Origin of the sequence: Nonomuraea sp. NPDC003804 (genome assembly GCF_040610675.1) — a bacterium.
Taxonomy (GTDB): Bacteria; Actinomycetota; Actinomycetes; order Streptosporangiales; family Streptosporangiaceae; genus Nonomuraea.
Genome location: NZ_JBEXMT010000017.1, coordinates 111,727 through 156,320, shown reverse-complemented (window position 1 = coordinate 156,320; position 44,594 = coordinate 111,727). Strand labels below are relative to the sequence as shown.

At 72.6% G+C, this 44,594-nt stretch carries 42 protein-coding genes (1 of these 42 running past the window's edge); 13 read left to right on the top strand and 29 right to left on the bottom strand.

The features are described 5' to 3' along the window. The coding region (locus tag ABZX22_RS23925; protein ID WP_354912785.1) for an alpha/beta hydrolase-fold protein at positions 1–806 on the bottom strand (806 nt) is incomplete at its 3' end. Further along, positions 803–2,512 carry a glycoside hydrolase family 13 protein gene (locus tag ABZX22_RS23920; protein WP_354912783.1) on the bottom strand — a complete coding sequence of 570 codons (1,710 nt, stop codon included), beginning with the start codon at positions 2,510–2,512 and terminating at the stop codon, positions 803–805. The genes ABZX22_RS23920 and ABZX22_RS23925, both read right to left, overlap by 4 nt. 174 nt (positions 2,513–2,686) lie before the next feature. On the opposite strand from ABZX22_RS23920, the gene ABZX22_RS23915 reads away from it, so the two are divergent. After that, positions 2,687–3,688, top strand: a complete 1,002-nt coding sequence (locus ABZX22_RS23915) for a LacI family DNA-binding transcriptional regulator (protein ID WP_354912781.1) — start codon at positions 2,687–2,689, stop codon at positions 3,686–3,688. An 81-nt stretch (positions 3,689–3,769) separates the two neighbouring features. Here the strand turns inward: ABZX22_RS23915 and ABZX22_RS23910 are convergent, their stop codons facing one another. Together ABZX22_RS23910 and ABZX22_RS23905 are read right to left on the bottom strand one after the other, a co-directional pair. Beyond that, on the bottom strand, positions 3,770–4,204 hold the full coding sequence (locus tag ABZX22_RS23910; protein WP_354912779.1) for a DUF6196 family protein: 435 nt from the start codon (positions 4,202–4,204) through the stop codon (positions 3,770–3,772). Positions 4,205–4,283: 79 nt separating this feature from the next. Beyond that, positions 4,284–5,210, bottom strand: coding sequence for an LLM class flavin-dependent oxidoreductase (locus ABZX22_RS23905; protein WP_354912777.1), 927 nt, complete (start codon positions 5,208–5,210; stop codon positions 4,284–4,286). A gap of 75 nt (positions 5,211–5,285) precedes the next feature. On the opposite strand from ABZX22_RS23905, the gene ABZX22_RS23900 reads away from it, so the two are divergent. Continuing rightward, on the top strand, positions 5,286–6,038 hold the full coding sequence (locus ABZX22_RS23900) for a helix-turn-helix transcriptional regulator (protein ID WP_354912776.1): 753 nt from the start codon (positions 5,286–5,288) through the stop codon (positions 6,036–6,038). On the opposite strand, the gene ABZX22_RS23895 is transcribed toward ABZX22_RS23900, so the two are convergent. The 4 genes from ABZX22_RS23895 to ABZX22_RS23880 form a co-directional block, all read right to left on the bottom strand. Then, positions 6,020–6,442 (bottom strand): hypothetical protein, encoded by a 423-nt coding sequence (locus ABZX22_RS23895; protein ID WP_354912774.1) that lies wholly within the window; start codon positions 6,440–6,442, stop codon positions 6,020–6,022. The genes ABZX22_RS23900 and ABZX22_RS23895 overlap by 19 nt on opposite strands. A 62-nt stretch (positions 6,443–6,504) precedes the next feature. Further along, entirely contained in the window at positions 6,505–7,842 is a 1,338-nt protein-coding gene (locus ABZX22_RS23890; RefSeq protein ID WP_354912772.1) for a serine hydrolase domain-containing protein, read from the bottom strand. After that, positions 7,839–9,920 carry a DPP IV N-terminal domain-containing protein gene (locus tag ABZX22_RS23885; protein ID WP_354912771.1) on the bottom strand — a complete coding sequence of 694 codons (2,082 nt, stop codon included), beginning with the start codon at positions 9,918–9,920 and terminating at the stop codon, positions 7,839–7,841. Before ABZX22_RS23885 ends, ABZX22_RS23890 begins: the two co-directional genes overlap by 4 nt. Then, the gene (locus ABZX22_RS23880) at positions 9,917–11,320 is read right to left on the bottom strand and encodes an MFS transporter (RefSeq protein ID WP_354912769.1); all 1,404 of its coding nucleotides are present in this window, start codon (positions 11,318–11,320) and stop codon (positions 9,917–9,919) included. The genes ABZX22_RS23885 and ABZX22_RS23880 overlap by 4 nt, the downstream gene beginning before the upstream one ends. A 130-nt stretch (positions 11,321–11,450) precedes the next feature. Between ABZX22_RS23880 and ABZX22_RS23875 the strand changes: the two genes are divergently transcribed. Continuing rightward, positions 11,451–12,638: a histidine kinase gene (locus ABZX22_RS23875; protein ID WP_354912768.1), complete on the top strand. Its 1,188-nt coding sequence runs from the start codon at positions 11,451–11,453 to the stop codon at positions 12,636–12,638. Next, complete coding sequence (locus tag ABZX22_RS23870; RefSeq protein WP_354912766.1) at positions 12,635–13,288, top strand: response regulator transcription factor; 654 nt, start codon at positions 12,635–12,637, stop codon at positions 13,286–13,288. The genes ABZX22_RS23875 and ABZX22_RS23870 overlap by 4 nt, the downstream gene beginning before the upstream one ends. Positions 13,289–13,327: 39 nt before the next feature. On the opposite strand, the gene ABZX22_RS23865 is transcribed toward ABZX22_RS23870, so the two are convergent. Both ABZX22_RS23865 and ABZX22_RS23860 read right to left on the bottom strand, forming a co-directional pair. Then, on the bottom strand, positions 13,328–14,599 hold the full coding sequence (locus ABZX22_RS23865) for a serine hydrolase domain-containing protein (protein WP_354912765.1): 1,272 nt from the start codon (positions 14,597–14,599) through the stop codon (positions 13,328–13,330). Between the two features lie 317 nt (positions 14,600–14,916). After that, positions 14,917–16,476, bottom strand: a complete 1,560-nt coding sequence (locus tag ABZX22_RS23860; RefSeq protein WP_354912763.1) for a 2'-5' RNA ligase family protein — start codon at positions 16,474–16,476, stop codon at positions 14,917–14,919. 468 nt (positions 16,477–16,944) lie between these two features. On the opposite strand from ABZX22_RS23860, the gene ABZX22_RS23855 reads away from it, so the two are divergent. Then, positions 16,945–18,054, top strand: a complete 1,110-nt coding sequence (locus ABZX22_RS23855) for a methyltransferase (protein ID WP_354912761.1) — start codon at positions 16,945–16,947, stop codon at positions 18,052–18,054. Here the strand turns inward: ABZX22_RS23855 and ABZX22_RS23850 are convergent. Continuing rightward, positions 17,964–18,326 (bottom strand): hypothetical protein, encoded by a 363-nt coding sequence (locus tag ABZX22_RS23850; RefSeq protein ID WP_354912759.1) that lies wholly within the window; start codon positions 18,324–18,326, stop codon positions 17,964–17,966. The two genes, ABZX22_RS23855 and ABZX22_RS23850, sit on opposite strands and share 91 nt — an antisense overlap. 544 nt (positions 18,327–18,870) lie before the next feature. On the opposite strand from ABZX22_RS23850, the gene ABZX22_RS23845 reads away from it, so the two are divergent. Both ABZX22_RS23845 and ABZX22_RS23840 read left to right on the top strand, forming a co-directional pair. Next, a complete protein-coding gene (locus tag ABZX22_RS23845; protein ID WP_354912757.1) occupies positions 18,871–19,422 on the top strand; it encodes a dihydrofolate reductase family protein in 552 nt (183 codons plus the stop codon). Then, positions 19,419–19,820, top strand: coding sequence for a hypothetical protein (locus tag ABZX22_RS23840; protein ID WP_354912755.1), 402 nt, complete (start codon positions 19,419–19,421; stop codon positions 19,818–19,820). Before ABZX22_RS23845 ends, ABZX22_RS23840 begins: the two co-directional genes overlap by 4 nt. 32 nt (positions 19,821–19,852) lie before the next feature. Here ABZX22_RS23840 and ABZX22_RS23835 read toward each other — a convergent pair whose 3' ends face one another. The 3 genes from ABZX22_RS23835 to ABZX22_RS23825 are packed head-to-tail and all read right to left on the bottom strand — an operon-like array spanning position 19,853 to position 22,633. Continuing rightward, positions 19,853–20,533 (bottom strand): class I SAM-dependent methyltransferase, encoded by a 681-nt coding sequence (locus ABZX22_RS23835; RefSeq protein ID WP_354912753.1) that lies wholly within the window; start codon positions 20,531–20,533, stop codon positions 19,853–19,855. A gap of 58 nt (positions 20,534–20,591) precedes the next feature. After that, positions 20,592–22,259: a cation acetate symporter gene (locus tag ABZX22_RS23830; protein ID WP_354912751.1), complete on the bottom strand. Its 1,668-nt coding sequence runs from the start codon at positions 22,257–22,259 to the stop codon at positions 20,592–20,594. Further along, entirely contained in the window at positions 22,256–22,633 is a 378-nt protein-coding gene (locus tag ABZX22_RS23825; protein WP_354912749.1) for a DUF485 domain-containing protein, read from the bottom strand. Before ABZX22_RS23825 ends, ABZX22_RS23830 begins: the two co-directional genes overlap by 4 nt. Before the next feature lie 607 nt (positions 22,634–23,240). On the opposite strand from ABZX22_RS23825, the gene ABZX22_RS23820 reads away from it, so the two are divergent. The 5 genes from ABZX22_RS23820 (at position 23,241) to ABZX22_RS23800 (ending at position 28,635) form a co-directional block, all read left to right on the top strand. After that, complete coding sequence (locus ABZX22_RS23820; RefSeq protein ID WP_354912747.1) at positions 23,241–24,059, top strand: PIG-L family deacetylase; 819 nt, start codon at positions 23,241–23,243, stop codon at positions 24,057–24,059. 74 nt (positions 24,060–24,133) lie between these two features. Beyond that, positions 24,134–24,706 (top strand): TetR/AcrR family transcriptional regulator, encoded by a 573-nt coding sequence (locus tag ABZX22_RS23815; protein ID WP_354912745.1) that lies wholly within the window; start codon positions 24,134–24,136, stop codon positions 24,704–24,706. Positions 24,707–24,886: 180 nt separating this feature from the next. Beyond that, the gene (locus ABZX22_RS23810; protein WP_354912744.1) at positions 24,887–26,560 is read left to right on the top strand and encodes a discoidin domain-containing protein; all 1,674 of its coding nucleotides are present in this window, start codon (positions 24,887–24,889) and stop codon (positions 26,558–26,560) included. Between the two features lie 3 nt (positions 26,561–26,563). Continuing rightward, entirely contained in the window at positions 26,564–27,742 is a 1,179-nt protein-coding gene (locus ABZX22_RS23805; RefSeq protein WP_354912743.1) for an MFS transporter, read from the top strand. Beyond that, on the top strand, positions 27,739–28,635 hold the full coding sequence (locus ABZX22_RS23800) for a hypothetical protein (protein ID WP_354912742.1): 897 nt from the start codon (positions 27,739–27,741) through the stop codon (positions 28,633–28,635). Before ABZX22_RS23805 ends, ABZX22_RS23800 begins: the two co-directional genes overlap by 4 nt. A gap of 62 nt (positions 28,636–28,697) precedes the next feature. Here ABZX22_RS23800 and ABZX22_RS23795 read toward each other — a convergent pair whose 3' ends face one another. The 4 genes from ABZX22_RS23795 to ABZX22_RS23780 form a co-directional block, all read right to left on the bottom strand. After that, complete coding sequence (locus ABZX22_RS23795) at positions 28,698–29,543, bottom strand: DUF4097 family beta strand repeat-containing protein (RefSeq protein WP_354912741.1); 846 nt, start codon at positions 29,541–29,543, stop codon at positions 28,698–28,700. A gap of 72 nt (positions 29,544–29,615) precedes the next feature. Beyond that, positions 29,616–30,359, bottom strand: coding sequence for a (2Fe-2S)-binding protein (locus tag ABZX22_RS23790; RefSeq protein WP_354912739.1), 744 nt, complete (start codon positions 30,357–30,359; stop codon positions 29,616–29,618). 43 nt (positions 30,360–30,402) lie between these two features. Continuing rightward, positions 30,403–31,344 carry a M56 family metallopeptidase gene (locus ABZX22_RS23785; RefSeq protein ID WP_354912737.1) on the bottom strand — a complete coding sequence of 314 codons (942 nt, stop codon included), beginning with the start codon at positions 31,342–31,344 and terminating at the stop codon, positions 30,403–30,405. Next, positions 31,341–31,715: a BlaI/MecI/CopY family transcriptional regulator gene (locus ABZX22_RS23780; protein ID WP_354912735.1), complete on the bottom strand. Its 375-nt coding sequence runs from the start codon at positions 31,713–31,715 to the stop codon at positions 31,341–31,343. The genes ABZX22_RS23785 and ABZX22_RS23780 overlap by 4 nt, the downstream gene beginning before the upstream one ends. Before the next feature lie 40 nt (positions 31,716–31,755). Between ABZX22_RS23780 and ABZX22_RS23775 the strand changes: the two genes are divergently transcribed. Then, the gene (locus tag ABZX22_RS23775; protein WP_354912733.1) at positions 31,756–32,199 is read left to right on the top strand and encodes a hypothetical protein; all 444 of its coding nucleotides are present in this window, start codon (positions 31,756–31,758) and stop codon (positions 32,197–32,199) included. Between the two features lie 108 nt (positions 32,200–32,307). Here ABZX22_RS23775 and ABZX22_RS23770 read toward each other — a convergent pair whose 3' ends face one another. The 11 genes from ABZX22_RS23770 to ABZX22_RS23720 form a co-directional block, all read right to left on the bottom strand. Continuing rightward, positions 32,308–32,883 (bottom strand): TIGR03086 family metal-binding protein, encoded by a 576-nt coding sequence (locus ABZX22_RS23770; protein WP_354912731.1) that lies wholly within the window; start codon positions 32,881–32,883, stop codon positions 32,308–32,310. Beyond that, positions 32,880–34,016 (bottom strand): epoxide hydrolase family protein, encoded by a 1,137-nt coding sequence (locus ABZX22_RS23765; protein ID WP_354912729.1) that lies wholly within the window; start codon positions 34,014–34,016, stop codon positions 32,880–32,882. The genes ABZX22_RS23770 and ABZX22_RS23765 overlap by 4 nt, the downstream gene beginning before the upstream one ends. 121 nt (positions 34,017–34,137) lie before the next feature. Beyond that, on the bottom strand, positions 34,138–34,905 hold the full coding sequence (locus tag ABZX22_RS23760; protein ID WP_354912727.1) for an SDR family oxidoreductase: 768 nt from the start codon (positions 34,903–34,905) through the stop codon (positions 34,138–34,140). Between the two features lie 127 nt (positions 34,906–35,032). Beyond that, the gene (gene menC / locus ABZX22_RS23755) at positions 35,033–36,142 is read right to left on the bottom strand and encodes an o-succinylbenzoate synthase (RefSeq protein ID WP_354912725.1); all 1,110 of its coding nucleotides are present in this window, start codon (positions 36,140–36,142) and stop codon (positions 35,033–35,035) included. After that, positions 36,139–36,900, bottom strand: a complete 762-nt coding sequence (locus ABZX22_RS23750; RefSeq protein ID WP_354912723.1) for a GNAT family N-acetyltransferase — start codon at positions 36,898–36,900, stop codon at positions 36,139–36,141. The genes menC and ABZX22_RS23750 overlap by 4 nt, the downstream gene beginning before the upstream one ends. Positions 36,901–36,954: 54 nt before the next feature. Beyond that, a complete protein-coding gene (locus ABZX22_RS23745; RefSeq protein ID WP_354912721.1) occupies positions 36,955–38,523 on the bottom strand; it encodes a helix-turn-helix domain-containing protein in 1,569 nt (522 codons plus the stop codon). Continuing rightward, entirely contained in the window at positions 38,520–40,055 is a 1,536-nt protein-coding gene (locus tag ABZX22_RS23740) for an amidohydrolase family protein (protein ID WP_354912719.1), read from the bottom strand. Before ABZX22_RS23740 ends, ABZX22_RS23745 begins: the two co-directional genes overlap by 4 nt. Before the next feature lie 55 nt (positions 40,056–40,110). Further along, positions 40,111–41,775, bottom strand: a complete 1,665-nt coding sequence (locus ABZX22_RS23735) for an ABC transporter ATP-binding protein (protein ID WP_354912717.1) — start codon at positions 41,773–41,775, stop codon at positions 40,111–40,113. Then, positions 41,772–42,566 carry an ABC transporter permease gene (locus ABZX22_RS23730; protein WP_354912715.1) on the bottom strand — a complete coding sequence of 265 codons (795 nt, stop codon included), beginning with the start codon at positions 42,564–42,566 and terminating at the stop codon, positions 41,772–41,774. Before ABZX22_RS23730 ends, ABZX22_RS23735 begins: the two co-directional genes overlap by 4 nt. Beyond that, positions 42,563–43,507 (bottom strand): ABC transporter permease, encoded by a 945-nt coding sequence (locus tag ABZX22_RS23725; RefSeq protein ID WP_354912713.1) that lies wholly within the window; start codon positions 43,505–43,507, stop codon positions 42,563–42,565. The genes ABZX22_RS23730 and ABZX22_RS23725 overlap by 4 nt, the downstream gene beginning before the upstream one ends. Position 43,508: 1 nt before the next feature. After that, positions 43,509–44,594 carry the 3' portion of an ABC transporter substrate-binding protein gene (locus ABZX22_RS23720; RefSeq protein ID WP_354912711.1) on the bottom strand. The gene runs 465 nt beyond the window's last position, so only the last 1,086 of its 1,551 coding nucleotides appear in the window; the start codon falls outside the window, past its right edge; the stop codon is at positions 43,509–43,511.

Genomic DNA, 44,594 nt, shown 5'->3' with positions numbered 1-44,594 from the left:
CCGTCCGTGCCGTCCGCGACGGACAGCGTCACGGGCGGCCCTTCCGTTCCGAACAGGTGGAGCAGCGCACTGCCCGCGCGCGCCGCCCAGGCGTCCTCGTGGTGCGGCGCGGCCGGCTCGTGGTGGTAGCGCAGCTCCGTATCGGGCTCGTACCCCACGTCGATGAGATGCTCGACCAGCTCGCGGACCGGCCTGACCATGATCAGGCCCTCCATGCCGCCGATGTCGATCCAGATCCTGCGCGGCCCGCGCCCCGGGAATCGGCGGAAGACCGGGGTCTCCTCGAGCGTCGTCGGATCCACGAAGACGAGGAACGGCGACAGCACGGCCGACAGCCCGAACACGTCGGGACGGCGGAAGGCCAGGTGGTAGCTGACCAGGCCGCCCATGGAGGAGCCCATCACCGCGGTGGCGCCCGGATCGTCGGTGACCGCGTAGCGTCCGCGCACCAGCGGCAGCAGCTCCGTGACGAGGAAGCGCTCGTACAGCTCGCCGCGGCAGATCCCGTTCGGGTCACGCGGGTAGGGCACCTCGTGGGAGTACTCGTTGCCGCGCTGGTCACCGGCGTTGGCGACGGCCACGGCGACCAGCGGCGGCAGCAGCCCCGCGCCGATGAGCCCGTCGAGCGTCTCGTCCACCCGCCAGCTCGGCGCGAGGCCCGCTCCCGCGAACACGTGCTGCCCGTCGTGCAGGACGACGAGCGGGTACGGCCCGGCCGCCGGGTCGTAGCCGGGCGGCAGGTAGACGAACACGTCTCTCGAGTTGCCGAGCGCCTCGGAACGCACACCGGTCAGAATCTCGATCATCGGGCGACCTCCCAGACGTGGAAGGCCGGTCCGTCGGCGGGCATCGGTTCACCGGGACGCAGGTCGGGGCCGCCGGTGAGGCAGGACAGCGCGGCAGGGGCCGCAGCAGGCGCGTGGTCGGCCCTGCTGACCTGGACGAGTATCGTCTCGCCCGGCAGCGCCCGCTCGAAGAGCAGGACGTCGTCGTCGGCGCGCAGCCATCGCAGGCCGCCACGGCGCAGCGCCTGCCTGCTCCTGCGCAGTGCCACCAGCTCCCTGTACGTCGCGTAGGTCCGCCGGTCCCAGGTCTCGCCGTCCCACGGGAAGGGTCGGCGGCCGTCCTCCAGGTGGACCCCCTCCACGCCGACCTCGTCACCGGCGAAGACCATGGGCAGGCCGGGCAGTGTGAACAGGAGCGCGGCGCCGAGAAGCTGGCGGTCGCGGCCCGCGATCGACCGGAACCTGGCCGTGTCGTGGGAGTCGAGCAGCGTGAGGTTGTGGGTGTAGGAGCGCCACGGGATCCGGGCGGCGTGGTCGCGCATCACCTCGACGACGTCCTGCCCGCCGTACAGGGGGATGGGGCCGGGGGTGCCCCAGAACTCGGTGGCACGTTCCAGCGCCAGCCACGACCAGACAGGCCGGGCGAACCCGGCGTAGGACATGGTGCCGTGCCAGCCGCCGCCGCGCAGCGCGGCGGCGGCGTCGAACTGGTGCTCGGCCAGCAGCAGCCTGCCCTCTCCCAGCGCCGCCCTGGTGTCCGCGGCCACCCGGTCGTTGAGTTCGACGCCGCCGTGGCGGCCCGCCGACTGGGCGACGTCGACGCGCCATCCGTCGAGCCCGAACTCGTCGGGGTAGCGGGCGATCACCCTGTCCAGGCGCCGGCGCAGCTCGGCCGAGCGGTGGTCGAACTTGGGCAGCGTCTTCACCCCGGCGAACGTGGCGTAGTCGTCGCCGTCGACATAGTAGAAGTCGCGCTCGGGGCTGCTCGGGTCACCCATGGCGCTGACGAACCAGTCGTGCGCGTCGCCCGAATGGTTGAGCGTGATGTCGCCGATCACCCGCATGCCGCGGGCGTGCGCCCGCGCGGTGAGCGCCTTGAGCGCCTCGTCCCCGCCGAGCAGCGGATCCACGCGGTCGAAGGTGGTGGCGTCGTAGCGGTGGTTGGACCTGGCGGGGAAGAAGGGCGTCAGGTAGATCAGGTCGGCGCCGAGCTCGGCGATGTGGTCCAGGCGGTCGGCCACCCCCCACAGGTCGCCGCCGTAGATCTGCTGCAGCGCCTCAGGCTTGCCGTAGGGGATCGGCTCGTCCCAGTCCGCGGGCCTGGCCCAGCCGGGCAGCGGGCCGTACGGCCGGCCGGAGCGGGCGAACCGGTCGGGGAAGATCTGGTAGATCACCGCGTCCGCCGCCCAGGCGGGCGGCGGCGGGTAGGCGGTGAGCGTGAAGTCGGCCGCGTCGGTGACCTCGGTACGGCGCAGCCCCGACGCGTTCAGCCAGAGCGGCCCGCGGGCCGTGCGCAGCAGGAAGCGGTAGCCGCACTCCGGGTTGGCGATCTCGACCGGCACCCGCCACCACGTCTCGTCCTCGCAGGCGCGGTCGATCTTCGCCTCGGTGAACCTGGGCTCGCCGTCAGGGGCGGTGCGCACGTACACCTGCTCGGCACCCAGCGCGGCGGCGGTGCGCACGAACACCTCCACCCGCTCGCCCAGCCCCGGAGAAGGGTCGGACACGTAGAGCGGCGAACCATCGTGGTGCGCGCTCGTGTTGCAAAGTGTTTCGGGTTGCCACATGCTGTCAGTGCTCCGCAATTCGCTCATCACCTGCGTTTCTGGCCGGGAGCCTAGGTCGCTCCCGAATACCGCCGCAACAGCTGGCAACATGTTTCAATGGTTTCTGGAGGGTCGATGTCAAGGCTGTCGGTCCGGACGATCGCCAAGCGTGTCGGGGTCAGCGCGGCCACGGTCAGCCGCGTGCTCAACGACCGCCCGGGTGTGGCCGAGGAGACCCGCGACCGCGTGCTGCGCGCCATGCGCGAGCAAGGCATGGTCGCGCCGGCGCCCGTCTCCGACCCCTTCGTGGGCATCATCGTCCCCGAGCTGGACAACCCCGTCTTCCCGCTGCTGGCCGGCGCTATCGAGACGAAGCTCGGCGCTCTCGGCGTGACGGCGATGATCGGCAGCTCCACCAAGAAGGGGCCGACGGAGCTGGACTACATCGCCTCCCTGGTACGGCAGCGCATCCAGGGTCTGGTCCTGATCTCAGGACGGCACGCCAACCCTTCGGCCGACCACGGCTTCTACTGGCAGCTGCACCAGCGGCACCTGCCGATGGTCCTGGTCGGCGGGCACGTCCCCGACCTGCCGGTCTCCACCGTGACCACCGACGAGGCGGCCGGCGCCGCGATGGCCGTCGCCCACCTGCGATCCCTCGGCCACACCCGCATCGGCCTGGCCGGCGGCCAGGGCTACCTGCGGCCCTCGCAGAACCGGCTGAACGGCTACCGCAGGGAGATGCGCAAGTGGTTCGGCTCCGTCGACGACGCGCTCTACGCCGAGACCGACTACTCGCTGACAGGCGGGCACGCCGCCGCCCAACGGCTGCTGGCGGCCGGCGCGACCGCGATCGTCGCAGGCAGCGACCTCATGGCGCTCGGCGCGCTCGCCGCGGCCCGCCAGGCGGGTCTGTCCGTGCCGGGCGACCTCTCGGTGATCGGGTACGACGACTCCTACCTCGCCTCGCACAGCAACCCGCCCCTGTCGACCGTCCATCAGCCCATCGAGCAGATGGCCGGCGCAGCGGCCAACGCGCTGTGGGAGCGCCTGCAGGGCTACCACACGCCCCACGTCGACCACGTCTTCCCGCCCACCCTCATCGCCCGGGGCTCGACCGGCCGCGTCAGGAGTTGACCCACCCCGGCGGCGTCCGGGCTGTCGAGCCGGCCACCGCTCAGGCCTGCCGTGGCCTGCCGGCCTTCCGGCCGGTGTCGGTCACGCCCCGCGGAGCTCGGCGACGACGGCGACCGCCTGGTCGAGCAGCTCGGCGGGGCAGCCCCAGTAGTCGTAGACGCCGCCGCGCTCCCGGTTGCTCCCGCACACCACGAACACCCCCGTCCCCAGGCTCGCCTTGAGACGGGTGGCCAGCCAGCCGACGAAGCCGCTGTTGTCCAGCCCGGCGGGGAAGTGGAAGGAGAAGATCCCGAACCGCTCGACGTCCTCCCGGTCGCGGGTGAGCGGTATCAGGCGGCTCCAGCTGTCCTCGTCGCGGACCACGGCCAGCGTGTCGCCGGTGAGCGCGGGCGGACGGTCGGCGGGTGACTCCTCGAAGAACCAGACGCCCTCGTGCACGACGAGTTCGGCGCCGGCGATCACCCGGCGCAGGCGTTCCTCGGTCTGCTCGGGGGTCTCCGTGCTGACACTGACCATCGGCGGCCTCTTCTCCGTTGGGGTCGTCGATGAGCGGCAACACCGGGGTGCGCGCCGGTTGTTCCGGCGCGCCGCGACCTCACGGCGTGCGGCAGGCGATCCCGGCCAGCTGCTCCAGCTGCTCCAGCTGGTCGTGGAGCGTGGTGGCCGCGAAACGGCACACCAGGTGCTCGGCGCCGGCCGCCACATAGCCGGCCAGCGTGGCGGCCACGTGCTCGGCCGGGCCCGCGACCATGGCCTGGATCGTCCGCGCCGTCTCGTACGGCACGCCGTAGGTGGCCCTGCAGAAGGCGTCGAGCTCACGCTCGCCGGCGGCCTCGCCGATCAGCACCGTGACGAACAACGCCGGGGTGACCGCCTCGACGGGCCGCCCTGCCGCGCCCGCCGCGTGCCGTACATCCTTGAGGCCCGCCCGGTAGGCGGCGGGGTCGGGCGGGTAGGGCAGCCACCCGTCGTAGAGCCGCCCGGCGCGTTCCAGCGCCGACGGTGTCGCGCCGGCCAGCCAGATCGGCGGCCCGCCCGGCCGGAACGACGGCGTCGGCTCGGGCAGCTCGTCGAAGCGCAGCACCTTGCCGTGGAAGGCGCGCTCGCCCGCCCACAGCGCCCGCCACAGGGCGACCGTCTCGTCCAGCCGCTCGAAGCGCCGCGGCCACGGCACCTCCGAGACCGCGTACTCGATCTCCGACCGGCCGGGGAAGCCGGCGCCCACGGTGACGACCAGCCGCCCGGCCGACAGGTGGTCGACGGCGGCCAGCTCCTGGGCGGCCGTGACCGGGCGGCGGAAGGCCGGCAGCAGCGCCGCGGTGCCGAGGGTGACCCGCTCGGTCGCCGGGGCCAGCGCGGCCAGCATGGCCAGCGGCTCGATGCGGGCGCCGAGCAGGGTGTCGTTGGCCCAGAGGGAGTCGAAGCCGAGCCGCTCGGCGCGGACGCCGAAGTTCACCAGCCCTCGGGCGTCGGTCCACTGGTTCTGGTTGGTGGGGAGCAGGACTCCCAGTCGCGTGTTCACGGAGCAGATCGTGCCGCCGCGAGGGAATGGCGACAATTCCCTTGAAGGAATGGGCGACATCCGCACAATGGGAGCGTGGACTTCTCCCAGACCCTGCGCACGACCCGCCGCCGCCACGGCCTCAGCCAGCTCGACCTCGCCCTGCGGACGGGCACGACTCAGCGCCACCTCAGCTTCATGGAGAGCGGCCGGTCCCGGCCCGGCAGGAGCATGGTCGTCCGGCTCGGCGAGTCGATGGAGCTGCCGCTCAGGGAGCGCAACGACCTCCTGCTCGCGGCCGGGTACGCGCCCGTCTACCCGCAGACCCCGCTCGACGACCCGGGCCTGGCCCACGTGCGGACCGCGCTCGGCCACATCCTGACCGGGCACCTGCCCTATCCCGCGATCGTCGTCGACGCCCGTCACGAGCTGGTACTGGCCAACGACGCCTTCGGCCTGCTCACCGAGGGCGTCGCCGGCCACCTGCTGCGCCCCCCGGTCAACGTGCTGCGCCTGTCCCTGCATCCGGAGGGCCTGGCGCCGCGGATCGTCAACCTGGCCCAGTGGGCCCAGCACATCCTCGACCGCATCCCGCGCGACGAGCTGTACGACGAGCTGTCCGGCTACGTGCCGCACGAGCCGCCGGGGCCCGACCACGTCGGCTTCGCCGTGCCCGTACGGCTGCGCTCGCCGCGCGGGGAACTGCGGCTCACCACCACGATCACGACGTTCGCGACCGCGCTCGACGTGACCGTGGCGGAGCTGAAGCTGGAGGCGTTCCTGCCCGCCGACGCCGAAACGGCGGCGCTGCTGGCGGCTGACCCCGGCGATCAGGACGGGAACATGTAGTCGGTGACGATGCGGCCGTCCTCGTCCAGCATGAGGACCTCGAGGCCGCCGCCCGTCACCGCGCCTCCGCCGCCGACGTTCACCGATTCCCAGTGGAAGGTGACGACGTCGCGCAGCCGTACGGCGTCGCCCTTGGCCCTGAAGACGAACTGCCCGCCGGCGACGAACCGCTCGTAGCTGCGGGTCACCCGGGTCTCGATCGCCTCGTGGCCGCGCGCTTCGAGCGTCGTGGCGTCGAAGCCCAGGTCGTAGCCGATCTGCCGGATCTCCTGCGGCGGCTGGAGCACGTGCTCGCCGTCTTCGGCCCACAGTTCCTGGACGGCCTTGCGGCGCAGCTCGGCGTCCGGCTCGAGCCAGAGCGCGATGTAGCGGTCGGCCAGTTCCTGGGCACGGATATCGGTCACTGCTTCTCCTCGTGTCGGTGTTCCCCTCGATCCTGCGGATCGCGGGGAACACCGACAATTCCTCACAGGGAATCGCGGACGTTCAGCCGCCCGGTGTGCAGGTAGCCGGCCCGCCCGCCGTCGCCGTCGCCGACGAACGCGACGGCCGCGTGCACCCCGCCCCTGGCCTCCGCGAACACGAACGTGTCGCCGCGCAGCCTGGCCAGCTCGAAGGTCTGCGGCGCGCCGTGCTCGGCCATCACGCCGAGCGGCGTGACGGTCACCCACAGCCGGCCCTCGGCGTCGCCGGTGACCTCCCACGCCGTCACGTCCGAGACGTAGCGCCCGGCGTAGCGGTCGACGTCGAAGGGGAGCGGCGGCACGGGCGGCTTCACCGGCGGCGGCGCGCTCACCCCGGCCAGGCGGCCGAGCACGGGCGTCAGCAGCTCGGCCACCAGCGGGTCGGGGTCGCCGCCGTTGGTCAGCAGCACCGCGGCCGCCCCCGCCTCCGGCACGAGCTTCAGCGTGGCGGCCTGGCCGGGGGTGGAGCCGTCGTGCCCGACGACCGTGCCGCCCGCCCATTCCTGCACTTCCCAGCCGAGCCCCCAGCTGGAGGGCCGGCCGAGGTCGGGAAGGGCGACCTGCGGCTCCCGCATCATCCTGGACAGCTTCGCGGGCAGCACCTGCGCGCCGTCGGCCAGATGCGCGCGGGCGAAGGTCAGCAGATCTCCCGCGGTCATCGCCAGGCTCGCCCCCGCCGGGTCGTTCGAGCGCATCAGCGACCAGGTCGAGACCGGCTCGCCGGCGGCGTGCCCGACCGCCGTGCCGTACAGGATGGCCTCGTCGGCGCTGGTGGCGGTGTGCGTCAGGCCCAGCGGGCCGATCAGGTGCGCGCGCAGCGCCGCGTTGAACGGCAGGCCGCGCAGGACCTCGACGACACGCCCGAGGACGACGTACCCGGCGTTGTTGTAGGACCAGATCGCGCCGGGCGGCGACAGCTGCGGCACCTCGCCGAGCAGCGCGACCAGCTTCTCGATCGCGTCGTCACCTCGGCCGGTGTCGACGAAGACGTCCCCCTCGAACCCGCCGGTGTGCGCCAGCAGCTGCCGGATCGTCACCGGCTCGGGCAGCGCGAGCCCTGGCAGCACCGACTGCGCGGTCTGGTCGAGGTCGAGCCGCCCCTCGCCGACGAGCTGGAGCACCAGGGTCGCCGTCCACGCCTTGGTGACCGAGCCGATCTGGAACAGCGAGCCGGTCGTGACGGGCTGGCCCGTGCGGGTGTTGAGGACTCCCGTCGCGGCCGCGGCCACCTCCTGGCCGGCGGTGAAGGCGAGGACCGCGCCGGTGACGCCGTGCTCGCCGGCCAGCGCGTCGAGGTCGGCCTGCAGGTCGGGGAGCAGGTCAGGAAGGGCGGTGCTCATGCGGCGGCTCCGAAGGTCGGGTCGATGCGGTATCCGGCGGGCGGTTCCGCGCCGATCAGGTGGCGGGTGAGGAAGTCCCAGGTACGGCGCAGCACGTGCGCCTCGGCGTGCAGGTAGCCGTGGGCGGCGTTGGGCACCATGAGCATCTCGAAGTCGGCATCGGCCTCGACCAGCGCGTTGACCAGCCGCAGCGACAGGCCGGGGTGGCAGTTGTCGTCCATCTCGCCGAAGACGATCAGCAGCTTGCCGGCGAGCGCGCCGGCGTGCGGCAGCATCGAGCCCGCGGCGTAGTCCTGGGGCGGCGGCCCCTGGTAGGTCTCGCCCCAGATGGCGTAGTAGCCGTCGTGCTCGTAGTCGCCCGCCGAGGCGACGCCCACGCGGAAGAAACCGGGATGGGTCAGCATCGCCCTGGCCGTGGCCGCGCCGCCGCCCGAGTGCCCGGTGATCCCCACCCGCTCCAGATCGAGGTAGGGCCGCTCGGCGGCGAGCTGGGTGATCGCCGCCACGTGGTCCTCCAGCCCGGCCGTCACCGCCGGGTCGCCGTGGGAGACCTCCTGGAAGGCCTTGCCCCGGTACGGCGTGCCGCGCCCGTCGAGCACCACGACCGCCATGCCGAGCGCGGCCAGCGACGGCGCGCCGCCCGCCGGGTCGAGCAGCCACGGGTCGAGCGTGTAGCCCCGCAGGGTGGTGCGCAGCTGCCGGGTGATCTGCGGCCCGTTGTAGATCGAGTCCAGGATGGGGTACCGCTTGCCCGGGTCGAAGTCGCCCGGCAGGAACAGCAGCCCGTGGACGTCGGTGACGCCGTCGGCGGCCTTGGCGGTGAACCGTTCGGGCGCCCGCCATCCGGCCTTCTCCAGCAGGCTCAGGTCGGCCTGCTCCAGCTCCATGACGAGCGCTCCGGCGGCGTCGCGCAGCACGGTGACGCTCGGCGTGCCGGGCGTGGCGTAGGTGTCGACCAGCCAGCGGCCGTCGGGGGAGACGTGGACCTGGTGGTCGGCGTCCTCGGGGGTGAGCACGGTGACCCCGCCCCCGTCCAGGTCCGCCCGGCACAGGCGGCGGTCGTAGGGGTTCGACCCGTGCCCGCCCGACAGGAACAGCACCTGCCTGCCCGTCCAGTCGACCTCGAGCAGCTCGCGGACGAGCCATTCGCCGGTGGTGACGGCGCCGGCGAGCTCGCCGCCCCGGTACAGGTAGAGGTGACCCCAGCCCGACCGGTCGGAGTACCACAGCACCTCGTCGCCGCGGGTGCGCACGAGCGTCGGCACGACGATCGTCGGAGCGGTGGCCATCACCGTCTCGGCGTGCTCTTCGAGGACGACCTGCGCCCGGCCGGTCCTGGCGTCGATGCGGTGGAGCACGGCGCCCCGGTTGCCGCGGGTGCAGTGCAGCAGCCACAGCGTGTCGTCGTCCTCCCACCAGATCCGGTCGAGGTTGAGCGGGGCGTCGTGAGTGAAGGGCAGCGGCTCGAGCGCGACGTCGACCCGCTCGCCCGTCTCCGCGTCGAAGATCGCGTGCGTGACCGTCGGCAGCGGGTCGCCGGGCATCTCGTAGTGCATCGTGTGCGCCAGCGGGCGGCCGCCGCCCGGGGGACACGACTGCGTGATCGTCAGCGTGGGCACGTGCCGCTGGTCGACGCGGTGGGTGACGAACCGGCGGCCGTCGGGCGCCCAGACCAGCAGCGGGGGCGTGGTCATGCCCTGCTGGGTGGCGACGATCGGCATCCGGTTCTGGTCGCTCGGCAGGCCGTAGGCATGGCCAGGCTCGCCGTCACCGGTGACGCGCGTACCGTTCACCAGCAGGTCGCCGGCCTCGCAGGTCACCGTGAAGCGGCCGTCGGGCGAGGTCTGGGCGCCGGTGAGCTCGGGCGGGAGCACCGGCTCGCCGGCCGGGGCCGGCGCCGGGCCCTCCACCCGCTCCTTTCGCTCGGGGAAGACCCTGACCTGGCGGGGGCCTTCGGGGGTGCTCACCAGGTACCAGAAGGAGTCCTCCTCCCAGACGGGCGTCACGGCCGAGCGGTGCACGAGCTTCGCCTCCCGCGAGACGTGCAGCGCCTCGGCGCGGCGATAGGCGTCGATCATGTGGTTTCTCCGATCGCATGGTCGATGAGGGCGTCGAGATCGCCCATGAGGGTCTTGCGGATGGTCGCGATGAACCACGACCCGAGGACCGCGGGGACGAGCAGCAACAGCAGCGCGCCGCGCAGGTCGAGGAAGGCGGTCGCCAGGGCCAGCAGCCCCGCGCCCACCAGGCCGCCGGCCGCGATGATCAGACCGAGCGCGGCCATGGCGTGGGGGCGGTCGGCGGGCCGTACGACCGAGAGTGCGCCGATGAACAGGCACGGCCCGATCACCGCGAGGAAGGCCTGGCCCAGCGCCAGCAGGGCCAGCATCACCCACAGCACGGGCACGACCGCGGACAGGGCGAACGCCGTGGCCGCCGCGGCCAGCGCCGCGCCCGACAGCGCCATGAACCGCGCAGGACCCGCCCGGTAGGCCGCCTCCGCCCTGGCCCCGAAGGCGGCCAGCGCCGCGATCGACACCGCCGCGGCGGCGCCGGTGAACAGCCCGCGCTGGCCGGGCGTGAGCGCGTACTCCTGCTCCAGCAGGGTCGAGACCACCACCCCGTACGGCGCGGCCAGCGCCCCTACCGCGGTGAAGCCGACGCACATCCGGCGGACGGTCGGGATGCGCAGGGTCCGCACGAACGCCGCCCCGAAACCGCCGAACTCCGGCGTCGCCGCGTCCGCGGCCGGTACGGCGTTGCCCGACCTGGCCTGAAGCTCGGCCACGTCCCAGCGGCCCAGCACCGGCTCGCGCAGCCGCAGCGCGTACAGGCAGGCCGCCAGCGACAGCCCGCCGAGCGTCGCGAACACCGCCCGCCAGTCCATGCCGAGCCACGACACCAGCGCCGCCACGACCAGCGGTGCCAGGACGCCGGCCAGCGGCGACGAGGCCGAGTACAGCGACATGATCCGCATGCGGGCGGGCGGCGGGTAGGCGTCCACGAGCAGCGGCGGATGCAGCACCGCCACGGTGCCGGTGGTGGCCCCGTTGACCAGCATGAGCGCGGCCAGCGAGACAGGCCCGGCCACCGACCCGGTGAACAGCGTGGTCAGGCTCCAGGCGAACCCGGTGCCCACCGCCAGCCGTACCCGATGGGGGTAGCGGCGCAGCAGCGCCGCCACCGCGAACGGGGCGAGCCCCGTCGCCACGCCCTGGGCGGCCACGATTCCCGACAGCGAGCCGGCGTCCATCCCGAGCGAGGCGGCGATCTCGGGCGCGAGCACGCCGAACACCTGGGTCTGGAAGTTGTCCACCACGGCCAGCACGGTCAGCGCGACCAGGAACGACAGGCCGACGCCGTGCTCCCTGAGCGTGCGCAGCAGGGGAGCGGTGTCGCCCTCCTTGCCGGTGACGCCCAGGATCGCGCGTGCGTCCTGCCTGGTCAGGGAGGCGTGTTCGCCTGGAAGATCGTTCACGCATCGAGGATCACGCGACACGGCAGGCCCGCACGAGCGCCGAACGTGGGCTGCCCCGTGGGGATCGTAGGCGCCGGCATCCTACTTTCGTCGGATCCGGCCGGCCTGCGCGGATCGGTAGCGTGGCGGTATGAACGCGCGGGTCAGAAGGCTGTCGGGGGACGTCGCGCTCGCCACGGCCGTGGGCGTGGTGGGCGTCGGCAGCGATCTGGCCATCAGCGGCGCGGTGCCGATGGCGCTGGTGCCCGATGTGCCCTGGCAGGGGCTGTGGGTGCAGGCCGTGGCCGCGGCGGCGCTGCTGGGCCGGCGGCACTTCCCCCTCGCCGTCGCGCTGGCGATGATCCCGCTCGGCTTCATCGAGGTGCCGGTGGCCATGCCGTTCGCGCTGTACTCGCTCGGCGCCCACCGCGGCGACCGGCGGCTGCTCGTGGCGGTGGCCGCGCTGGCCCTGCTCGTCCTGACCCACCTGTGGGAGGCGCCCGACCTCGCCACGGCCCTGAACCTCGTCGCGATCTGCGGCCTGGTGGTGATCCCCGCGACGCTGCTCGGCCTCTACGCCGACACCCAGCGGCGGCTCAACACCGCGCTGGCCGAACGGGCCGAACGCGCCGAACGCGAGCAGCGGCTGCTGGTCGAGCAGGCCAGGCTGGAGGAACGCACGCGGCTGGCCCGCGAGATGCACGACGTGGTCACCCACCACGTCAGCCTGATGGTGCTGCAGGCCGGCTCCCTGCGGATGGCCGCGCCCTCGCCCGAGGTGCGCGCGGCCGCCGAGGAACTGCGCGCCACCGGCCGGCGCGCGCTCGGCGAGCTGCGCGAGGTCGTCGGGGTGCTGCACGACCGGCAGCCGGCCGACCTCGCCCCGCCGCCGACCCTGCTCGACGTGTCCCGCCTGGTCGCCGAGTCGGGTCTGCCGGTTTCGCTGAGCCAGGACGAGCAGATCGAGCTGTCGGCACCGCTCGGCCGTACCGCCTACCGGGTGGTGCAGGAGGCGCTGACCAACGCGCGCAAGCACGCGCCGGGCGCGCCGGTCTCCGTCCGGCTGAGCCCCCGGGACGGCGGGGTCCGCGTCGAGGTGCGCAACCACCCGGCCGACCCGGCGCGCGCCGAGCCGATGCGCCTCGGCCTTCCGTCGTCCGGCACCGGGCTGCTCGGCCTGCGGCAGCGGGTGGAACTGGTCGGCGGCGCGTTCGCCGCGGGGCCGACCGAGACAGGCGGATTCGAGGTGCTGGCGACACTGCCGGCCAAACTGCCGGGAAATCTCCCGGGAAACCTGCCGGCAGAACTGCCGGGAAAGGGGAGGGGAAGCGCCCGATGATCAGGGTCCTGCTCGTGGACGACGAGCGGATGGTCTGCGCCCACCTGCGGGCGATCCTGTCCCGCGCCGCCGACCTCGAGGTGGTCGGCGAGGCGCACGACGGCGCCGAGGCCGTCGAGGCGATCGTCCGGCTGGCGCCGGACGTCGTGCTGATGGACATCAGGATGCCCGGCGTCGACGGCCTGACCGCGACCGAGCGCGCCTGCCGGCTGCCGCGCCCGCCGAAGATCATCATGCTGACCACGTTCGACCTGGACGAGTACGCGGTCCGGGCACTGCGCGCGGGCGCGGTCGGCTTCCTGCTCAAGGACACCGACCCCGAGGACCTGACCGGCATCGTCAGGGTCGCCGCCGACGGGCACGCCGTCGTCTCGCCCGAGCTGACCAGGCGGCTGGTGGCGGCCTTCGCCCCCGGCGAGCCCGCCAGACGGGCCGCCAGGCAACTGGTGGACGGCCTGACCGAGCGCGAGACCGAGGTGCTGGTCTGCCTGGCCGAAGGGCTGTCCAACTCCCAGACGGGCAGCCGGCTCTACCTCAGCGAGACGACGGTCAAGGGCTACGTGTCGCGGCTGCTCGGCAAGCTCGGCTGCGCCAACCGCACCCAGGCCGCGCTGCTGGCCCACGACGCCGGGCTGGTCAGCCGAGGCTGAGCTCACGCGATCCGGTGGGCTGGTCAGCCGAGGCTGAGCTCACGCGATCCGGCGGGCGGCGAAACCGCCGCTGACCAGGCGCGCCGCCCGGCCGTCCCGGACCACGAACGCCAGATCCCAGCCCCGCCCGCCGGACAGATCCTGCTCGGGCAGGAACCGGTGCTCGTCCAGCGGCAGCAGCGCCACCGGCGGGCTGACGGCGCCCGAGGCCACGTCCTCCAGCGTGACCGTCAGCACCCCCTCCACCGAGGTCACCTCGTAGCGCAGGTCGCAGGCGGCGTACCGGCCCTCGTACGGGCCCGCGTCGGCGGTGAGCCGCGTCGCCGGCTCCACGTCGGCGGGAGCGGCTCCCAGCAGCTCGGCGGTCACGGCGGCCGCCAGCGGGTAACCCGCGTGCGGGCTGTTGCACACCACCGCGACGACCACGCCGGTGGACGGCACCCACAGCAGCGTCGAGGAACCGCCCAGATTGGTCCCGCTGTGGCCGAGCACGGTCGTCCCGCCGAAATCGCGCTGGTAGGGCCCCAGACACCAGCGGTCGGCGAACCGCCTGGTCGGCAGCGACACCTGTGGCACCTGCATGGCGGCGCACGCCTCCGCCGACAGCACGCCGGCCCCCGCCCGCACGAACAGCTCGCCGAACCTGGCCAGATCGGCGGCCGTCGAGCACAGCGTGCTCCCCGCGGGCCCCGAGGCGCGCGAGAACGTCCACGGCCGCACCACCGAACCGTCGGGCGCGTGCCCGACCGCGACCCGGTGATACGGCAGCTCCTCCCACAACGTCAGGCACTCGCGCAGCCCCAGCGGCTCGAACACCCTGCGCCGCAACGCCTCGTCCCAGCTCGACCCGGTCAGCCGGGCGACCAGCGCGCCCGAGACGACGGTGGAGGCGTTGCTGTAGGAGTAGCCGTCGCCCGGGGCGAACAGCATCCGCATGCTGGACAGCGTCGCCAGGTAGTCGGCCGGGTCGTCGTAGAACCCGTTGTCGATCCCGCTGGTCATGGACAGCAGGTGACGCGCCGTCACCGACGCGGTGGCGGCGGCGTCGGACAGCCGCAGCTCCGGCAGATGGCGCGCCACCGGCGTGTCCAGGTCCAGCACGCCCTCGTCGACCAGCGTCATCACCAGCACCGCGGTGTGCAGCTTGGTCGTCGAACCGATCTGGATCAGCGTGCGGGCGTCCATCGGCGTGCCCAGCTCGGCGTTGGCGACCCCGGTGGCGGCCTCACGCAACTCGCCGTCGGCGAGCACGGCGACCTGCGCGCCGGTGACACCCAGCCGGCGGGCGGCCTCGGTCAGCATCTCTTCCATGGCGACCGAGTCTCAGCCGCCGTCCCGTGCCTGATCAAGGCGATGACGGGCGAAGCCGACCTTCGGCACGGCAGGACCGTACTTTGGTGGGGCCTTCGAGCGGCGGCCTGCTGCCGAAGGCCTGTCTCCTGAGGTCCGCCCGGGGGTTCGCCCGCGTGCGCGGCCGCCCTCCCTTCAGCAGCCGAGCCGGTTTCAGAAAGCACGCCAACTTGAAAAGCCGAACCAGTTCGAGAAGCCGAGCCAGTTCGAGAAGCCGAGCCAGTTTCAGCGGCCGGGCCGGTTTCAGAGATCGCCCGGTTTGGGAGACCGAGCTGGTCTCAGAAGCCGAACTGGGCGAAAGGCCGGCCGTCGCCGATCGCCGCCAGCGCGGCCGCCGGGTAGGCCACCATGCCGTCGGGCAGCCGGTCGAGCGGATGCCACTCCAGCGCGTCGCACTTGCCCGGCTCGGCGTTGTACGGCTCGCCGTGCCACCGCTCGGCGCGGAAGAACAGCCCCACCCGATCGGGCGCACGATGCATGGCGTGGACGAAAGTCAGATCGCCGGGATCGACGACGACACCGACCTCCTCCCGCGCCTCCCTGGCCGCCGCCTCGATCACTGACTCACCGGCCTCGAGGTGGCCCGAGGGCAGATGCCAGCGGCCGTCGGCGTAGCCGGTGTTGGCCCTGCGCCCCAGCAGCACCTTCCCGTCACAGACGAACAGCACGTGCACGTCCACGATCGCCTTGAACCTGGCCCGCTTCACCTGGTGGGGAAGTGTCGCACCGCGGCCGCCGAGCGCCTGGGCCCACTTGACCGCCACCGCCGCGACCTGGATCAGCTCCGCGCGCAGCCGGTCGGGGTCGCTCTCGGCGAAGGCTTCCAGCACCTCCTCGTGCAGGATGTGCCGCCAGGTCACCGCACCGGCCCGCTTGGCCGTCTCCAGATCGGCCTTCGCCCGGTCGGCGGCGGCCGTGCGTTCGGGACCCGTGCCGTCGGCGGGGTCCTGGACGCCGAACATGACGTCCTGCGCGACCCGCTCGGCGGCCACGTCGGCCAGCACCTCGGCGAGCGAGCCCGGCCGCCCGTAGTCGCCGTCCACCGCCTCGCCCCGCACCTCGGCGAGGGGACTCGGCCGGTGGTCATCGCCGTCCGCGTGCTCGCCGCGCACCCTGGTGAGGGGAGTGGGCCGGCTGTCATCGCCGTCCATCACCTCATCCCGCATCTTGGTGAGGGGACTCGATCGGCCATCGTCGCCGTCCGTGTGCTCGCCCTGCACCTCGGTGCGGGAAGTCCGCCGGTCGTCATGGCCCTCCGCGTGCTCGTTCCGCACCTTGGCGGGCGAGCGCGGCCGGTCGTCATCGCCGTCGGCCGCGCCGCCCAGCGGGAACGACGCCTCCTGCCGCCACGCCGTACCGTCGTAGGCCAGGAGCACGACCTCGCTCACGCGGGAGACGAACGGCAGCCGCGCGACCAGGTCCGCCTCGATCTCAGCGCAGGCGTCGGGTGGCGCGCCGTCGGCGACCGTCAGGTGCGGGACGACGTCCGGATAGCGCCCGCCGTACGGCGGAACCTCGGGCCAGTGCCGCCACACGGCCAGGGTGAGCGCGCGCAACGGCTCGTCCGGCTCAGGGGCGAGATAGAGCACTCCCGGAAACCGGCCGGTGGCGCGAAAGGTGATCTCGAACGGGGTGAAGGCGGCGAACAGCCGCCCGAGTTCGGCCTCCACGCGCGCGTCCACGAGGTCGCGGGGCAGGAACGGGGTGAGCACGGTCACGTGCGCCGGCACGCCGTAGGCCGCGGAGGGGTCGTGGCGCTCCCGCCAGCGCCCGACGACGGGTTCGGCTGCGGGAACCGTGATCACCAATGCCGTCTCGCCTATCCGAAAGCGCTCCACACGACGATCTTCGCATGTCAGGCGACCGTGTGGCCGCCCTTGACCGCGATCCGCTCGCCGATGACGAAGCGAGCGGCGGGGGAGAGAAGGAACGCGTCGGGGCCCCGGCGAGGAGGTCCGCGACCGCCGACTCGTCGGTGACGTCCGCCGGAAACGCCGCGGCACGCCACCCCCGCCCGGATCTCGCCGACCATGGCTCAGCCCGCTCGGCCTCCAAACAGTGTTTGTCGGTGACTGCCCGGCTGTCGATGACCGTCGAGCCGTTGGTGACCGCCCGGCCGTCGGCGACCGTTGAGCCGTTGCCGATCGCCGAGTCGTCGGCGGCCAGTTGCCGCGCGATGGCGGCGCCCAAGCCGCGGGAAGCGCCGGTGGCGAGAGGGACAGGCCGAGCGGGACAGGCCGAGCGGGAGGGTGCGGGACGATCACCGGCCAATCATGTGCCGACGTCTCGGCTACCCTGGGGGCGCGATGAACGAGCTTCACCTGACCCGCTACCCGGACAACCCGCGCGACCAGCTGCGCGCCTGGGACGCCGCCGACGAGTACCTGCTGCGGCACCTCGGCGGCGACGTCCACGGCAGCCTGGTCGTGGTCGGCGACAGGTGGGGCGCGCTCACCACGGCGCTGGCCGCCCACCGGCCCACCCAGATCACCGACTCCTACCTCACCCAGGAAGCCACCAGGGCCAACCTGGGGCGCAACGGCGTCGACCCCGATCAGGTACGCCTGCTGTCCACCAGGGACACCCCGCCCAGCCGGATCGACGTGCTTCTGGTCCGCGTGCCCAAGAGCCTCGCGCTCCTGGAAGACCAATTGCACCGCCTGGCCCCCGCCGTCCACGCGGACACCGTCGTCGTCGGCGCCGGCATGGTCACCGAGATCCACACCTCCACGCTGAAGACCTTCGAGCGCCTCCTCGGGCCCACCAGGACCTCGCTGGCCGAGCGGAAGGCCAGACTCATCTTCTGCACGCCAGACCCCGCGCTGCCCAGGCCCCCGAGCCCGTGGCCACTGAGCTACGCCCTCCCCGACGACGTCGGCGATCTCTCGCGGCGCACGGTCACCAACCACGCGGGCATCTTCTGCGCCGACCGCCTCGACATCGGCACCAGGTTCTTCCTGCGCAACCTGCCGGAGAGCCGGGGGCCGGAACGGATCGTCGACCTCGGCTGTGGCAACGGCGTGGTCGGCCTGGCCATGGCGCTGCGCAATCCGGCGGCCGAGGTGCTGTTCGTCGACGAGTCGTACCAGGCGGTCGCCTCCGCGGAGGCGACCTTCGCCGCCAACGCCTCCTCACCCGCCCGCTTCGTGATCTCCGACGCCCTCACGGGGACCGAGGCAGGCTCGGCCGACCTCGTGCTCACGAACCCGCCCTTCCACAGCCACCGTGCGACCACCGACGGCACCGCCTGGCGGATGTTCACCGGATCCCGTACGGCGCTGCGCCGCGGCGGCGAGCTGTGGGTGATCGGCAACCGGCACCTCGGCTACCACGTGAAGTTGCGCCGGCTGTTCGGCAACTGTGAGGTCGTGGCCAGCGATCCCAAGTTCGTCGTCCTGCGGTCGGTCAAGCGCTGAGGCGACGCCCGCCCGCGTGATCGACCTGCCCTGCCGCTCGCCCGGCAGGACGCCTGGCCGGGCGCGCGCATGCCCCGCTCCTGCTCGTAGGCGACGGCGATCGTCTGCGACCACCAGCCGTCGACCTCCTCGCCCAGCCGCTTGGCGATCTCGGTGTGGGACAGGTCGGTCGCCCCGTACGCGTCCAAGCGCACGAACCACTCCTCCCACCCCCTGCCGGTGTTCTCCCGCAGCGCGGCCTCGGACACCTTCGCCCTGATCGTTGAGGTCATCGCACGTCCTTCCCCGGCCACCGGATCTTCGCCGCACGCTGCCCGGCCGCCTTCCCGGCCTCTGCCAGGCCTCGGGCCGTGCGGAGGAAGAAGGCACTGCTCTCCTCCCCGCGCGGAGGGTCCACGAACCCGCCGCTCACACCGGCGAGGATCGCGCCATCCTGGCGACCCCGTTCCAGGCCTGTCGACAACCGCGTGCGGCGCTTTCCGCGGCCCTGGGTGCGCACCCTTGGCGCCAGGCCGGCAGATGGCATGGGCGCGCACCCTTGATGCCAGGCCGGCAGGTGGCCGTCGTGCCACCGCACCATGGACGAGTTGGCCACGAACCCCACCGCCTCTCGCTCGCTGCCGGCTGTCGCCAGAGGCGGAGAGGCTGTCATGCCTTTCGTCCGCAAAGCCGTGAAGGTCTGCAGCACCCGCCGCGATCAGCCCGGTCGGCGTTCTCGTGGGTACCCGGGCGTCCAGCCGGGCGAGCCGATGGCCGCCTTGACAAAAAAATTTGTCGGTGAGAGGCTGAGAGCACACCGGAACAAGGGAGCAAGACATGCGCAAGATCGTCGCTTCGTTCTTCATCTCGCTCGACGGCGTCGTCGAGTCCCCCGACAAGTGGCACTTCCCCTACTTCAACGACGAGATGGGCGCCGCCATCGGCGCGCAGATGTCCGAGTCCGACGCGCTGCTCATGGGTCGCGTCAACTACCAGGAATGGGCCGCCTACTGGCCGAGCAAGGCCGGCGAGGGCGAACCGTTCGCCGACTTCATCAACGGCGTGCGGAAGTACGTGGTCTCCACCACCCTCGACTCGGCCGACTGGAACAACTCCACGCTCATCCCCGGCGACTCCTTCGTCGAGCGGCTGACCGAGCTGAAGCGGGAGCCGGGCGGCACCATCGCGATGAGCGGCAGCCCCACCCTCGTCCGCTCCCTGCTGGAGCACGGCCTGCTCGACGAGCTCAACCTGATGGTGCACCCGATCGTCGTCGGCTCGGGCCAGCGGCTGTTCGACGGCTCCGGCCAGATCCCGCTTGCCCTGACCTCCTCCACCACCTTCACGACCGGCGTCCTGTCCCTCACCTACTCCACGGAGACGAAGTGACCACCACCAAGACCACCGCCGCGAAGCTGCTCCTCAAGCCGGGCACCTCCCTGTGGGTCTCGGACCCCGACCGCCTCGCCCTGGTCGGCCCGCTGCCCGACGGCGTGACGAGCACCCCGAGCCCGGCGGACGCGGGGGTGGCGCTGGTGTTCGGCGACGACGCGGCCACCGTCCACGACGTGCTCGGCAAGCACGCCGAGGACATCACCAAGCCGGCCACCGTCTGGATCGCCTACCCGAAGGCCAACAAGTCCGACATCAACCGCGACACCCTGTGGCCGATCGCCGGCGAGTACGGCCTGCGCCCCAACGGCCAGGTCGCCATCGACGAGACCTGGTCGGCCCTGCGCTTCCGCGCGCTGAAGCCGGGCGAGGCGCCGTTCACCGGCGGCCGCTGAGCCTCGGGTGGGCCACCACGGGCCTGCAACGGTCACTCCGGCAGCCGGTCGCCCTCACGTGAGGCGGCCACCTCTCCGGCTGCCTGGTCAGGCTTCCGATAGACCGCCACCGCGAAAGGCCGGTGGGTCTCCGTGTCGACCCGCCTGGCGATCAGCCAGACGGCCGGATCCTCGTCCGCGAACCTGTGCAGGCTCCTCGCCTCGGGCCACGGATGCACCAGGACCAGCACCCCGCCGTCCGCGAGCAACCCCGTCAACCGCCGCGACGCTCTGCGCAGTCGGTCGGCCCTGCCGATGTAGTAGAGCGTCTCCGCGCAGAACACCAGGTCGAACTCCTCCTCGAGACCATGGCTGAGGAGGTCGGCGTGCACGAAGCGGGCCCGCGCCGCGCGCTGCCTGGCCCTGTCCAGCGCCCGCGCCGAGATGTCGATCCCCGTCACCCGCGCCTCGGGGAAGCGCCGCACCAGCGTGTCGGTGAACACCCCTTCGGCGCACCCCACCTCCAGAATCCTCCGGTACGGCAGGCGCGGCACCTCGCCGAGCGTCGTGTCGTACTTGCGCCGCTCGTAGGCGTCGGTGCCGAGCTTCCAGGGGTCGGGCGTTCGATGCCACCAGTCGAAGTAGCGGCGCAGGAAGACGCCCTGCCCCCGGGGCGAGAGCAGGGACATCGCCCGGAAGAACGCCCGGTGCAGGTGCTCAGGCAGTTCCGCCATACGGTCCCCCTTGATCGTAAGCGCTCAAGGGGAACCTAAAACGTGGCGGGCGAGGCGGCTAGTACTGGCGGCGTGTCCCGCGCGTGGCGGCCCGATGGGCGCCCGTTCCGGTCAATGACCGGACCGACAGCTCGTCGAACCGGTCGGGATCGGCCTGCTCCTTGCTGAGCAGCGCCCCGGCGACAGCGCACAGGAAACCGAAGGGGATCGACACCAAGCCAGGGTTCTCCATCGGGAAGACGGCGAAGTCGATGCCCTTGGGCAGGAGCGACAGGCCGGCCCCCGTGACCGGGTCGATCTTGCCCGACACGACGGGGGAGAAGACCACCAGCAGCACCGACCCCGACAGCCCGCCGTACACCCCGGCCACCACGCCCGTGGAGTTGAACCGCTTCCAGAACAGCGACAGCACGATCGCCGGCAGGTTGGCGGAGGCGGCCATCGCGAACGCCAGGGCCACCAGGAACGCGACGTTCTGCTGGCGGGCGATCACCGCGAGCCCGATCGCCAGCAGCCCGATCACCAGGGCCGAGAAGCGGGCCACCCCGACCTCCTGCGACTCGCGCGGCCGTCCGAACATCAGCACGTGGCCGAAGTAGTCGTGGGCCAGCGAGGTGGAGGAGGCCATCACCAGCCCGGACACCACCGCCAGGATCGTCGCGAAGGCCACGGCGCCGATGAAGGCCAGCAGCAGGTCACCACCCATGGGGCCGCCGACGAACTCGCCGAGCACCTGCGCCAGCTGCAGCGCGGCGGTGTTGCCCGACGGGTCCTGCGCCAGGATCGCCTCCTGGCCCACCAGCGCCGTCGCCCCGAAACCCAGCGCGAGCGTCATCAGGTAGAAGACGCCGACCAGGCCGATCGCCCAGTTGACCGAGGCGCGGGCGGTGCGGGCGTCCGGCACGGTGAAGAACCTCGTGACGATGTGCGGCAGGCCCGCCGTACCGAGCACCAGTGCCAGGGCCAGGCTGATGAAGTCGAGCTTGTTCAGCAGCGTCCTGACCGGGTCGCCCTCCACCTCCTGGGCGAACTTCGCGCCCGGCCGCAGGAAGTCGGGCTCGCCGCTGGCCTTCGCGGCGGCGCCGAGCATCTCGCTGAGGTTGAACCCGAACCGGCCCAGCACCAGCACCGTCAGCACGATCGTGCCCGCCATCAGCAGCACGGCCTTGATGATCTGCACCCATGTGGTGCCCCTCATCCCGCCGAACATCACGTAGAAGATCATCATCGTGCCGACGGTCACGATCGTCGCCACCTTGGCGGCGTCGGTCGACACCCCCAGCAGCAGCGACACCAGCGCGCCCGCGCCGACCATCTGCGCCAGCAGGTAGAACACCGACACGGTGACGGTGGAGACCACCGCGGCGGTGCGCACCTTGGGCTGCCGCCGTACCCGGTAGGACAGCACGTCGGCCATCGTGAACCGGCCGGCGTTGCGCATGAGCTCCACCAGGAGCAGCGTCAGCAGCCACGCGACCAGGAAGCCGATGGAGTAGAGGAAGCCGTCATACCCCGACAGCGCGATGATGCCCGCGATGCCCAGGAACGACGCCGCCGACATGTAGTCGCCCGCCAGGGCCAGCCCGTTCTGCGCGCCGGAGAAGGCCCTGCCGCCGGCGTAGAAGTCCTCGGCCGACCTGGTGTTGCTCCTGGCCCAGAAGGTGACCACCAGGGTGACGGCGATGAACAGGACGAACAGGCCGAACGTCAACGCGGTCCCGGTCATCGGTGCCGCCTTCCGTGCCGGGGCGAGGGGGTCCAGTTCTCGATGCGCCGGCGCTCGGCGAGCAGCTGCGCGGCCCGCTCCTGCTCGGCCTGCCGCAGCTCGGCCTCGTGGCGCAGCTGCGCCGACAGCGGGTCGAGCATCTTGCGGGCGTAGCGGGTGTACCGCCAGGCCAGGACGAAGGTCGAGACGAACTGGAGCACGCCCAGGACCAGGGCGACGTTGACGTTGCCGATGGCCGGCGAGGCCATGAAGTCGCGGGCGAACACCGACAGCGAGATGTAGAGGAAATACCAGCCGAGGAACGAGGCGACGATGCCGATGGCCAGCCGGCGAAACCGTGTCCTGAGAAGACGGAACCTCCTGTCCTGCGCCAACTCCGCATATGGCCCTGGCGGGCCGTGACGTCCTGAGGCCCCCACCATGCGGCCCTCCCCTGGCTCGCGCGATGACACTCTGTGGTGATGCGACTGCACAGCGAGATGAAACGATACGGTCGCCTCCGCACTTTTTCCGGGGAATGCGGGAACTCCTGTTGCCGGCTGCTGGGGCGCCTGTTCCCGCGACCGCCGTCGTCCGCTGAACCGGCGGCTTGCCGCTGGTCGTGGCCCAGGCCGAAGCGGGAACGATCGGCCACCCGCTCCCCCCGGCTCCCGGCCCGCGCCAGCGCTGGGGGCATGATGGACGGCGGTGCCTTCGAGGCCGGACCGCCGCCGAGGAACGGGTTCGGCGTGTACGCGTCGTGGGAGATCCCGTGACCGGGAAGCAGTCGACGGACAGCGGGACGCAGCCCCCGACGATCTCCTGAAGGCGATCCGGGTGGTCGCGCCGGGGGAGACGCTGCTCGCGGCGTCACACCGGAGACCGCGCCCAACTCGTGGTCTGTCGGTCTTCCGATGTCGGAGCCCTCCGGCGGAGGGTCGGCGGGACGGCCGCAGCCCTTGCCGGTGCGGAATTGTCGGGGACGTGCGGTTGAATGCAAAGATGGATCGACAGTTGACAGTGATGGCCGTTCACGCGCACCCCGACGACGAGGTGATCGGCACCGGCGGCATCCTCTCCCGCTACGCCGCCGAGGGCATCAGGACCGTCCTGGTCACGTGCACCAACGGTGAGCAGGGTGACGGTCCGGGCGGGGTCAAGCCCGGCGACCCGGGTCACGACGACGCCGAGGTCGCCGAGCGCAGGCTGGCCGAGCTGAAGGAGTCCGTCGCCCACCTCGGCATCGAGCACGTCGAGCTGCTCGGATACCGCGACTCGGGCATGGACGGCTGGGCGGGCAACGCCCATCCCGACTCCTTCTGCAACGTGCCGGTGGACGAGGCGGCCGCCCGGCTGGCCGGGTTGATGGAGCGCTACCGGCCGCAGGTCGTGGTCACCTATGACGAGAAGGGCGGGTACGGTCACCCCGACCACATCCAGGCGCACAGGATCGCGGTGGCGGCGACGGAGTCGACGGGCATTCCCGACAAGCTTTACTACACGGCCGTCTCGCGGGCCCGGGTGCAGGAGATGTTCGACTGGATGCGCGCCTCCGGGATCGAGATGGAGGAGGTCGAACTGCCGGAGGACTTCGGCACGCCGGACGAGCTGATCACGACCGTGGTCGACGTCTCGCCGTACGTGGAGAACAAGGTCAAGGCGCTGCGGGCGCACGCCAGCCAAAGCGACAGCATCTTCCTGTTGCAGATGCCGGAGGAGGCCCAGCATCGGGCGTTCGCGACCGAGTCGTTCGTCAGGAAGGTCGCCAAGGTGGCCGCGCCTGACCAGGAGGACGACCTGTTCGCGGGCCTGCGCGGCTGAGGGGGGCGCGGCTCGGGGCTCCGGTGGCGCGACAGGAAAAGCTACCAACCGATAGGTTTGTTATCCTCGATCGCATGGCCACCAGGAAGCCCTACGCCGTCGGTATCGCCCGCAGGCAGCAGATCCTCGACGCCGCCAGGGAGTTGTTCAGTGTCCGCGGCTACCGGGGCGCGTCGATGCGCGACGTCGCCACCCAGGTCGGACTCACCCTGGCGGGCGTCCTGCACTACTTCCCGTCCAAGGAGGACCTGCTGGCCGCCGTGCTGCAGCAGCGGGACGACATCGACATCCCGTGGTTCGAGGAGAAGTGGGCGGAGGTCGGCAGCTTCCGCGTGGCGATGCGCGAGCTCATGATCCGCAACATGACCGCCCAGGGCGTCATGCGGCTGTTCGTGACGCTGTCGGCCGAAGCCACCGACCCCGAGCATCCCGCGCACGACTTCTTCCAGAAGCGCTACCGCACCAGCCGCGAGCTCTTCTCCGCCACGATCGCGCAGGCGCAGGAGCGCGGCGAGGTCGTGCCCGAGGCGAGCGGGCCGCTGCTGATCGCGGTCCTGGACGGCCTGCAGATCCAGTGGCTGCTGGAGCCGGAGTTCGACCTGCTCGCCGCGCTGGAGTCCTACCTCGACGGCATCGCGGTGAAGTGACCCAGACGCTTCGGTGACGAAGTTAGGAACCTTTCCTAACTTTATTGACACCCTCCCGAACCGCTTGCCAAGATGCGGCTGAGCGGCTTGGCGCGGCGTCGGCGACGACGTGACGCGCTCAGTTACCTTTCTGCCCCGGCCGCGCGTCGTGAGTCGTAGCCCCATGCCTTGGAGCTGTCAATGTCGCGTGCCCTGCTGTTATCCCTCACCCTGGTGGCCGGGTTGCTCGCCGTACCGGCCTCGGCCACGGCGGCCGAAACCCTGCTCTCTCAGGGCAAGCCGGCCACCGCCTCCTCGATCGAGGACGCCTCGTTAGGGGCCGCCGCCGCCTTCGACGGCGACCTCACCGCCACCCGATGGGCCTCCGCCGAGGGCCACGACCCGGAATGGATCCAGGTCGACCTCGGCGCGGTCACCCCGATCTCCCGCGTCACGCTGACGTGGGAGGCGGCCTACGCCAAGGCGTACCAGATCCAGACCTCCGCCGACGGCGTCGCCTGGACGACCGTCCACTCCACCACAAGTGGCGACGGCGGTACCGACACCCTCACCGTGACCGGCTCGGGCCGCTTCGTGCGCCTATACGGCACCGCCAGAGGCACCTCCTACGGTTACTCGCTCTACGAGATGCAGGTCTACGGCGACGGCGGGGGCGGCAACCCGGGCGGCCCCGACTACCAGGCGGAGGACGCCACGCTCTCGCAGGCCTCCGTGGCCAGCAACCACGCCGGCTACACCGGTTCCGGCTTCGTCGACTACGTCAACGCCCCGGGCGGCTACGTCGAGTGGACGGTCCAGGCCGCGACGGCCGGCCCGGCCAACCTGACCTTCCGCTACGCCAACGGGACCACGGCCGCCCGCCCGCTGGCCATCGCGGTCAACGGCGCCACCACCACGCGTGACTTCCCCGGCACCGGCGCCTGGTCCACCTGGGCCGACGTCACGCTGCCCACCACGCTCAAGGCGGGCGCCAACACCGTCCGCGCCACCGCCACCGGCTCGACCGGCGGCCCGAACCTGGACAAGCTCACCGTCGGCAGTTCCTCCGGCGGCGAGACCTTCGTGGTGGCCGCCGCGGGTGACATCGCCGAGCAGTGCACGGCCTCTTCCAGCTCCTGCGTGCACCCGAAAACGGCCAACCTGGTCAAGCAGATGAACCCCGAGTTCGTCATCACGATGGGCGACAACCAGTACGACGACGCCCGGCTGCAGGACTTCACCGCCTACTACGACAAGACGTGGGGCGCGTTCAAGAGCAAGACCCGCCCGTCGCCCGGCAACCACGAGAGCTACGACCCCGCGGGCTTCGAGGCCGGCTACAAGTCCTACTTCGGCTCGATCGCCTTCCCCAACGGCAAGAGCTACTACAGCTTCGACCGCGGCAACTGGCACTTCGTGGCCCTCGACTCCAACCTCTTCGACCAGAGCGCCCAGATCACCTGGTTGAAGGCCGACCTGGCCGCCACGAACAAGCGGTGCGTCGCCGCCTACTGGCACCACCCGCTGTACAGCTCCGGCGAGCACGGCAACGACCCGGTCAGCAGGCCGGTGTGGCAGATCCTCTACGAGCGCGGAGCCGACCTCGTCCTCAACGGTCACGACCACCACTACGAGCGGTTCGGCCCGCAGAACCCGAACGCGCAGGCCGACCCGAACGGCATCGTCGAGATCCTCGGCGGCATGGGCGGCGCCTCGCCGTACAACATCGAGAACGTGCAGCCCAACAGCCAGAAGCGGCTGTCGGGGACGTTCGGTGTGGTGAAGCTGACGATGGGCGACAGCACCTTCTCGTCGCAGCTGATCGGCGTCGACGGCCAGGTCAAGGACACCAGCCCCACCTACACCTGCCACTGAGGCATGTACATTTCCGGATTCCGCTACCGCGGGCTGACCACGGCGGTGCCGGCCAACGTGCTGGCGCTGGGCGTGGTCAGCCTGGTCACCGACATCTCCGCCGAGATGGTGACCGCGGTCCTGCCGTACTACGCGGTGCTCGTGCTGGGGCTCAGCCCGCTGGCCTACGGCCTGCTGGACGGCCTCTACTTCGGCGTGACCGCGCTGGTACGGCTGGCCGCCGGGCACGCCGCCGACCGGTGGCAGCGGCGCAAGCTGGTGGCGGGCATCGGCTACGGGCTCTCGGCGGCGTGCAAGCTCGGCCTGCTCGCCGCCGGGAACTCGGTGGGCCTGCTCGGCGCGGTCGTCGCGGCCGACCGGACGGGCAAGGGCCTGCGGACGGCGCCCCGTGACGCGCTGATCTCGCTGAGCGCCACCCCCGAGACGCAGGGGCAGGCCTTCGGCGTGCACCGGGCGATGGACACGGTCGGCGCGTTCCTCGGACCGCTGGCCGCCTTCGCGGTGCTCGGCGCGACCGGCGCCTACGACGCGGTGTTCGTGGTCAGCTTCGCGATCGCCGTGCTCGGGGTGGTGCTGCTGGCCCTGTACGTCAGGGAGACGCCGGCCCTGCCCGCGCAGCAGGGGGTGCGCCTGGGCCCCGCGCTCGCGCTGCTGCGGCTGCCGCCGTTCCGCCGGATCTGCCTGACGGCCGCCGCGCTCGGCCTGGTCACCATCAGCGATCCGTTCGTCTACCTGCTGCTGCAGAAGGGCACCGGCATCGCGCCCGAGCATTTCCCGCTGCTTCCGCTCGGCACGGCCGCCGTCTATCTGCTGCTGGCCGTGCCGCTGGGCAGGCTGGCCGACAGGTGGGGCCGGGTCCCCGTCTTCCTGCTCGGCCACCTCGCGCTGGTCGGCGTCTACGCGCTGCTGGCGACCGGCGCGCCGTACTGGCTGGTGCTGGCGCTGTTCGGGCTCTTCTACGCGGCCACCGACGGCGTGCTGATGGCCGCGGCCGGCCCGCTGCTGCCCGCCCACCTGCGCACCAGCGGGCTGGCGGTGCTGCAGACCGGGCAGGCCGTCGCCCGCATGCTCTCCTCGATCCTGTTCGGCGCGGCGTGGACGCTCGCCGGACCCGTGCCAGGACTGGTCGCGATGGGCGCCGGCGTCGTGGCATGCCTGGCGCTCTGGAAGGTGGTCCGATGAGGAAGGCGCTCATCCTCGCCGCGGCGCTGCTCGTGCTCGGCGGCGGCGCGCTGTTCTACACCGTGCGTGCCGCGAGGGTGGTCGCGGACGGCGGCGCGGCCGCCTTCGACCTCGCGCGGCCGGGCCAGATCGTGGTCAGGGACGGGCGCACCGGCCTGGTGCGCGGCAGCCGTACCCGGTGCGAGCGGTTCGCCACCGCCTCGGGGACGGGCATCTGCCTGGTCACCGACGTGGCCAAGACCTACGCCGTCGTCGTCGACCGGACGATGAGGGAGACCAGGCGGCTGCACATCGCCGGCATCCCGAGCCGTGCCCGGGTCTCGTCCAGCGGGCGGATGATCTCCTGGACGGTATTCGTGACCGGCGACTCCTACAACACCTCGGGCTTCTCCACCTGGACCGGCATCCTCGACAACCGGACCGGCTACGCGGTCACCAACATGGAGCAGATCCCGCTGATCAAGGACGGGCGCCGCTACCACTCCGCTGACGTCAACTACTGGGGGGTCACCTTCGCGCCCGACGACAACCGCTTCTACGCCACCGTCTCCACCCGCGGGAAGACGTACCTGGTGGAGGGCGACTACGGCAAGTGGGAGGCGCGCGTGCTGCGCGCCAACGCCGAATGCCCCTCCCTGTCGCCGGACGGCGGGCGGCTGGTGTTCAAGAAGCGCATGCCAGGGGGAGCGTGGCGGCTGCACGCGCTCGACCTGGCGACGATGGCCGAGACCCCGCTCGCCGAGCAGGCCGACGTCGACGACCAGGCGGCGTGGCTGGACGGCGCCACCGTGATGTACGCCAAGGGCGGGGACGTGTGGGCGGTGCCCGCCGACGGCACGGGCGCGCCCCGGCTGCTGGTCGCCGACGCCTCCTCCCCGTCGGCCGTCCGCTGACCTCGGCCGTCCGCCGACCTCGGCCGGGCGCTCCCGCGCCGGGCGGCGACGGCCGCGAGGGCTCAGGCGCGGCGGATCACGACGTCGCCGTGGTAGGTGCGGGCGCGCACCTCGAGGGTCTCGTCGGACTCCTCGGGCCCGGCCGCCGCCGTCATCAGGTTGCGCACCGTGCCGTACGGCGCGCTCACCTCGAGCCAGGCGGCCGTGCCCTGCTTGACGCCGACCTCCAGCTGGCCGTGGGCGGTCTCGAGGTCGAGCGAGCCGCGCACCGCCTCCTCGACGTGGATGCTGCCGTGGGCGGTCCTGGCGTGGACACCCGCCAGCGCGCGGTCGATGGTGATGTCGCCGTAGGCGGTCTTGAGCCGCAGGTCGCCGCGCACCTCACCGAGGCTGATATCGCCGTTGGCGGTCCTGATCAGCGCGGTGCCGTCGACGCGCCGCACGTCGATCGTGCCGTTGTCGGTGGTGACGTCGGCGTGGCCGGTGGAACCGGCCACGCTGACGTCACCGTCGCCCGAGCTCAGCCGGAGCCGTCCCGTCTCGTCGAGCGTGATGCCGCCCATGGCGGTGGTGAACGAGGACTCGCCGAGCCGCCCCCTGCCGCGGATCTCGGCCTGCGTGGACGCCTCGACGCGCGAGCCGGCCGGCAGCTCGATCAGCACGTCGACCGAACCGGGGCAGCTGAACAGCGACAGCCCCCGCTTCCTGGGCGCCGTCACCAGCAGTCGCCCGCCCACGAACTCGACGGTGGTCTGCCGGGCGGCCTGCACGTCGGCGTCGTCGAACTCGTCGCGCGGGCGGACCGTGACGACGGTGTCGGCGCGGTCGCTCGCCTCGATCCGCAGGCTGCCGGCGCCGGTGGAGATCGTCGCGGTGATCGGGTCTGGGGTCTCGAAGGTCTCGGGCACGGCACCACTATGACGCCATGATGACACCATGGCAAGAGGCATGTGGCCTCACCCTGGCGTCAGGGCCGCCTCTCAGGCCTTCCTGAGTGCCGCCCGGTAGCGCGCGATCCGGTCGGACTCGCTGTCCAGACAGCAGCTCGCGCACAGCTCCTTCTCGGCCGAGGTGTAGTACAGGCAGCAGGTGTCGCGCAGGTAGAACAGCCCCTCCAGGCCGGCCTCCGCGAGCCGTACCAGCCGGCCCAGCCGGTCGAGCCTGCCGCCCGCGGCCGACAGGAAGCGGTGGTAGGCCGCCTCCAGCGCGTCCACGTCGCCGCCGCGCAGCGCCGCGGCGCCGAAGGCCGTCGCGCAGCCGTACGCGATCCCGCCCTCGAGCTGCCGCAGCTCCGCCCTGGTCCGCACGCGCAGCGCGGCGGCCAGCGGCAGCAGATGCTCCTCCAGCACCCAGGAGACCAGCCTCTCCACCGGGCCCTCGACGACGGACGGCTCCCGCAGCCCGACCGCCTCGAACCCGTGATGCTCCGACAGGCGGATGGCCACGTTCGAGGGGCGCATGTCGATCAGGACTCCCTCCAGCGCCCAGGCCAGCAGCGCGGCGGGGGTGACGCGGCTCGCGTAGACGGCGATCACCGTCAGCGCCGTGGCGTGGTCGCTCACCTGGCCGCTGGCGTGCCGTTCGGCGTCGAGGACGCGGGTCAGCTCCGGCGAGCCGGGATCGAGCAGCCGCGAGCAGTCGATCCAGTCCTCGCCGGGAGAAAGGCCGTGGTCGAGCCGGTACCGCTCGCCGAAAGCGTCGAGCCTGGCGAACACGTCGTGCATGCGCATCCTTCGTCGAGATCGAGCTACGACGAAGGATCGTAGTTCACAGCAGGGGAAGCGAGTGGCAGTGGTGGGCGACGAACGCGGCCAGCCCAGGAACCGCGGCCACCGCCGCGGGACCCGCCAGCAGCGACGCGACGGCGGCCAGCCCCGCCACCCGCTGGCGGCGGCCCAGCGGCGCGGCCGGTCGCAGCATGCGGCGCACCCTGGCCAGCGCGCTCTCCCCGCCCGCGCCCATCACGAACGCCGGCACCCGCCCCGTGGCCAGGCCCACCAGCGCGGCGGCGACCTGCACCCGGGGGTGGCGGCTGGCGGCCACGTCGTCGGCGCGCAGCTCGACCAGGCGGGCCACCTCCGCGCGGGCCGTGGAGAAGAGCGGCACGAACGGGAAGGCCCGCGCGAACGCCTCCCCCGCGGCCAGCACGAGGTGATGCCTGCCGCGCACGTGCGCCCGCTCGTGGGCGAGCACGGCGGCGACCTGCTCGCCGTTCAGCGACCTGAGGGCGGCTGTGGTGATCACGGTGGTGGCGGCCCTGCCGGGCAGGCAGTAGACCAGCGGCTCGGCGTAGTCGACGACGACGGCGCCGAGCTCGCGGTCGGGACGGCCGAGCAGGGCCAGGCTCTCCGCGTGGCGGCGGCGTTCGCTCCTGGCCTTCGCCAGCACCCCGGCCAGGCATGCCCCCAGCCGGCCCGCCACCAGCGCGCCGGCGCCGAGCCCCGCCCACGCGGCCGCTCCCGGGCCCTCGGCCAGGATCATCGTGCACAGCTCGAACAGGTCGGCCAGGCCGTGCCCGATCGTGTCGGCCGGCACCGTGGCGGCCAGCAGCGCCAGCGGCGCCGAACCGGCGACCGACGCGCAGGCCGCCAGCCACATCGCGATCGCCAGCCTGGGCGCCCGCTCGGCCCACCGCGACCTGCTCAGCCGGGCCGGCAGCAGGACGGCGACCGCGACCGCGTAGCCGGCCAGGATGACGGCGTCCGTCACGGCTGGCGGCCCTTCGGCGGGTACACCCGCAGCGCCGACTCCAGCGCGGCCGACTCCTCGGGGGTCAGCCGCTCCAGGAAGTGGACGAGCGTGGCGGCCTGGTTGCCGCTGCTGGCCAGCGTCTCCCGCATGAGGCCGGCCGTGTAGGCCTCCTTGCTGGTCACCGTCTCGTACACGTAGGCCTTGCCCACAGGCTCCCGGCGCAGCAGGCCCTTCTTGTGGAGCTTGTCCATGACCGTCATGACGGTGGTGTAGGCGATCTCGCGCTCCCGGCGCAGATCTTCGAGCACGTCTCGCACCGAGGCGGGGCGGTGGTAGGACCACATCTTGTCCATGATCGTGGCTTCGAGATCGCCCAGAGCGCGCACCATGCGCCTCATGCTACCCGCGATCGTAGGACAGGATGGGGGTGTGCGGACACTCGCGACCACATCTGTCCTCGACTGGGCCCATCCGCAGGTGGCACGGCTGGCGGCGGAGGTCCAGGAGAGCGACCCCCGGACGGCCCTGATCGCGGCACACCGGCTCATCGCCGCCCGCCTGCGCCCGGTCTACGCGCTCGACGAGTTCCAGCCGGTGTCGGTCACGCTGGCCCTGGGCAAGGGCTCCTGCAGCCAGCGGCTCGCCGTCCTGGAGGCCGTGGCCAGGGCCCGCGGGATCGCCACCAGGGTGCGCGGGCTCCAGGTGGACGGCAGGTTCTGGGCTGCGCGCCTCGGCCACTTCGACACCAGGGACGAGCTGTTCGGCCGGTTCCGCAGGCCTCACCCGCGTGGCGTCCTGACCTGCGCGGTTCCCCGGCGGGCGCGCGTGTGGTGGGCGGGACGGTGCCCGGCCGTCCGGCAGCCCGCCCCCTGAACGCCCGCCGTACCACATCGAGAGCCGGACGGGGCGGCGGCGCTGGTCCTGCGCCGCCGCCGTGCGCGACCTAGCGGTCGGAGGTGACGGGGAGTTGGTTACTCGTGGTCAACGTGCTTCCTGTTCGGGGCGGCGACCCAGGTAGCGAAGGAGGGTGGCGGTGTCGTCGTCGCCCGGTCGGGGCGGGAGCGCGGCGGCGTAGGCGCCGAAGGCTCGCAGGGGCTCGACGATCTGGCGGGCCACGGGGAGGAGTTCGCGGGCGAGCTCCGGGGTGAGCGGGGACGGGGCGCCGCTCGCCATGGCGATGTCCCAGGCGTGCACGGCGGCGTCGAGGGCGCAGGCGCCCACGCCGAGCTTGGCGGGCATCTTGTTCGGCGGAACGGGGACCGGGACCTCCTCGGCGTCGGGCGAGATGCCGGCCCAGGCGTCCGCGGACAGCGTGAGCGCCTCTTCCAGCACGCTCCGGGGCGAGGCGTCGAGCCTTCCCGACGGGGCGAACGGGTTCTCCGACGGTCCCGGTCCTCCCGTGAGGAACGCGGCGAAGGCGATCTGGTCGCCCGCGGCGTGCTGCAGTACCTGGGTGGCGTTCCAGTCCGAGCAAGGAGTCGGGGCGGTCCAGTCGGAGACCCCTTGGACGGCGGTGCGGAGCGCGTCGTGCGCCTGCTCCAGGATCGGCCGGCTCATGCCTTGTCTCCCATCGTGGAAAAGGTGGAGAAGAACGTGCGGATGTCGTCGGCCAGCAGGTCGGGCGCGTCGTGGGCGGCCCAGTGGCTTCCCCGGTCGTACTCGTTCCACGACGTGATGTTCTTGTGGTCCCGCTCGGCGAAGGCGCGGACCGGCCGGAAGTCGTAGGCGAAACTGGCCAGCCCGAGAGGGAACGTGGTGGGCTCGGTGGGCTGCGGCGTGTGCGCGTTCTCGTAGTAGAAGCGGGCCGAGGAGGCCGCGGTGTTGGTGAACCAGTAGATCGAGGCGATGGTGAGCACGTCGTCGGGGTCGAGGGCGTCGCCGAGCAGTTGCCCGATCCAGGCGAGCAGGCCGGCGGGCGAGTCGGCCAGCGCGTGCGCCAGCGTCTGCGGCTGCGCGCTCTGCGCCTTGTCGTGGATCGCGTGCTCGACGAACGACTGCAGGAACCCCAGATAGTCCAGGTCCGCCTGGGCGAGGCCGGCGAACTCGGCCGGATCACCCGAGGGGAAGGAGAAGATCTGGTTCACGTGCACGCCGATCACCCGGTCCTGGTCGATCCGGCCGAGCACGGGCGCGATGATCGCGCCGGCGTCGTTGCCGTGGACGCCGTAGCGTGCGTAGCCGAGTCGCCGCATCAGCTCGGCCCAGGTCGCGGCCACCCGTGTGGCGTCCCAGCCGCGGCGCCTGGTGTGCCCGGAGAAGCCGAATCCGGGGATGGAGGGGATGACCAGGTGGAACTCCCGTGACAGCGGCTCGACCAGGCCGAGGTACTCCACGAACGTGTTCGGCCAGCCGTGGGTGAGGATCAGCGGCGTGGCCTGCGGGTTGTCCGAGCGCACATGGACGAAATGGACGGTCTGCCCGTCGATCTCCGTGCTGAACTGCGGGTGTCGGTTGAGCCTGGCCTCCTGCTCGCGCCAGTCGAAGGAGTCGCGCCACCGCGTCACCAGGTCGCGCACGTAGGACAGCGGCACGCCGTACTGCCAGCCCGGCCGCACCGGTCCGGCCGCCGGAACGCCGTCGAGCTCTTCGGCGGGCAGCTCCTCGGTCCAGCGGGTACGGCGCAGCCGGTCCTTCAGATCGTCGAGATCGGCTTGCGGGATCTCGATCGTGAATGGCTTGATTTCCGTCATGCCATGATTTTTGCGCCGGCCGATAGCTGTCGGTAGTGTCGTGTGCACCTGACGTCATGCGGATCGCATCCGGAAAAGTGCAAAATGCACGCCCGTCACGTGGGTGCCGCACACCGCCTGGTCAGGCGGTGAAGCCGTACTCCCGGGCCAGCTCCGCCACCGGGATCGTGCGCCCCGCGTGCCGCCGCACGTCCGGATCGTCCAGGAGGGCCCGGACGGCCCGGCCGGGGAACTCCACCGGGTCGCCGCCCTGGAAGTCGTCGCCGAGCGCCGCGACGATCGCCTCGGTCCTGGTGAACCCCGGCGAGACCGCCAGCGCGGTCACCCCGTGCGGGCGCAGGTCGTGGGCGAGGGAACGGGCCAGGCGGCTGACGCTCGTCATGGCCAGGTCGTAGAACAGATGGCCGGCGATCACCTCGGCGTCGGGATCGGCGTACCCGGTCAGGACGGCCAGGCCCCGCCGTTCGATCAGCAGCGGGGCGGCGTGCCAGGCCGAGACGAGATGGCTGCGGACCCCGACGTCGATCATGTTGCGCCAGTGGTCGAGCGGCAGGGTCCAGAACGGCCCGCCGGCGAACGGCAGCGCGTTGCCGTCGCAGGCGTTGGCCACCAGCAGGTCGAGCCCGCCGTGATCGGCGGCCACCTTGGCGAACAACGCCTCGACGGCCTGGTCGTCGCGGTGGTCGACGCGCACGGGGATGCCGTGGCCGCCGCGCGCGGTCAGTTGTTCGGCGGTGTCCTCGACCGTGCCGGGCAGGTCGGAGTGGCGTTGGTCGCGGCTTTCGCGGTCGGTGACGTAGACGGTGGCGCCGGCTTCACCCAGCACGAGGGCGATGCCCCGGCCGATGCCGCGCGCGGCTCCTGTCACGACGGCGACGATGTCTTCCACGCCCGCCACTTTCACGGCGCCCGCCCGTGATGTCAACGACCGGCGCCCACGTGGCGGCGGTCCCGAGCTCGCCCGGCACGGGTCCGCGCCGGCTTCGCGCAGCCACCGAGCTCGACCCGGTGCGGGTTCAACGTCGGCAGTTCACCGTGTCCACCGCCGTCGTGCACGCCTCCAGATCCGCCTCCTCGGGCAGCACGCCGAGGCCGGGCTCGTCCGGAACCGGCAGTTCGCCGCCGTCCAGCACGAACGGGCGGGTGATGTCGCGGTGGTAGTACCGCTCGGTGGCGGAGATGTCGCCCGGCAGCGTGAAACCGGGCAAGCTGGCCAGCGCCAGGTTGGCGGCCCGGCCGAGGCCGGTCTCCAGCATGCCGCCGCACCAGACCGGCACGCCGTTCGCTTCGGCCAGGTCGTGGATGCGGCGCGCCTCCAGGTAGCCGCCGACGCGGCCCGGCTTGATGTTGATGATCGAGCAAGCGCCCTGTCTGATGGCCTCGGCGGCGTCGCGCGCGCTGGTGATGCTCTCGTCCAGGCACACGGGTGTGTCCATGCGGGCGGCGAGCGCGGCGTGCGCGCGCAGGTCGTCAGGGGCGAAGGGCTGCTCGACCAGCGCCAGCCCGTATGCGTCGAGTTTCGCCAGGTGCCTGAGGTCGCCGGGATGGTAGGCGGTGTTGGCGTCGACGGTGAGCATCACTCCGGCGCCGAACGTCTCGCGCACCGCCCTGACCGGCTCGAGGTCCCAGCCGGGCTCGATCTTCAGCTTGATCCTGGCGTAGCCCGCGGTCAGATGCCGGTCGACCGTGTCCAGCAGCGCGTCGACGGTCTCGGCGATGCCCACGGACACGCCCACGCGCACGCGCCGCCGTACCCCTCCCAGGTGGGCGGCCAGGCTCGTGCGGCGGGCCCGCAGCCAGCAGTCCAGCACCGCCGTCTCCACGGCGGCCTTGGCCATCGGATGCCCGCGCAGGTGCCGCAGCGCGGGGCCGACCGCCGCCGGGTCCAGGTCGAGCGGGGCCAGCGCCGGGACCATGAACCGCCTGATCGCGTCGGCGGCGCCGGGGAGGTACTCAGGGCTGTATGTCGGCTCGTCCTCGGCCGCGCACTCGCCCCAGCCCTCGCCCTCGTCGCTCAGCACCCGCACGAGCAGCGCGGTGCGCACCGTCTGGGTGCCGAGCGAGGTACGGAACGGGCTCACCAGCGGCAACGCGACCTCGCGCAGTTCGACGGCCTCGAGCTTCACGCGGCACCTCCGCGGGCGAGCAGGTACCAGCCGGAGCGGGTGAAGCCGGTGACCCGGTAGCCCTGCTCGAGCGCGCCGCCGAGCCCGCTCTCCAGCGCCGCCCGCCACCGTCCGGCCGCCGCCGGGTCCGCCGCGCGCAGCGACTCGACGTCCGCAGGGGTCGCGCAGCGCAGCAGCGGCGCGCCCTCGGCGTCCCGTACGGCGCCCGTCTCGTCCACCACCACCACCCCGTCGCCCTCCAGGACCGGTGGGGGAGCGGCCTGTTCGGTCGGCCAGGTGACGAACAGCCGGTCGGACGGCCCGCCGTCGTTGATACCGTCGCTCATCGGACCGTAGAAATCGGGCAGGTAGCCACGGACCTGGGCACCCAGGCGGGTCAGGTTGAAGAAGGCGTTGCGCCTGACCAGCGGGTCGAACGTCCATGACACGGCGACGAGCCCGCGCTCGGCCGCCCAGGCCCGCTGGTGCTCCTTGATCGCCCGGCCCACACCACGTCCGCGCGCCTTGGCGGCCACCCCCGCGATGTGCGAGTGCAGGCTGTGGTCGCCCGCCAGGAAACCTGCCGCCACCCCGACGAGCTCGTCGTCGAGGAAGGCGCCGCCCACGTATCCGCCGGTGTGGGCGAACGCGCACATCAGGTCGAGGAGCATCGGCGGGTCGTCACCGCGTCTGGTGCCCCAGACCTCGCGCAACAGTCGGTCGGCACGCTGCAGTGCCCCTGTGTCGTGAAGGGGACGGATGATGAGGTGTTCGGCCATGGAACTCAGCATCGCGGCGCGCGCCGCCCGGGGCGTTGGCGTCCACGCCGAACTTCACCCGGTCCGCGTTGTGGCGCCGTTCAGCTTGAGCTGGAGGGCGAGCACCAGCCGCGTGTCCGGGTCGTCCAGCGCGATCATCTCGCCGACCTTGCGCAGCCGGTATCGCAGCGTGTTGGGGTGCAGCGACAGCAGTTCGGCCGCGCGTGGCACGTCGTAGTGGACGCCTATCCAGACGGCCAGGCTGTGCACGTACTGGGTGCCGTGCCTGGCGTCGTGCGCGGCGATCAGCGCCAGCGGCTCGCCGGACAGGGAGGGTTTGGGCCGCAGCGCGGCCTCCGCGTCCATGAGGAACAGCGGCGTGGACAGGTCCTCGTGCGAACCGGCCAGCTCCTGGGCGAACGGCCCGCAGACGGCGCGCAGCGCCTCCTCCGCCTGGCGCGCGCCGGCGGGCAGGGCGGCGACGGAGGCGGCGGTACGGCCGATGCCGGCCCGCCAGCCGCCGCCCAGCCGCTCGCTCACCCTGGCCAGGGTGTCCACGGTGATTCTGCGCAGCAGCGGCGCGGACGCCTCGGCCGCGGCGATGGCGTAGGCGCGGCCGTCGACCACGCCCGTCGCGGCCCTGATCCGGTAGGCCAGGTACGCGGTACGCAGCAGGTCGGCGGCGTGCGCGGCGGCGAAGGCGTCGGCCGAGCCCGCGTAGGGGCCCAGGGTCACGACCGTCACCGGTTCGCTCGGCAGCAGGCCGAAGGAGGTGGCCAGCTCGTCGACCGCGCCGATGCCGCGCAGCAGCCAGCCCAGGCACTCGTCCCGTCGGCGCCGCGCCGCGTCGGCGGCGAGGTTGATGCGCGCCAGGTGCGGCGCGGCGGCCGCGGCCGCCTCCGCGAGCACCACGGCGGCGTCGTGAGCCAGCGGCTCGTCCGCCTGCACCGCCCAGATCGTGCCGAGCGCCTCGCCGTGCGCCCGGATCGCGATGGCCAGGCGAGGATAGTACTCGCGCGGCTCGTAGCTCCACACCACCCCGTCGGCGCGCAGGACGGTCGCGTACTCCTCGGCGTGGGTCGGGTGCTCGGGCACCCGGCGGCCCAGGATGCCCTCCTTGCGCAGCTCGTCGATGCGCTGGCCCTCGACCGTGGAGTAGGCGAGCACCCGCATCGCCAGATCCTCGATCGCCACCGCGCCACCCACCCGGACGGCCACCTCGTTGGCCAGCACGAACAGGTCGGCCGCCCGGGCGGCGCCAGGATCCTCGGCCGGGGCGACCATGGCGAGCAGGGTGTCGACGAGCGTGTAGAGCTGGCCCCAGGACAGCTCGGGCGGCGCGGCGAGCAGCGCCGTGCCCGCCGCCTCGGCCGCGGTGGTCAGTGCCTGCTCGTCGCAGGTGCCCGGCTTGACCACGACGACGGCCACCCCGCTCTCGCCCGCGCGGGCCAGGATCTCCGCCGAGGGGCGGCCGGTCACCAGCAGGACCGTGCCGTCGAGCCCGGCCTGCGGCCCTTCGGGGTCGTAGATGACCGGGGTCCCCACCAGCGGTCCCCTTCCGTGCGGCAACGCCAGCGGGCGCACCACGTCGGGCCCGAGGCTGTCGATCAGCACGCCGAGCGTGATCCGCCCGCGCGCCGTCACCGGGCGCCCCGCCTGAGCATCCGGCCGTGCCTGCCGCCGGTGAACTCGCCGCCGGCGATCACCTGATGCCCGGCCAGGAAGACGTGCTCGACGCCCGTCGGCCGTACGTCGGGCCGCTCGTAGGTGCCCGCGTGGCCGATCGTGTCCGGGTCGAAGACGCAGAGGTCGGCGACCGCGCCCGGCCCCAGCCATCCGCGCCCGGCCAGGCCGAACTGGGCGGCGACGGCGGAACTGACCTTGCGGATCGCCTCAGGCATGTCGTCCTTCTCGACGTAGGTGCCGAGGTAGGTGGGGAAGGTGCCGAACGTGCGCGGATGGTTGGGGCCGACCGGAGGTCCGTTGTCGGAGCCGATGGAGACCAGCGGGTCGGCGAGGAACGCCGCGAGATCCTTCTCGTGCATGGTGTGGAAGACGCCGGAGGCCTGCGGGTCCAGCCTGAGCAGGTCGCACAACGCCTCCCATGGGTCGCCGCCGAGGTCGGCCAGCCGCCTGCCCTCGATGCCCGGGTCGTTGTGGACGAGGATCTGCACGTCCGAGGCGTGCAGCTCGCGCCAGAATCCGACGCCGGTGCCCGTGTCCGGGCTCTCGGCCAGCGCGCGCAGCGCCGCGCGCTGGGCCGGGTCGGCCAGCCGTTCGAGCAGCGCCTGCTCGCCGCCCTCGCACGCGATCGGCGGCAGCACCGCGACCAGCATGGTGCCGAAGGCCAGGTAGGGGTAGACGTCCGCGCGTACGTCCACGCCCGCGCGGCGGGCCTGGGCGAGCTTGTCCAGCATCATCGCCGAGGCGCCGTGCACCGCTCGCCCCGAGGCCTTGCAGTGCGAGACCTGCAGCCGGATGCCGGCCCGCCGCGCCACCGCGATCGCCTCGTCCAGCGCGTCGGCCAGGCCCTCGCTCTCGCTGCGCATGTGCGTCGCGTACGGTAGGTCCCAGCGCTTGGCCACCAGCGCGAGCGCGACCAGTTCGTCGAGGTCGGCGTAGGCGCCGGGCACGTACTCCAGGCCGCTCGACAGTCCCACCGCGCCGGCCTCGAAGGACTGCGCGGCCAGCTCGCACATGCGCGCCAGCCCGTCCGGGGTGATCCTGGCGCTCATCCCCGCCGCGGCCAGGCGCAGCGTGTTGTGCCCGACGAGCACGGCCAAATTGTTGCTCGGCCCGGCCGCCTCGGCGGCGTCCATGTACTCCCCGAGCGTGGTGAAGGCCGCCCCGGCCAGCTCGGCGGGCATGAAGCCCATCGTCTCCGGATAGGTCGGGCCGCACGAGAAGCCGCAGTTGCCCACGATCTCGGTGGTCACGCCCTGCAGCAGCTTGAACGGCTGCGCCTCCTCCAGGAAGGGCACGGTGTCGGAGTGGCTGTGCGGGTCGACGAACCCCGGGCTGACGAGCAGGCCGGAGACGTCGATCACGCGGCGGGCCGGGCCGAGGTCGTGGCCGACGGCGACCACGCGCCCGCCGGCGATCGCGACGTCGGCGTTCCGCGGCGGTCCGCCGAGCCCGTCATGGACGGTCCCGTCGCGAAGTAGCAGGTCATGCATGGCGATAGGCTCCCTCGCCCGCCATCGCGGGCGCTATATACGAATGGATGAAATATCAGGGCTTGGCGGGTACGGCGGCCAACAGCCTGCGCGTGTAGGCGTGCGCAGGGGTGTCGAGCACCTCGGCGGTGCCACCGCTCTCCACCACCTCGCCCCGGGAGAGCACCACCAGCCGGTCGGCCATCTGCCTGACGACCGCCAGATCGTGGGTGACGAACACCATGCTGGTGCCGACCTCCCGCAACAGCTCCAGGACGTGTGCCTGGACCGAGACGTCCAGCGAGGCCACCGGCTCGTCGCAGATCAGCAGCTCAGGCCGCACGGACAACGCCCTGGCGATGGCCACCCGCTGCCGCTCGCCGCCAGACAACCCGGCCGGCCTCCTGTCGGCGTACACGGCGGGCAGCCCCACCAGCTCGAGCAGCTCGGCCACGGTGTACCCGCCCTCCGCCGGGCCCTGCGCCGCCGCCTCCGCCAGCGTGGCGCCGACCGTCAAGGCCGGGTTGAGCGAGGTCGACGGGTCCTGGAAGACGCACTGCACCAGCCGGTGCCGTGGCCGCACCGGGTCGGCCAGCTCGATCGTGCCCGAGTCCGGCCGGACCAGGCCCAGCACGCAGCGGGCCAGCGTGGTCTTGCCCGAGCCGGAACCGCCGACGACACCGACGGTCTCGCCACGGTCGACGTGCAGGGAGACGCCGCCCAGCGCGACGTGCGAGCCGTAGGTCTTGCGCAGGTCCGTGACGCGCAGCACCTGGTCGGCGGCGACCCGGCGGTGCTCCCGCGGACCGTCCTCGGCGCGGATCCGGGGGCGCACGTCGTGCAGGCAGGCGGTGAGCCGGTCCGGGCCCAGCTCGCGCAGCGGCGGCCGGGCGTGCGCGCACTCGGGCGCCGCCTGGTCGCAGCGGGAGACGAACGCGCACGTCTCCGTCACCTCCGCAGCGGCGGGCACGCTGCCCCTGATGCCGGTCAGCCGGGGTAGCCGCCGCTCGACCGTCGGCACGGCCGCCAGCAGTCCCGCCGTGTACGGATGCGCCGGCGTGCTGCCCATCCCCGCGGCGGGTCCTTGCTCGACGATGCGTCCGGCGTACATGACCGCCACGCGGTCGCACAGCTCGAAGGCCACCCGCAGGTCGTGGGTGATCAGCAGGACACCCATGCCGCGCGCCCGCTGGATCCCCTTGACCAGCATGAGGATCTCGTGCTGCGTACTGGCGTCCAGCGCGGTGGTGGGCTCGTCGGCGATCAGCAGCTCCGGGTCCGCCGCCAGCGCGGCGGCCAGCGCCACCCGTTGCCGCATGCCGCCCGACAGCTGGAACGGGTAGCGCCCGGCCGCGGCCGGATCGTCGATGCCCACCTCGGCCAGCCGGCGCAGCACCTCCGCCCGGTCCCTGCGCCCCCGCAACGACTCCGCGACGTGGGCGCCCGCCGTCCGCAGGGGGTTCAGCACGGCGAACGGGTCCTGCATGAGCAGGCTCACCCGGGTCCCGCGCACCGAGCGCAACACCCGCTCGCGCGCTCCGAGCAGCTCCCGGCCGTCGAGCGTGATCGAGCCGGTGGCGCGCAACCCCTTGGGCAGCAGGCCCGCGGCCGCCCGCGCGGTGAGAGACTTGCCGCTGCCGGACTCGCCGACCAGGCCCACCATCTCGCCGCGGGCGACCTCCAGGTCCACCCCGTCGACGATGAGGCCGGACCCTGAGACACGCAGCTCGGAGATCCTCACCGCAGGCCTCCCTTCGACAGCGACTCGAACGCGCGGTCGCCCAGCAGGGTGGCCGCGCACGCGACCACGGTGATCAGGGCCGCGGGCGCGATCGAGGCCCACGGGTTCAGGTCCAGCAGCCCGCGGTTCTCCTCGACCATCAGGCCCCAGTCGGGCGTGCCGGCGGGCAGGCCGACACCCAGGAACGACAGGCCCGCCAGCGCCACCAGCGCCGCCACGAAGCTCAACAGCGTGTTGGCCACCACGGTGGGCGCCACGTTCGGCAGCAGGTGCCTGAACATGATGCGCGACGGGCGCAGGCCCAGCGTGCGCGCCGCCTCGGCGTAGGCCAGCTCGCGCTGGGCGAGGGTGAGGCTGCGGATCACCCGGATGTCGCCCGGCGTGAACAGCACCGCCATGGCCAGCACCGCCCAGCCGTACCCGCCGCCGACCACGCCGACCACGACGATCAGCACGAGCATGCCCGGCAGGGCGATCGCCAGGTCGGCGGCGCGCATCAGCAGCGTGTCCACCCAGCCCAGCCGGTAGCCGGCCAGCAGCCCGAGCGTCGTGCTCAGCAGCGTCGTGCAGACGGCCACGAGCACCGGCCACATCAGTGCCGAACCGGCACCGGCCAGCAACCGCGACAGCACGTCGCGGCCCAGGTCGTCAGTGCCCAGCCAGTGCGCGGCGCTCGGCCCCACCGCCCCGAGCGCGAGATCCTGCGCCGCCGGATCGTACGGCGCCAGCCACGAGCCGGCCACGGCGGCCACCGCCGCCAGGCTCAGGACGGTCAACAGGATCGCCCTCATGCCGCGGCCGCCTTGTGCCTGACCCGGGGATCGACGGCCACATAGGCGAGGTCGATCAGCAGGTTCACCACGATCACGATCGCGCCGCCGAGCAGCACCAGCGCCTGCACCACCGGGATGTCCTTCTGGCCGACCGCGCCGACCAGCAGCGCGCCCAGCCCGTGCAGCCCGAAGGCCTGCTCGACGAAGACCGAGCCCGTCAGGTTGGCCGCCAGCAGCAGCCCGCCCACGGTCAGCACGGGCAGCGCCGCGTTGCGCAACGCGTAACTGACCCACACCCGCCGCCTGGGCAGCCCGCGCGCCCTGGCGAAGGTCAGGAAGTCCTGCGCGGCCAGGTCGAGCGCGGCGGCGCGCATCTGCCTGACGACGATCGCCGCCTGCCCGGTGGCCAGCGCGATCGCGGGCAGCGTGAGGTGCACGATGCGGTCCATCGGGGTGTCGCCGGCGCCGAAGACCGGGAACCAGCCCAGCGCGACCGCGAAGCCGTACAGCAGCAGGATGCTCAGCGCGAACGGCGGGATCGACAGCGCGACCAGCGACGTCAGCGTGATGCCCTGGTCCAGCCTGCCGCCGCGCCGCATCGCCGCGGCGAGTCCGGCCGGCACACCCACCACGACCGTCAGCACCAGCGCGTAGCCGGCCAGCCCGGCCGTCACCGGCAGGCGGTCGGCGATCACCGCGGTGACCGGTTCGCGGGAGGAGATCGAGGTGCCGAAGTCGCCCCGCAGCGCGTCGCCCAGCCAGCGTGCGTAGCGGACCGGGAACGGGTCGTCCAGGTGGTACTGCTCGCGGATCGCCGCCCTGGTCTCCGGCGTGGACGGGCGCCCGCCGAGCAGCACCTGCTCGGGACCGCCAGGCGCCGCGGCGAGCAGCCCGTAGGTGAGCACGGACAGCACCCCGAGCAGGAGCACGGCGGCGCACAGGCGCTTGACGACCGCCATCTCAGCGGCCCGCCGGGCGGAGCGAGGCGATGACGTCGGCGGACCAGGTGGTGAACGTGCCCGTGAACTTCTCGCTCAGCGCGACGGCGTAGTCGGTGGAGAACAGCGGGATGTACGGCACCTGCTCGGCGACCTCCGTCAGCAGCGCGGTGACCAGCGCCTTCCTGTCCTGACCGGTCGCCGAGGCCAGGGCGTCCAGCTGCCTGTCGGTGGCGGCGGTGCCGTAGCCGGAGAAGTTGAAGCCCTCAGGCTCGGCCGCGGCGCGGCTGACCATGTCGGGCAGGACCTCAAGCGGGTCGGGCGTGCCGTAGGCCAGGTTGACGTACTGGATCGACAGGCGGTCGTGCTGCATCACCCGCGCTCGGTACTGGTCGGCGGGGCTCGGCTCCAGGGTGAGCCTGATACCGATCTTGGCCAGGTCGGCGGCGACGGCCTGCATGACCGTGCCGCTGTCGCCGGTGCTCGCGTACGGCACCGCCAGCTCGAACCCCTGCGGGTAGGCGGACATGGCCAGCTCGGCCTTGGCCCGCTGCACGTCGTAGGGGTGGGCCGGCAGGGACGGGGGGCTGTCGCCGTACAGCGCCGCCAGCTGCGGGGCCGGCAGCACGGTCGTCGCCGGCGCGCCGTGACCGGAGGTCATCAGGTCCGACACCGCCCGGCGGTTGACCGCGTGCGCGATGGCCCGCCGTACGTGCAGATCCTTCAGCGGGCCCGACGTGACCGCCAGCGACAGGTAGCCGATGTTGTTGCCCGGGTAGAAGATCGTCCTGACACCGGGCAGGCCGGTCCACTTGCGCGCGTCACGGACAGTGAGGCCGTCGGTGGCGTCCACCTCGCCCGACCTGACGGCCAGCCGCAGCGTCTCGGGGTCGGTGATGGTCTTGAACTCGACCGTGCGCAGCGCGGGCGGCCGGCCCCAGTACGACGCGTTGCGCTCCAGGACCACGCCCGAGGTGAGCGAGAACTTCGCCACCTTGAACGGGCCGGTGCCCATCGTGCCGACCTCGGGGCTGCCCAGGTCCTGGGGATGCGCCTCCGCGAGCTTGCGCGGCGTCACCTGCCAGGCGATCGCCGCCATGGCCAGGAA

Excerpts from the sequence above, each read along its gene's own strand:
- ABZX22_RS23865 (WP_354912765.1), bottom strand. The coding sequence starts at position 14,599 with ATGGAAGAGATGCTGACCGAGGCCGCCCGCCGGCTGGGTGTCACCGGC.
- ABZX22_RS23805 (WP_354912743.1), top strand. The coding sequence starts at position 26,564 with ATGTACATTTCCGGATTCCGCTACCGCGGGCTGACCACGGCGGTGCCG.
- ABZX22_RS23750 (WP_354912723.1), bottom strand. The coding sequence starts at position 36,900 with ATGGCCGAACACCTCATCATCCGTCCCCTTCACGACACAGGGGCACTG.
- ABZX22_RS23810 (WP_354912744.1), top strand. The coding sequence starts at position 24,887 with ATGTCGCGTGCCCTGCTGTTATCCCTCACCCTGGTGGCCGGGTTGCTC.
- ABZX22_RS23915 (WP_354912781.1), top strand. The coding sequence starts at position 2,687 with ATGTCAAGGCTGTCGGTCCGGACGATCGCCAAGCGTGTCGGGGTCAGC.
- ABZX22_RS23780 (WP_354912735.1), bottom strand. The coding sequence starts at position 31,715 with ATGGTGCGCGCTCTGGGCGATCTCGAAGCCACGATCATGGACAAGATG.
- ABZX22_RS23740 (WP_354912719.1), bottom strand. The coding sequence starts at position 40,055 with ATGCATGACCTGCTACTTCGCGACGGGACCGTCCATGACGGGCTCGGC.
- ABZX22_RS23845 (WP_354912757.1), top strand. The coding sequence starts at position 18,871 with ATGCGCAAGATCGTCGCTTCGTTCTTCATCTCGCTCGACGGCGTCGTC.
- ABZX22_RS23850 (WP_354912759.1), bottom strand. The coding sequence starts at position 18,326 with ATGACCTCAACGATCAGGGCGAAGGTGTCCGAGGCCGCGCTGCGGGAG.
- ABZX22_RS23835 (WP_354912753.1), bottom strand. The coding sequence starts at position 20,533 with ATGGCGGAACTGCCTGAGCACCTGCACCGGGCGTTCTTCCGGGCGATG.
- ABZX22_RS23800 (WP_354912742.1), top strand. The coding sequence starts at position 27,739 with ATGAGGAAGGCGCTCATCCTCGCCGCGGCGCTGCTCGTGCTCGGCGGC.
- ABZX22_RS23830 (WP_354912751.1), bottom strand. The coding sequence starts at position 22,259 with ATGACCGGGACCGCGTTGACGTTCGGCCTGTTCGTCCTGTTCATCGCC.
- ABZX22_RS23815 (WP_354912745.1), top strand. The coding sequence starts at position 24,134 with ATGGCCACCAGGAAGCCCTACGCCGTCGGTATCGCCCGCAGGCAGCAG.
- ABZX22_RS23885 (WP_354912771.1), bottom strand. The coding sequence starts at position 9,920 with ATGATCGACGCCTATCGCCGCGCCGAGGCGCTGCACGTCTCGCGGGAG.
- ABZX22_RS23790 (WP_354912739.1), bottom strand. The coding sequence starts at position 30,359 with ATGCACGACGTGTTCGCCAGGCTCGACGCTTTCGGCGAGCGGTACCGG.
- ABZX22_RS23820 (WP_354912747.1), top strand. The coding sequence starts at position 23,241 with ATGGATCGACAGTTGACAGTGATGGCCGTTCACGCGCACCCCGACGAC.
- ABZX22_RS23730 (WP_354912715.1), bottom strand. The coding sequence starts at position 42,566 with ATGAGGGCGATCCTGTTGACCGTCCTGAGCCTGGCGGCGGTGGCCGCC.
- ABZX22_RS23770 (WP_354912731.1), bottom strand. The coding sequence starts at position 32,883 with ATGAGCCGGCCGATCCTGGAGCAGGCGCACGACGCGCTCCGCACCGCC.
- ABZX22_RS23855 (WP_354912761.1), top strand. The coding sequence starts at position 16,945 with ATGAACGAGCTTCACCTGACCCGCTACCCGGACAACCCGCGCGACCAG.
- ABZX22_RS23725 (WP_354912713.1), bottom strand. The coding sequence starts at position 43,507 with ATGGCGGTCGTCAAGCGCCTGTGCGCCGCCGTGCTCCTGCTCGGGGTG.
- ABZX22_RS23765 (WP_354912729.1), bottom strand. The coding sequence starts at position 34,016 with ATGACGGAAATCAAGCCATTCACGATCGAGATCCCGCAAGCCGATCTC.
- ABZX22_RS23910 (WP_354912779.1), bottom strand. The coding sequence starts at position 4,204 with ATGGTCAGTGTCAGCACGGAGACCCCCGAGCAGACCGAGGAACGCCTG.
- ABZX22_RS23875 (WP_354912768.1), top strand. The coding sequence starts at position 11,451 with ATGAACGCGCGGGTCAGAAGGCTGTCGGGGGACGTCGCGCTCGCCACG.
- ABZX22_RS23890 (WP_354912772.1), bottom strand. The coding sequence starts at position 7,842 with ATGAGCACCGCCCTTCCTGACCTGCTCCCCGACCTGCAGGCCGACCTC.
- ABZX22_RS23870 (WP_354912766.1), top strand. The coding sequence starts at position 12,635 with ATGATCAGGGTCCTGCTCGTGGACGACGAGCGGATGGTCTGCGCCCAC.